The sequence below is a fragment of the Pseudomonas baetica genome (assembly GCF_051216495.1).
Taxonomy (GTDB): Bacteria; Pseudomonadota; Gammaproteobacteria; order Pseudomonadales; family Pseudomonadaceae; genus Aquipseudomonas; species Aquipseudomonas baetica_B.
Window position 1 is genome coordinate 1 of sequence record NZ_JBPKAM010000019.1, and the last position, 56,971, is coordinate 56,971.

A 56,971-nucleotide genomic window follows, 5' to 3' on the forward strand; every position below is an offset into this window, starting at 1 on the left:
CCCCACACAACCCCTGTGGGATCGATCCTCCCCGCGAAAGGGGTAGGTCAGTAACTGAATTGTCGCCTGACACACTGCATTCGCGAGCAGGCTCGCTCCCACAGGTTTTTCACAGTTCCTCTAATCTAAGCCTCCCAACCCGCCCCACTGACCGCCTCTTGCGCCAGTGGATGCAAGTCCGCTCCCTGATGCTCCGTCTGCCAGGCCAGCAACTCCTTGCGCATGCCCGGCGTCCAATACATCTGCAGATGATTGCGCACACCGAGCACCGCCAGTTGCCGGTCCGGCTCGCTGGCGAAGTACTGGGCGATCTGGTTGGCCATCTTGATCAGGTTGGCAGTGCTCATCGGCGCACCTCCGCCTTGGCTGCTTGACGGCGTTCCTTGAGCAAACGGTGCTGTTCTTCAGTGAATTCCTGGAAGCGTTTTTGCCACTCCGAAGGGTGGTAGACGCGGCTGACTTCCACGGCCGTGACCTTGTACTCCGGGCAGTTGGTGGCCCAGTCGGAGTTGTCGGTGGTGATCACGTTGGCCCCCGATTCCGGGAAGTGGAAAGTGGTGTACACCACGCCCGGGGCGACCCGTTCGGTGACCCGCGCCCGCAGCACGGTCTGGCCGGCGCGGCTGCCGATGCCGACCCAGTCGCCTTCGTTGATGCCACGGCTCTCGGCGTCGGTCGGGTGGATTTCCAGGCGGTCTTCATCGTGCCAGGCGACGTTCTCGGTACGCCGGGTCTGGGCGCCGACGTTGTACTGGCTGAGGATACGCCCGGTGGTCAGCAATAGCGGATAACGACTGTTGACCTTCTCCTCGGTGGGCACGTAGCCGGTGAGCATGAAGCGCCCCTTGCCGCGCACGAATTGCTCGATGTGCATGGTCGGCGTGCCGTCCGGTGCGCCAGCGTTGCACGGCCATTGCAGGCTGCCGTGGCGTTCCAGTTCCGCGTAGCTGACGTTGGTGAAGGTCGGTGTCAGGCGGGCGATTTCATCCATGATCTCCGATGGATGCTTGTAGTCCATCCGGTAGCCGAGGGCATTGGCCAGCGCCACCGTGCCTTCCCAGTCGGCCTTGCCGCCCAGGGGATCCATCACCTTGCGTACCCGGGAAATGCGTCGCTCAGCGTTGGTGAAAGTACCGTCTTTTTCCAGGAATGAAGCGCCCGGCAGGAACACGTGGGCGAACTTGGCGGTTTCGTTGAGGAAAATGTCCTGCACCACCACGCACTCCATGGCCGACAGGGCCGCGGTGACGTGCTGGGTATTCGGGTCACTCTGGGCGATGTCCTCGCCCTGGCAGTACAGGCCCTTGAAGCTGCCGGCCAGCGCCGACTCGAACATGTTGGGAATGCGCAAGCCCGGATCGGGTTGCAGGGTGACGTTCCACGCCTGTTCGAATTGCGCCCGCACCGTTTCGTTGGAAATGTGCCGATAGCCGGGCAGTTCGTGGGGGAAGGAGCCCATGTCGCAGGAACCCTGCACGTTGTTCTGCCCCCGCAGCGGGTTCACGCCCACGCCTTCACGGCCGATGTTGCCGGTGGCCATGGCGAGGTTGGCGATGCCCATTACCGAAGTACTGCCCTGGCTGTGTTCGGTGACGCCCAGGCCGTAGTAGATCGCCGCGTTGCCGCCGGTGGCGTACAGCCGGGCAGCGGCGCGAATGTCGGCCGCGGGAACTCCGCAGATTGGGCCAATCACTTCCGGCGAGTTATCCGCACGGCTGACGAACTCGCTCCATCGGGCGAAATCGTTGCCCTCGCAGCGGGCGTCGATAAAGGCCTGGTCTTGCAGGCCTTCGGTGATGATGGTGTGGGCCAGCGCATTGAGCATGGCGACATTGGTGCCGGGGCGCAGGGCCAAGTGATATTCAGCGCGGGCGTGTACCGAATCCACCAGATCGATGCGCCGTGGGTCGATGACGATCAGCCGCGCGCCTTCACGCAGACGACGCTTGAGTTGCGAAGCGAACACCGGATGCGCATCGCTGGGGTTGGCGCCCATCACCAGAATCACGTCGGCTTGCATCACCGAATCGAAACTCTGGGTGCCGGCGGACTCGCCCAACGTTTGCTTCAAGCCGTAACCGGTCGGCGAGTGACAGACCCGCGCACAGGTGTCGACGTTGTTGTTGCCGAACGCGGCGCGCACCAGTTTTTGCACCAGATAGGTTTCTTCGTTGGTGCAACGGCTGGAAGTAATGCCACCGATGGAATCTCGACCATATTTTTGCTGCAGGCGACGGAATTCGCTGGCGGCGTAGGTCACCGCTTCATCCCAACTGACTTCCTGCCATGGATCGTTGATGTGCTTGCGGATCATCGGTTTCGTGATGCGATCCGGGTGGGTGGCGTAACCCCAGGCAAAGCGGCCCTTGACGCAGGAGTGGCCGTGGTTGGCCTGGCCGTTCTTGTCCGGCACCATGCGCACCAATTGGTCGCCTTTCATCTCGGCGCGGAACGAGCAACCCACGCCGCAATAGGCGCAGGTGGTGATCACCGCGTGTTCGGGCTGACCCATCTCGACGACGTTTTTTTCCATCAGGGTCGCGGTGGGGCAGGCCTGCACGCAGGCGCCGCAGGACACGCATTCCGAGTCGAGGAAGTTCTCGCCACCCGCCGCAGCTACTCGGGATTCAAAACCGCGCCCGGTGATGGTCAGGGCAAAGGTGCCTTGGGTTTCTTCGCAGGCGCGCACGCAGCGGTTGCAGACGATGCACTTGCTTGGGTCGTAATCGAAATACGGGTTGGAGGTGTCTTTCACGTCCTCCAGATGGTTCTCGCCTTCATAGCCGTAACGCACTTCCCGCAGACCGACCTGGCCGGCCACGGTTTGCAGTTCGCAGTTGCCGTTGGCCGAGCAGGTCAGGCAATCCAGCGGGTGATCGGAGATGTACAACTCCATCACGTTTCGGCGCAGGGTGGCGAGCTTCGGCGTCTGGGTGTGCACGGTCATGCCTTCAGTGACCGGTGTGGTGCAGGACGCCGGATAGCCGCGCATGCCGTCGATCTCCACCAGGCACATGCGGCAGGAGCCGAAGGCTTCGAGGCTGTCGGTGGCGCAGAGCTTGGGAATGGTGGTGCCCATCAGCGCGGCGGCGCGCATCACCGAGGTGCCTTCGGGCACGGTGATGCTGCGGCCGTCGATGTTCAGGGTGATTTGCACATCGCTTTCGCGGGCCGGCGTGCCCAAATCGATATCGGTTTTCGGGTCGAAGAGCGTGATCATTGTTCGGCCTCCGAGGCTTGCAGACCGAAGTCGGCGGGGAAATGTTTGAGGGCGCTGGCCACCGGGTAGGAGGTCATGCCGCCCAAGGCGCAGAGCGAGCCGTATTGCAGCGTGTCGCACAGGTCCTTGAGGATAATTACTTGCTCATCGCGAGCACTCTGATTCGGCGCGGCCAGCAGGCGGTCGATCACCTCCACGCCACGGGTCGAGCCGATGCGGCACGGGGTGCATTTGCCACAGGATTCTTCTGCGCAGAACTGCATGGCGAAGCGCGCCATGTGCGCCATGTCGAGGCTGTCGTCAGCCACCACCACACCGCCGTGACCGAGCATCGCGCCAATCGAGGCGAAGGCTTCGTAATCCAGCGGTGTGTCGAATTGCGAAGGCGGTACCCAGGCGCCCAACGGACCGCCCACTTGTGCGGCCTTCAGCGGCCGGCCACTGGCGGTCCCGCCGCCGTAGTCTTCCACCAGCTCGCGCAGGGTCAGGCCAAAGGCCCGTTCCACCAGTCCGCCGTGACGAATGTTGCCCGCCAGTTGGAAGGGCATGGTGCCCAGGGAGCGGCCCATGCCGTAATCGCGATAGAACTGCGCGCCCTTGGCCAGAATCAGTGGGACCGAGGCCAGGGTCAGTACGTTGTGTACCAGCGTTGGTTGGCCGAACAGGCCCTGCAACGCGGGGATCGGCGGCTTGGCGCGGACGATCCCGCGTTTGCCTTCCAGCGAATCCAGCAGTGCGGTTTCTTCACCGCAGATGTACGCACCGGCGCCCACTCGCACTTCCATATCGAATGCCTGACCGCTGCCGCCAACATTGGCACCCAGATAACCGGCATCACGGGCAATGGTCAGCGCCTGGCGCAAGGTGGCCACGGCATCCGGATATTCCGAGCGCACATAGATGTAGCCGAAGGTGGCGCCGGTGCAGAGACCGGCAATGGCCATGCCTTCGATCAGCAGGAAGGGGTCGCCTTCCATCAGCATGCGGTCGGCGAAAGTGCCGGAGTCGCCTTCGTCGGCGTTGCACACGATGTACTTTTGCGCAGCCTGAGTACCGCGCACCGTGCGCCATTTGATCCCGGCGGGGAAGGCTGCGCCGCCACGGCCACGCAGGCCGGAATCGAACACGGCGGTCGCGGTTTGTTCGCCGCCAATGGCGATGGCCCGTTTCAGACCTTCGAAACCGCCGTGGGCTTGATAATCGTCCAGCGACAGGGGCCGGGTGATGCCGGCGCGGGCGAACAGCAGGCGTTGTTGGGATTTGAGATAAGGCAGCTCTTCCACAAGGCCCAGGGCCAGTGGATGTGCTGTTGGGTTTTGGAGGGCTTCGAGTACGGACGGCACATCGTCTGCGGTCAACGGACCGAAGCCGATCCGGCCTTGCGGGCTGTCCACTTCCAGCAGCGGCTCCAGCCAATACAGGCCACGGGAACTGGTGCGCTGTAGCTCCAGCGGCAGATTAAGTGCCTTGGCCTGAGTGATCAGCGCCGTGGAAACGTCATCGGCACCCACGGCACGGGCCAGCGAATCACAGGACAGATAAAGCGCCGGCATCATGCGTCCTCCTGGCAAGCATCGAGCAACGCATCCAGCCGCTCGGCACTGAGCCGCGCATGCACCCGACCATCCAGCTCCAGCGCCGGCGAACACGCGCAGGCACCGAGGCAATACACCGGGCGCAAACTGATGCTGCCATCGGCGCTACTGCCGTGATCATCCAGTTGCAGTCGATCGCGCAACTGCGCCGCCAACTGCTCGGCCCCACGGCTCTGGCAAGACTCGGCGCGGCACAAACGCAGAATATGGCGGGCCGGCGGCGAGGTACGGAAGTCATGGTAAAAACTGATCACCCCGCGAACCTCGGCCTGACTCAGGTTCAGCGCATGGGCAATCTCGGGGACAGCAACATCGGGGACATAACCGATGCGCTCCTGAATATCATGAAGAATCGGCAACAGCGCGCCGGGAGTGCCCTTATGGCGCTCCAGCAGCGTGTTGACCACAGGCAGGTGCAACTCAACATCAGGCATTCAGCAATCCTCACGGTCACGGACACACCAGGTGGTTGTCGGTTGTCCGAAAGTGTCGGCTGTGGCACTCACACCACGTCACGGTATCGTGGCATTGGCCGTTGGCCAGGGTGCCCTTGGCGGGCATCTTGTTGTGCCCGATGCGATCTTCGTCGCACCTCTACCGGGCATAAAGGGCAGCTTGCCACGCGGCTATTGATCGAACTGCACCAAAGCGACGTGTTCGGTTCTGCCTACGACTCTCCATTAAGTCTAGTAGAGCGGGGCGCGGGAGCCTCGGTCGGTGGCTTAATGCCTCTATGGGCTTGTCGTGGGGGATGTATAGCAAGCATTACCGGTGAGAAGAAGCATCAGAACCCTGGGTAATTCTACGGAGCAGATGCAGGGGGGCTGACTCTGCAATCTCGATCGAGTATGAAGTCAGACTCAAGCCGTTCATTTGATAAACAGGGAAAGACCGATGATTGATTTCAACAACAAAGGATTCTTCAAGCTCAAGCAAAACGACGAATACGCCGAACGCGTCTCCGCCCTGTTGATCGACGGCGAACACGTCATCGACGCCTACAAATCCATGCGCGACGGCGTGGTCTTTACCAACAAACGCATCATCTCGGTCAACGTCCAGGGCATTACCGGCAGCAAAAAAGACTTCACTTCGTTGCCGTACAAAAACATCGTGGCGTACTCGGTGGAAACTTCAGGCACCTTCGACCTGGATTCCGAGTTGGAGATTTACTTCTCATCACTTGGTAAAGTGAAATTCGAATTCACCGGCAAGACGTCGATGGTGGAAGTTTCAAAGCTGATTTCCCAGCATTTGCTCTGACCCCGTAACTCAAACGCCCCAAAAAAATCGGAGTTAACGCACATCCCTTGTGGGAGCGAGCCTGCTCGCGATTACGCCAGCCCAATCAACATCAATGCTGAATTCCGGTGAAGGATGCCCATCCCCATTCAGTTTTTTATCTAAGAATGTTCACCAAGAACAAGCCTAGCATTCAGCGTATCCAGCAGATCAAAGGCGCTGACATACGGCACATTGAACTGCCGACAGATGTTGGGGATCTTGATTTTCTGACTGACGGGAGGCACCAGAACCTCATGGGTGACCACGGTCTGGCCGGTTGCGCTCGCCTTGGCAATCAACCATGGATCGGCGCCTTCGAGAAATCGTGTTTTTTCGGTATCCCTGGGTAAAGGCAGGCTCATGACAAACCTGGTGATCTGCGCATAGGCATCCTGTGTACTGGAATCTTCGACTGGTAAGAAGTGGTTTGGTCTTTCTTTGGCCCAGTCGGATAGCTCGTCGCCGTAGTCGATCAATTCCCTGTACACGAGAGAAACGCTGGAAATTTTTCCGGCGTCATACGCACTGTCCAGCCAGTCCCAGAAGCCGGGACAGAAGCCCATCCGGTAGTGCGTGTTTTTTGCCTGTATATAGGAGGTTGTATCCAGCAGATAACTCACAATCCAAGTTCCTTCTTAGAGTATTCAGCTAATTTGTGCGGCTTCACGCCAATCAGGCGTGCGGCGTCTCGGTAAAGCATTCTTCCGCTTAATGCTTCAGTGGCCACTGCTGTAGCGAAGGTCTTGCTGACTCGCGCAGTCTGCAACCGGTTATAGGGCGGGGTTCCGTTCTTGCTACGTGCCTTGTGCTCGGCGACTTTTTGGCTGATGTACGCGCCGTATTCGGACACTGTGATGAGGTTGAAGGTCAGGGCGCGCCTGGCGATGACCCAACCGCTCACATGGAACAATGTTGTCAGTGGAAAGACGTTGTCCTCCCACTCAATATTGGCATCCCAAGTGGAAAGGAATTCGCGCTCAGGCGTTAATAGCTCAGCCGCGACCGCATTACAGAGGACTTCTTCCGCCCTGTGATTGGCGGGTTCGCCATCGGACACACCAGAGCGGCCTATCCAAATGTGAGCCAATTCGTGTGCCAAGGTGAACAGCCTTGCCTCGGGGCAATCGGCAGTATTGATGAAGATGACGGGGGCTAATTCGTCGCAGAGGGCAAAGCCTCGAAACTCCTCTATCAGCAACGGCCTGCTTGTATTGTTGTTGACAACACTGCTGCGCATGACCAGTACGCCGACCGTCTCGATTTTACTGATCAGGGTTTTGAAGTAAGCATCAAAATCGCCGCGATCGGGTTTTGGGGGCAGGTTCAAGGTGGATCGAATATCAGCGACGATCAGGTTGGGACTGTCGCTCAGCGAAAACTTTCCCATGACTCCATTTTCAGCAATGCCTTGGCTGATCAGATAGTCGCGATACCATTCCTGCCTTTCCTGAGCCCACCGAATGGTATCTAACAGGGCGAGACTGTACCCGTTGTCGCGCTTGCCATTGACCGTTCTAAGGTCCGGCAGAGGAAGGCTTTCCTCTGGAGGCTGGGAAAGATAAAGGTAACCAAAGGGGATGTAGGTCTGCCGGGCGTAATTCATCGCCTGATTGAAGGAGGGTCTTTTCTTGCCTTGCTCCCATGCCAGCACATTGTCTTCCCGCGTACCCAGGCTTTTCGCCAGAGTGCTGGTGCTGAGGGATGCCCGTTCACGCGCCCACCGCAGGACGTGCGGATTGATCAACGCTTCCATGTGCGATTCCGTTTCGGTGTCATAACCATTTCAGAAAATGCGTCTACGCAGCTGATCCGAACGATAGCGGCATCTGACAGCAAGGGAAGGGCACGGTCGCGTGTAATTCGTCTCTAAATGCTGCGTATTGGAAGCCCCGATTGACTCGGGGCTGGCCTCACAGTCTTGCGGCAACTACTCCTCAGCCCTCGCCGCCGCCCGTTTTGACATCGGCACAACCGTCCGATCCCGCGTCAGCACCTTCACCGCATCATCCACCACCGCCTTACTCATCGCCGTCAAATAATGCGCCGCCCAAGCGTGGTAATCCGTGTCCCGGGCATAGGCCGCATCCTTGGTCAGCGCCTTGGCGAGAAACAGAAAGTCAGAAGCCATGGCCAACGCATCGCCGAGCGGGACATCGCGGGTGACGTGGAATAGAGGTTGATCAGAGCAGTAAATGGCGGGGGTTAAACCGATGGTTTTGAATTCGGGTTGTTCGGTCATTGGCCACCTCCGAGGAGGGAGGGGCAATGGGGGAGGGGGTTACGCGATTGGGAGTTGCGTAGAGGGGAAGGCCAAGTTTTGTACGGATTTCTACTGCGCATGATCTAACTCCTTGATACGAAACTTCAGGAGCTGCCACGTACGTTACCACACGAATGGGTGACAGCTGTGCGCAGGGTGGTAAACCGGGTATCAAGGAAACCGGCACGCCCGAGGGCGTCCCACGCACAGCCGCCATAACTCACGTGTGCGGGCATAAAAAAACGCCTGCATACGTGATGGGGGCGCTGTAGCGCCTTAATACATCGGGTTACCACACCCGGTCGCTGAATTGGCAGCGACGGGTGGGAGGGTATCGTGCGGATTTTCTTCCTGCAACCCTCAAAAGTCCTAGTTGCAGATCACCCTAGACGAAAAGTTTCATGTTCTCGACGTGTTCGTTGCGCGTTCAAGAGCAGCTACGCTCATAGATCGCTTTCGGCTGATTGTGTTGAAAAAGTCGGTCCTTCCAGACTGTCCTCATACTGGCGAACCGCATTTGGCTCAAAGCTAGGCTATTGGATCTTTTTGATACATCCTGACCTAATGGCGAATTGATATAGGGGACATGGAATGCACGAAGCGTTGACAACCATTCAAACCCAGCTAGAAGCTGTGATTGCGCAGATAAAGGCCACAGTGCCTAACGACGAGCCGTTCGGGATCGCTCATGGCAACTGGTCGTTCCCTGGACTTACGAGATCGGAACTCATCGAAGAAGCACAATCAATCATTGAGTTGATTGATGATAACGGTCCTGATGAATTGGGGAGTTCGGAAGACCGGATTAAGGATTATGCTCGGCGCATTACCTATTTGCACGGAGCCACCGTTCCGAATATTTGGGGTAGCGCAGCCACTGCAATTCCTACATATATGTTCACGCTTGGGGGACTGCGCAAAGCCCTTGAGCCGGTCTTGAAGGCCGACGAACGTGCGGAGGCACAAGCAAAAATCCGTAGGCTGACTTTGCAACTACGGGCTATGGAGGCGCGAATTAAGGGGTTAGAACCGCGCACTGCTGACCTAAGTTCAATGGTGGAGAGGATTGAGCAGGCATACAACGCGGCTGATCAGCTTCCTGCCGACTTGGAGCAGTTGTCAGAGGCGAAAAAGACGATAGATGACCTTGCTCAATCGGCAACCAAAGACCAAGCCCGTATCCTGACGCTTCGAGAGCACGCCGACGAAATTGATGCTCTGCTGAAAATAAGTGCGGAGGACGCGGAAGCGGTGCTAAAACGCTGCGAGACAGCCTATTCGGCGGCGACAAGCGTTGGGTTGGCGGCCGCATTCAGCGAGCGCTCTATAGCTCTATCCAAGTCGATGTGGTTCTGGGTTGCTGGACTTGCCGTTGCCCTTGTGGGGGGGAGTTATTTCGGCTCCAATCAGCTTCACACGCTTTCAGAGCTTTTCCGAATTCCAAACATATCGACATCGGTGGTGACTCTGAATTTGCTACTGTCGCTGCTTTCCGTTGGCGCTCCTGTTTGGTTTTCATGGCTGGCTACAAAGCAGATAGGACAAAGATTCAGGCTTGCTGAAGATTATGCCTTCAAGGCATCCATTTCACGCGCGTATGAGGGTTTCCGGCGAGAAGCTGCTGGATTTGACAAAGAAATGGAAGCGAAACTACTTTCATCTGCACTTGCTCGGTTCGATGAGCTTCCTCTCCGACTGGTAGAACCTGATAGCCATGGAAGTCCTTGGCATGAACTTGCTTCGTCGGATGTTGTTAAGCAAGCACTCAAAGCCGTACCAGGTTTTACTGAGCAAATAAAAGATCTCGCGGGCAAAGCTGTTGATACCGTGACGCCTTCAAAAGCGAAACCAGCACCAACACCCACTGCAGCACCTGCATCTTTACCGATTGAGTAGTCACAGTTGCACCTTATGCAATGCTACATACCGCGTAACAAAAAGGGGACAACAAAAAAGGTACAGGTTTATTTTCTTTAAAATAAGTCTGTACCCTTTTTGCCGCTTTTGTCCGAAAATAAATCGTTCCCATCTTTAGTCCATCTTCAGCCAAATTTTTATTAATTATGATTCTGGGTAGTATGGTTGGTGCAGCGGGCGAATGATGAGGTGACATAAGCTATGGAGGACACGAAGAGAAGAGCTCAGTCTGAATCCGCAACGAGCAAGCCCGGAGCGTGCCTTCTCTGAGCCCCCCAGAAAACTGATCATTGGGCGATAGGAGAAATGAAAGGGAGCTTAAAGGCTATGAATCCAATGAAGGGCTAACCCAACTATATGATGCACATAGAGCGCATGAGCATATCAGGGGCTAGCAAAGCAAAATCAGGTTCAATCTAGAAACTTTTGAAGATTATCAGTAAATTTAAGCAGTTATGGCGGTTAGCATATTCGACTTCTTCGCGACCTCCGCTTACTCACAGGACTAACAAAATAATGCGGGCAGCAGCGCTTGTCTTCTTGGTTTTTTCTACCATCATAGTAATTATCACCGGCTTTTGGGGGTGGGTATCAAGCAGCATATTCCCAAGCCAGACTTGGGGTTTATACTCTCGCTCTTTCTTTGAAGACATACTGGCAAACGCTCACGGAACAATAATAGACCTTTTTGTAGTCGGCCTGATCCTCTACTGGTTTGAGCAACGCCGGAACGAAAGAGATGAAGCTGAACGTTCTCGTCGCCTTCGCGAAGATAAAGCGAGAAGGAATCGTGAGGATCTGGCTGACTTACGTTACGATCGCTCAACTGATGCACCATACAAAGTGCTTGGGACAATTCGACGTCTTCTTGATCTTGAAGAGAAAAAGTTAAAACTTTCAGAGGTAAATCTTTCAAGGTTAGAAATAAGAGACCTAAAATTAGAGCATGGTGATCTTCATGCGGCGATATTCAAAGGCAGTCGATTGCTTCGCGTAAGCATTGATAACTGCAGATGTGAAGCTGCGATATTCATTGATGCGCAACTTGAACATACAACATTCTCTAAAACCGATTTGCGTCGCGCAAAATTTCAAAACGCCACGCTAAAAGGAATGGATTTCACCAGTTGTGATGTCGCTCACGCGGACTTCAGTGGGGCGGACTTGAGTAGTGCAAATTTCCGAGGTGTCGATTGCAAAGGGGTTAAGTTCACTAATGCCATTCTTCGATCGACAAATTTCATTGACGCTAAAAATTTAGATCCGTACGTAATCGAGCTTGAAAAGCGTCCTAAGGGACCAAAAGTTACGTCTTACAAGGCCCCATAGTACGTAGAAAATAAAAACTGGGGGGGAATCCAACCACCCTCTCTGGGGGTTTCCCCCTCCTCAGCAGCAGCCAGTTGATCTTCAGATTAACATGAAGACGATGGACACAGTCAAGCCTACCGGCCGCCCATGGCGTCTAGGTTTATAGCTTCGACGACAGGAAAAAAAGAAAAAGTAAGAAAAAATAAGAAAAAAGGGGGCAGATTTATTTTAGTGGAATGTCTAGACAGAAAAAATCTGTCCCCTTTGCCCGGTCCTTCAACGTTCACAATACCTATGAACAGCGAGATTCCCGTTGCTAAAACAAATTCTGACCCAAGCAAAACTACCGAAAGACAAAACCACCATCATGTCTGGGATCAAAGCCGTGCTGGCATTTCTCTCCCTGGGTACGGTCCACTATATTGGATTTCTTATGGAGATACCCTTCGAGATAGTTTCCATAGTATCGCTTAAGTTTCTGACAAATTTTGTCGCCACCTTTACCTTCTACCTCACATTCTGCTATATGGCCACGAAAGTGTTCGCCTTTGTGATATCACAGCTTTACTACTCTGCGCTAGCACCTCTTGCAGCTTTAACCTTTGCTGCTAGTAGAAAATTTCCTGAACGGCTAAGAAAGCCTGCGAGGCGAATGCACAGAGAAACCAATATCGCAGAAAAGCTCATTTATTGGGTGTTTTTCCTAGTTATATTCAGCTTTATGTTCAATTTTTCGTACTTGAAGTTTGACTATTCTACTGTTGGTAGAATGACATGGATGTGGGTGGGTGGCATAAGTTTTGCCGCAATACTGAAATCCGGGATAATGATTCGCCCGACCACGCAGATCAAACGAATCCTTGATAAGAAAAGAATAGCTTTAAGAAGGTCTCTCATACGAGATTATATCTATCTGCTTACAGGTTCAGCCGTAGCGCTTTCATTTTATACAGGCATGCTAAGATTTGAAAAAATAATGACCGAAGATGTAGTTAATTTCAGAAGCGAACAGTACCAAGGGCAAGCCCGTGTTCTTTTGAGTATCGACGATGCTTATTTGTTAGTCGAAAGCAGTTTCAGAAAGCAAACATTTTTTTATCTGGTAGATACGATAATGATACGATTGCCAACCGATCGCAATAAGTAGCTAAATTTTTATTCATGCAGACGCTAGCGCAAAAAAGTGACGGCACAAAAACACAAAAAAGGGGGCAGCAAAAAGGAGCAAAAAGGGAGCAAAAAGGGACAGCAAAAAGGGGACAGATTTATTTGAAATCAAATCTGTCCCCTTTTTGCTGAAGCGTCTGCCCAAGACGTAACCTGCTTGGGATCACTAAGTAAAGTTTACTAAGGATTCAATTTTTTAATGGCTGCCTTGAATAAAGCTTATCTTCATTTATTGCCGCTGATAGCCTGCTTTCGACTGATGTCGTTAAGCTTTGAAATAGAGAAGATGCATTACATTGTAAAGAGAATAAAAAAGGGGAAGGTTTATTTTTTAAATAAACCTTCCCAATTTTTTTTGCTTTTAATTCCTAAAAAAGTAAGATTAGTGTGAGGAGGACTTGTTGTGCAATGTTAAGAATGCAAATAATAGAATTAATATGTGGAACATGCTGTTAATGCTCATAACCATTGAGCTATTGAAGAATAGCTCCGGTCTGGAAGAAAGCATTAATATAGAAATGAAGAAATTCACTGCAAGGCATAATATTGCAAAAAAATACATTCCCATTAAAATTGAAAAATATCCGTGTGCTTTGTAGCGTTCATAAAAGCTACTTTTGCCAATGCTTAGAATTATTACAACTGATCCGGCGAGGAGGGTCATCATCGTAAAACAAAATGTTGCCATGATAACGGCAACATTGCCATTTTGCTTTAAAAGGCTAAGCGATACTCCTAGCTTTGGAACTAACAGCCAGTGATAGATTGCCCAGCAAAATAGTCCAGGCAGGGTCATGATTGTAAGCAGTAATAGCGATATTAGGATCTTTTTCGATTTTGACAGCGCTCTTGAGCTCATTTAAACGCCCCGCAAGATATTTGTTTTGAACAATGAGTTTTTGCATCAGGCTCGGTATTTCGTTTTCCGTCCTGTAGCTGAATTCATCGTAAATTGCGCTATTTTCGCTCAAATAGAAATCTGTCAGGGTGTCTTTAATGAACTCTTTTGCTCTGATTTTTACTGCGACGTCAGAGCTTCCGCTAACCTTTTCAATAAGGGTCGAGACAATTGGCTTAATGTTTCCTCTTTTAGTAGGCTTAAATATTATTTCCACCGAATCCATAGATAGGTCGTTGGAAATATCAAGCCCGAAAACATTCCCAAGTTCTTGGGCGAGAGTATTTTCTCGGGATAGTTCTATGCTTGTTCGACCAACGACATTTAGAGTCATTACATCTTTTGCATTTGCTTCCATCATAACCGGGTTAACTCGAAAATCAAGATGATTGATTCCGAGGCTGGCTAGGATGTCATTTACGAAGACACTAAACGGCGATACGCCAGGAGCCATAAATGTCGAAGAAATTCCAAAGTGATCTTCTCCGAAAACGATGTAAGATGCGTAACCTAGTTCGCTTTCGTTATCAATTTTGTTTCTGAGGTCGTCAAAGGTCATATTGCCTTTGTTTATTTGTTTAAAGAAGTCAGTGTTTCTAGTTTCTAAAAACAAAAATATATTCTCTGTGGATGGCACTGAAAATAAGTACAGGTTCTCTCCGTTGTAAGAGAACGTGCTTTTGTATTCTGGATTTTTAATTAGTGAGAAATTCAGAAGAAAATCTCGCATGTCAAATTCTAGATTTTTGCCAGAATTTCTATCTTTGAAGTAGTAACTAAAATACTTGATCTTCACCTTAAGTCCCTTTTTGGATGTTTGATAGCATTTTGCTATAAATCCATTTGTTGCACAATATCTTGTTTAGTCGCGTTTTGCTGATTGCCGAGACAAGGTCGGGTTGATTTGATGGGAGCGCTTGTTGGGTAGGGGGAAGGCAGGTCGAAGTCAAATTACCAGCGAAGTGTGGAGATGAGCTATGGAATTCATTCGGTCAAGATTTCTCTACCTGCTCTCCTTGCGAACCTAAAGCTTTTCTATTCAGAGGGATCTCCGCTGATGGGGTCCCCTAGCTCTACGTTGTCATCCACATAGACGGAAAGGGGGCGGATTTATTATTGGGTTAGGCGTGGCGAATTACGCCGTTCCATGGGCCCTCCCGCTTCAGGCACCCTTGCTGACATCATTGGATGTCTTTCAGATATTCCTTGAGTGCAATGAGTGGGTCATCAAGCAGCGCCAGCGTCTGAGCACTAGAAAACTCCCCCACCAACCTCCCCAACTCCCGCCCCAACGGCTTATCCACACCCCCAACAGCCTCCAGCGCCAACCCCACACACTCACCCACCTTCACCTGAATCCCCTCGACATCCCCCCGTCGCACCAGCAACTCAAACACATCCCGCTGGTAATCGCCCATCACCAGGTCATCGCGCAGGATCGGGCTTTGGTCTTCGGTTTCGTAGGCGAGTTTGAGGGAGTAGAGGGCGATGGTTTCCAGTTGCGATTCCATGGGGGAGTCCTTGTGAAAGGGTTTAATCCGGTGAAGAGCAAAAGAAGAAGAGCAAGATCAAAAGATCGCAGCCTTCGGCAGCTCCTACAGGTCTGGGCGTTGTCAGGGGGTTGCCGGTGGGGTGTCGGCGGCTTTTCTGTGGGCGAAAAAAAAGGCCTTGCTAAGCAAGACCTTTCTTAATTTTGGTGCCCCGAGGGAGACTCGAACTCCCACTCCTTTCGAAAACGGATTTTGAATCCGCCGCGTCTACCAATTCCGCCATCAGGGCAATGGCCGCGGAGTATAAAGATGAGATAACCGCTGGTCAATCAGGTACATGGAGAATTTTTGATATTTCCGCTAGACTTCCCGGCCCTGCTAGACGAACCCCATCATGCGCGTTGCTGACTTTACTTTCGAGCTCCCTGATTCGCTGATCGCCCGCCACCCCCTGGCTGAGCGTCGCGGTAGTCGCCTGTTGACCCTGGATGGGGTCAGCGGCGCCCTGGCACACCGTCAATTCACTGATTTGCTTGAGCATTTGCGCCCGGGCGATTTGATGGTGTTCAACAATACCCGGGTGATTCCGGCGCGGCTGTTTGGCCAGAAGGCTTCCGGCGGCAAGCTGGAAATCCTGGTGGAGCGGGTGCTGGACAGTCATCGCGTGCTGGCCCATGTGCGCTCCAGCAAGTCGCCCAAGCCGGGGTCGAAGATCCTGATCGACGGCGGTGGCGAGGCCGAGATGCTGGCGCGTCACGATGCGCTGTTCGAGTTGGGGTTTGCCGAAGAAGTCTTGCCGCTGCTCGACCGCGTCGGGCACATGCCGTTGCCTCCTTATATAGACCGTCCGGACGAAGGCGCCGATCGCGAGCGTTATCAGACCGTCTACGCCCAGCGTCTGGGCGCGGTGGCGGCGCCGACGGCGGGGCTGCATTTTGATCAGGTGCTGATGGAGGCGATTGCAGCCAAGGGCGTCGAGACCGCGTTCGTGACCTTGCACGTCGGCGCCGGTACGTTCCAACCGGTGCGCGTGGAGAAGATCGAAGACCACCACATGCACAGCGAATGGCTGGAAGTCGGCCAGGACGTGGTGGATGCCGTTGCCGCCTGTCGCGCACGCGGCGGTCGGGTGGTGGCGGTGGGGACCACCAGTGTGCGCTCCCTGGAAAGCGCCGCCCGCGATGGCGTGCTCAAGCCGTTCAGCGGCGATACCGACATCTTTATCTACCCGGGCCGGCCGTTTCATGTGGTCGATGCCTTGGTCACCAACTTCCATTTGCCCGAATCCACGCTGTTGATGCTGGTTTCGGCGTTCGCCGGTTATCCGGAGACCATGGCCGCCTATAAGGCCGCGGTCGACAACGAATACCGCTTTTTCAGCTACGGTGATGCGATGTTTATCACCCGTAACCCCGCACCACGTGGCCCTGAGGACAAAGAATGAGTCGCCAATGTCGTATGTCTTTTGAGCTTTTGGCCACCGATGGCAAGGCTCGTCGCGGTCGTTTGACCTTCCCCCGTGGCACCGTCGAGACCCCGGCCTTCATGCCGGTCGGTACCTATGGCACGGTCAAGGGCATGCTGCCGCGGGATATCGAGGCGATTGGCGCTGAAATCATTCTGGGCAACACCTTCCACCTGTGGCTGCGCCCGGGCATGGAAGTGATCAAGAAGCACGGCGACCTGCACGATTTCATGCAGTGGAAAGGCCCGATCCTGACCGACTCCGGCGGTTTCCAGGTATTCAGCCTGGGCGCCATGCGCAAGATCAAGGAGGAGGGCGTGACCTTCGCCTCGCCGGTCGACGGCGCCAAGGTGTTCATGGGCCCGGAAGAGTCGATGCAGGTCCAGCGTGACCTGGGCTCGGACATCGTGATGATTTTCGACGAATGCACGCCGTACCCGGCCGACGAAGACGTCGCCCGCGTGTCCATGGAGTTGTCGCTGCGTTGGGCCCAGCGCTCGAAGAACGCCCATGCCGACAACACGGCGGCGCTGTTCGGTATCGTTCAGGGCGGCATGCACCAGGACCTGCGCATGCGCTCCCTGGAAGGCCTGGACAAGATCGGCTTCGATGGCCTGGCCATTGGCGGTCTGTCGGTGGGGGAACCCAAGCATGAGATGATCAAGGTGCTGGATTATCTGCCGGCCCAGATGCCCGCTGACAAACCTCGTTACCTTATGGGCGTTGGCAAACCGGAAGATCTGGTGGAGGGTGTGCGCCGCGGTGTGGACATGTTCGATTGCGTGATGCCAACCCGTAATGCCCGCAATGGGCATCTGTTCATTGACACCGGCGTGATCAAGATCCGTAACGCGTTCCATCGCCATGATGACTCGCCGCTGGATCCGACCTGCGATTGCTATACCTGCCAGAACTTCTCCCGCGCTTATCTGCATCACCTGGACAAGTGCGGCGAAATGCTGGGGAGCATGCTCAATACCATCCATAACTTGCGCCATTATCAAGTGCTTATGGCCGGTTTGCGCGAGGCAATTCAACAGGGTACATTGGCCGCCTTTGTCGATGCCTTCTACGCCAAGCGCGGGCTTCCCGTTCCGCCTTTGGACTGAGTTTTCTGACCCCAAGATTCAACATTTGCAACTGGAGTGCTAAATGAGCTTTTTTATCTCTAATGCCATGGCTGACGCTGCTGCACCGGCAGCTGCAGCCCCAATGGGTGGCGGCTTTGAGTGGATTTTCCTGGTCGGTTTCCTGGTCATCTTCTACCTGATGATCTGGCGTCCACAGGCCAAACGCGCCAAAGAGCAGAAGAATCTGCTGAGCAGCCTGCAAAAAGGCGACGAAGTTGTGACCACCGGCGGCATCGCTGGCAAGATCACCAAGGTTGCTGACGATTTCGTCGTTCTGGAAGTGTCCGACACCGTCGAAATGAAGTTCCAGAAAGGCGCCATCGCCGCCACGCTGCCAAAAGGCACGCTGAAAGCGATCTAAGTTTCAACTTCTACTCAATCGACGGGGCGCGCAAGGCGCCCCGCGTCATAAACGGGCGGCGTGATGCTGAACAAATATCCTCTGTGGAAATACATTCTGATCCTGGCGGTGCTGGCGATCGGTCTGATTTATTCCGCTCCCAATCTGTATCCTGATGACCCGGCGATTCAAATCAGCGGCGCGAGCACTGCTTTGCAGGTCAATCAGGCCGATCTCGATCGCGTGAGCACGGCGCTCAAGGAATCCGGGATCGACGTCAAGGCGGCTTCGCTGGCTGCCGGCGGCAAGGGCGGTCTGATTCGCCTGGTCAAGGCTGAAGATCAGTTGCCTGCCAAGGACGTTGTACGCAAGGCGTTGGGTGATGACTACGTCGTCGCGCTGAACCTGGCACAAACCACCCCGCAATGGCTGCGTAGCCTGGCCGCGCACCCGATGAAGCTGGGTCTGGACTTGTCCGGTGGTGTGCACTTCCTGCTGGAAGTGGACATGGAAAAAGCCCTCGATGCACGCCTGAAAGTCTACGAAGGTGACGTCAAGAGCCTGTTGCGTAAAGAGAAACTGCGCTATCGCAGCCTGCCGCAACTGGGCGGTGCCATTCAGCTGGGCTTCGCCGATGAAGCGGCCCGCGAACAGGCCCGTACCATCATTCGCAAGAACTTCAACGATTTCGACATTGTTCCGGCCGACCTGAACGGTCAACCGGTGCTGCGTCTGGCGATGACCCCGGCCAAGCTGGCGGAAATCCGCGAATACTCCATCAAGCAGAACTTGACCACGGTCCGTAACCGCGTCAACGAGCTGGGTGTTGCCGAACCGATCGTCCAGCGTCAGGGCGCCAACCGCATCGTGGTTGAGCTGCCGGGCGTGCAGGACACCGCAGAAGCCAAGCGTATCCTCGGCAAGACGGCCAACCTGGAGTTCCGTCTGGCGGCCGAGCCGGGTGCTTCGAAAGCCACTTCCGAATCCTTCGAGTTCCGTGAAGGCAAGCGTCCTCCGGCTCTGATCGAGCGCGGCCTGATCATCACCGGTGACCAGGTGACTGATGCCAAGGCTGGCTTCGGCGAACATGGCACCCCGGAAGTGAACATTCGTCTGGACGGCCACGGCGGCGAGCTGATGAGTCGTGCGACCCGTTCGAACGTCGGTCGCAGCATGGCGGTGATCTTCATCGAGCAACGTCCTGTCACCACTTACACCAAGCAAGTGGTCGACGGCGTCGAAAAAGACGTGGCGGTTCAGTCGTTCAAGGAAGAGAAGAAGATCATCAGCCTGGCGACCATTCAGTCGCCGCTGGGTGCTCAGTTCCGTATCACCGGCCTGAACGGCCAGGGCGAGTCGTCCGAACTGGCGTTGCTGCTGCGTGCTGGTGGTCTGGCCGCACCGATGTACTTCGCTGAAGAGCGCACCATCGGCCCGAGCCTGGGTGCGGACAACATCGTCAAGGGTATCGATGCTTCGCTGTGGGGCATGCTGTTCGTCTCGCTGTTCATCATCGCCATCTATCGCTTCTTCGGCATCATCGCCACCGTCGCGCTGGCGGTGAACATGGTGCTGCTGCTGGCCTTGATGTCGCTGTTGGGTGCCACGCTGACCCTGCCGGGTATCGCCGGTATCGTGTTGACCATGGGTATGGCGGTCGACGCCAACGTACTGATCTTCTCGCGGATTCGTGAAGAAATCGCGGCAGGCATGAGCGTACAACGGGCAATCAACGAAGGTTTCGGTCGCGCATTCACGGCGATTCTCGACGCCAACCTGACCACCTTGCTGGTGGGCGGGATCCTGTTTGCCATGGGTACAGGTCCGGTCAAGGGCTTCGCCGTGACCATGTCCCTCGGGGTTCTGACCTCGATGTTCACGGCCATCATGGTCACCCGCGCGATGGTCAACCTGATCTTCGGCGGTCGTGACTTCAAGAAGTTGTGGATTTAAGGGGCTGCCATGTTACGTACAATCAACTTCATGGGCGTTCGCAACTTCGCGTTCGGCGTCACATTGTTCCTTACCGCGCTGGCAATTTTCAGCGTCTTCCATAAGGGCATGAACTGGGGCCTGGACTTCACCGGCGGTACGCTCATCGAGCTGACCTACGAGCGTCCGGCCGATGTCACCAAGGTGCGTGAGCAGCTGGTGACCGCGGGTTATCACGAGGCTATCGTGCAGAACTTCGGTGCAACCACCGACCTGCTGGTGCGTATGCCGGGTGAAGATCCTCAATTGGGTCACCAGGTGGCTGACGCGCTGCAGAAGGTCGGCGGCGAGAACCCGGCGACCGTCAAGCGCGTGGAGTTCGTCGGCCCGCAGGTGGGTGAAGAGCTGCGCGACCAGGGCGGCCTCGGCATGCTGATGGCGCTGGGCGGTATCCTGATCTACCTGGCGTTCCGCTTTCAGTGGAAGTTCGCTGTCGGTGCCATCGTTTCGCTGATCCACGACGTGATCGTGACCATTGGTATCCTGTCGTTCTTCCAGATCACCTTCGACCTGACGGTGCTGGCGGCGGTACTGGCGATCATCGGTTACTCGCTCAACGACACCATCGTGGTATTCGACCGGGTTCGCGAGAACTTCCGCGTACTGCGCAAGGCCAGCCTGATCGAGAACATCAACATCTCGACCACGCAAACCCTGCTGCGGACCATCGCGACCTCGGTGTCCACCTTGCTGGCGATCCTGGCGCTGCTGTTCTTCGGTGGCGACAACCTGCACGGTTTCTCCCTGGCGTTGCTGGTGGGTGTTCTGGCGGGTACTTACTCGTCGATCTACATCGCCAACGTGGTGCTGATCTGGCTGAATCTGAGCTCCGAAGACCTGATTCCTCCGGTCAATACTGAGAAGGAAGTCGACGACCGTCCTTGAAGGAAGTTTCTCTCCGAGGCGTAGTCCAAAAAAGGCGCGAGTTGAACTCGCGCCTTTTTTTATGCTCCAAGGCTGGGAGAAGCGCGGGTTTATCCCGCATGAGATGGTCAGGAGGTTCATGTGAACAAGTCGATGCTGGTTGGTGCTGTGCTGGGTGCTGTCGGTGTGACTGCCGGAGGCGCTTTTGCCACCTACAGCCTGGTTAAAAAAAGCGGTCCAGAGTATGCGCAAGTACTCGCCGTTGAACCGGTCAAGACACAAATCAAGACTCCACGTGAAGTGTGCAAGGATGTCGCGGTCACCCGGCAAGCGCCGGTGAAAGATCAGCACCAGATCGCCGGTACGGTGGTTGGTGCATTGGCTGGTGGTCTGCTGGGTAACCAGATCGGCGGCGGTACCGGCAAGAAAATTGCCACGGTGGCGGGCGCGGTCGGTGGTGGCTATGCCGGCAACAAGGTTCAGGAGGGCATGCAGGAGCGTGACACCTACACCACGACTGAGACCCGTTGCAATACGGTGAATGACATCAGTGACAAGGTCGTGGGTTACGACGTGCGGTATTCGCTGGACGGTAAAGAGGGGAAAGTGCGAATGGATCGCGATCCTGGTAACCAGATTCCGGTGGATAAAGAGGGGCAGCTGATCCTCTCGAATAATGATCAGGCACATTGAGCCGCTGAAACCAGTTCAAAAAGAAGCACCCTGCGGGGTGCTTTTTTGTGCCTGGTGAATTGTAATTCGCCAGCAATCCTTGTGGGAGCGAGCCTGCTCGCGAAGACGTCAGTTCAGTCAGCACAAATCGCCAGGATCACCCTCGCGACTCAACCCCCAACTCATCCCACACCGACTCCGCCAGGTGGAACGTCGCGTTGGCCGCCGGAATCCCGCAGTAGATCGCGCTTTGCATGATCACTTCCTTGATCTCGCCACGGCTCACGCCGTTGTTGGCGGCGGCGCGCAGGTGCAGTTTGAGTTCCCCTTCGCGGTTCATGCCGATCAGCATGGCGATGGTGATCAGGCTGCGGGTGTGGCGCGGCAGGCCCGGGCGGGTCCAGATGTCACCCCAGGCGTGGCGGGTGATCATTTCCTGGAACTCCGAGTTGAACTCGGTCAGGGTGGTCAGGCTGCGGTCGACGTGTGCATCGCCCAGTACAGCGCGACGAACGCTCATGCCCTCGTCGTAACGTTGTTTCTCGTCCACGGGTTGTCCTCAACGAGCCTTCAGGAAGGCCAGCACGCGTTCGCTGAAAGCGTTGCCGGCCTGAACGTTGGACAGGTGCGCGGCATAGAACTCGGCGTACTCGGCGCCCGGCACATGCTCCTGAATGAAGTGCCCGCCGGACGGTGGCGTGACGGCATCCTGAGCGCCAGCGATCACCAGCAGCGGCGCCTTGATCGAGGACAATTGGTCGCGGAAATCGGCGTCGCGCACCGCCGCGCAATTGGCCGCGTAGCCTTCAGGCGAAGTGGCCGCCAGCATGTCGGTGATCTGCTTGGCCGCTGCCGGATTGGCTTCGGAGAAGTCCGGGGTGAACCAGCGCGCAATCGATGCATCGCGCAAGGCAACCATGGCCGCCGGACCATCGCGCAGTACGGTTTCGATGCGTGGGTTCCAGATCGACGGATCGCCAATTTTCGCCGCGGTGTTGCAGACGATCAGTTTGTTCAGGCGTTCACCGGCGTTGATGCCCAGCCATTGGCCGATCAGCCCGCCCATGGACAGACCGCAGAAATGCGCACGATCGATGTGCAGCGCATCCAGCAGCGCCAGCACGTCGCGGCCCAGTTGTTCGATGCTGTAAGGCCCTGGTGTCACCAGCGATTGGCCGTGGCCACGGGTGTCGAAGCGCAGCACGCGGAAATGCTCGCTGAACGCCGGAATTTGCGCATCCCACATGTGCAGGTCGGTGCCCAGGGAGTTGGACAGCACCAGCACCGGCGCATCCACCGGGCCGTCTATTTGGTAATGCAGTTCGCCATCGGCGAGTTGTACGAAAGCCACAGCAGTCTCCTTCAGGCAGTCAATGCAGAATGTTCAGCCACCGCACGCTCGACCCAGGTACGGGCCTGGCCGAGATAATGAGCGGGGTCCAACAGATGATCGAGTTCGTCCGCCGCCAGTTCGGCGGTCACTTGCGGCTCGTCGCCGAGCACCGCGCGCAGATGACGCTGTTCGGCCACGGCGCGTTTGCAGCATTGCTCCAGCAGGTGATGCGCGGTGTCGCGCCCGACCCGTTGAGCCAGCACGATGCTCACCGCTTCGGCGAGTACCAGGCCTTGAGTCAAATCCAGATTGCGGGACATGCGCTCGGCATCCACTTCCAAGCCGCCGGCCACCAGCAGCGCCTGCTTCAGGCTGCCGGACACCAGGCAGCAAATCTCCGGCAGAGTCTCCCACTCGGCATGCCACAACCCAAGGCTGCGCTCGTGCTCTTGAGGCATGGCGCTGAACAGTGTGGAGAGCAGACCGGGAACACGGGTCGCTGCGCCGATCAATACCGCTGCGCCGACCGGATTGCGTTTATGCGGCATGGTCGAGGAACCGCCCTTGCCCGGTGCCGAGGGTTCGAACACTTCACCCGCTTCGGTTTGCATCAACAGGCTGATGTCGCGACCGAGTTTTCCCAAACTGCCGGCGATCAAGCCCAGAACAGAGCCGAACTCCACCAGACGATCACGCTGGGTATGCCAGGGCTGATCGGGCAAGGTCAGTTGCAGTTCTTCGGCCAGTGCTTGGGCAATCGGCATCGCCTTGTCACCGAGGGCCGCGAGGGTGCCGGAAGCGCCGCCGAACTGCAGCACCAGCAGACGCGGCTTGAGTTCGAGCAAACGCTGGCGACTGCGAGTCACCGCCCCCAGCCACCCGGCAATCTTCATGCCGAGGGTGACCGGTGTCGCATGTTGCAGCCAGGTACGTCCGGCCAATGGCGTGGCCACATAACGTTGAGCCTGGGTGGCGAGGGTTTGGCCCAGTTGCGCCAGATCGTTGTCGATCAGCTCCAGCGCCCGGCGCAGTTGCAGCACCAGACCGCTGTCCATCACGTCCTGACTGGTTGCTCCCAGATGCACATAGCGTTCGGCCTCTGCATCCTTGGTCGCGATCTGCTTGCCCAACGCCTTGACCAGCGGAATCGCCGAGTTGCCGGCGGTGGCAATCGCGTCGCCGAGAGCGGCAAAGTCGAAATGTCCGGCCTGGCAGGCCGCTTCAATCGGCGCCACGGCGCTGTGCGGAATCAAACCGACCCGCGCTTCGGCCCGGGCCAGTGCCGCCTCGAAATCGAGCATGGCCTGGACGCGGCCCTGATCGCAGAACACGTCGCGCATATCGCGGGCAGTGAAATAGGCATCGAACAATTGATTGCCCGGTCGCTCGTTCATAAACAGTCCCTGGAGGCGCGGGCCGCTTGGGCCCGCGTGTGTGGATCAAAGGTCGTTTTCTAGATACTTCGCCTGTTTGGGCAGACGCAGGCTGAACAGGAACGCTATTGCCATCATCACCGTCACGTACCAGTAGAAGGAGTTTTCCATACCCACGGCCTTGAGGCTCAACGCTACATATTCTGCCGAACCGCCGAAGATCGCATTCGCCACCGCATACGCCAGGCCGACGCCCAGGGCGCGCACTTCTGGTGGGAACATTTCGGCTTTTACCAGGCCACTGATCGATGTGTAGAAACTGACAATCGCCAGCGCCAGGGTAATCAGCACGAAGGCCAGGAACGGACTGGTGACGCTTTTCAGGCTGAGCAGAATCGGCACGGTGCACAGCGTGCCGAGTGCGCCAAACCACAACATCGAGTTCCGGCGGCCGATCTTGTCCGAGAGCATGCCGAAAATCGGCTGCATGCACATATAAAGGAAGAGCGCGCCGGTCATGATGTAGCTGGCGGTCTTGGCTTGCATGCCGGCGGTGTTCACCAGGTACTTCTGCATATAAGTGGTGAAGGTGTAGAAAATCAGCGAACCACCGGCGGTGTAACCCAGCACGGTAATGAACGCAGCCTTATGATCGCGGAACAGCGCACTGATGCTGCCAGCGTCCTTGCTCTCGCGCATTTCCTTGCTCGTGGTTTCTTTCAGCGAGCGACGCAGGTACAGCGAAATCAACGCCGCACACGCACCGACTACAAATGGAATCCGCCAACCGTAGGCACGCAGGTCATCCTCGGTGAGGAACTGCTGCAAGATCACCACCAGCGACACCGCCAGCAACTGTCCGCCAATCAGCGTCACGTATTGGAACGACGCGAAGAAACCGCGCTGGCCCTTGAGCGCGACTTCGCTCATGTAGGTCGCTGTAGTGCCGTACTCGCCCCCCACCGACAGGCCCTGGAGCAAGCGGGCGAACAACAGCAGGATCGGCGCCCAGACCCCGATGCTGGCGTAGGTCGGCAGGCAGGCAATCAGCAGCGAGCCGAAACACATCATCAGAATCGAGATCAACATCGAATTCTTGCGCCCGTGCTTGTCCGCCAAACGGCCGAAGATCCAGCCGCCAATCGGTCGCATCAGGAACCCGGCGGCAAACACGCCAGCCGTGTTTACCAGCTGTACCGTGGGGTTATCGGACGGGAAAAAGGCCGGCGCGAAATAGATCGCACAGAAGGCATAAACGTAGAAATCGAACCATTCGACGAGGTTGCCGGACGATGCACCGACAATGGCAAAAATCCGTTTGCTGCGCTCTTCGCCGGTATAAAGCGCGGGTGTAGCGGTTGGCGTTGTCATTGTTTTTTCACTCAATGGGGACAGTGAGAGTCTAGACACACTTTGCAACAGTCCCGTTCCACAGATCCATCAGCAACACGATTCCCCTTGTGGGAGCGAGCCTGCTCGCGAATGCGGTATGTCAGTCGACATATTTGTTGTCTGACACTACGTCATCGCGAGCAGGCTCGCTCCTACAGGGTTTTGCGATGTTCTCAGTAATCGAAGAACACCGTCTCCGCATCGGTGCCCTGCAGAATCACATTCCACTGGTAAACACCGCTCGCATCTTTTTTCGCCAGCAAGGTGCCACGACGCTCGGCCGGTACGCATTCGAGCAACGGATCGTTGACGTTGGCCGGCTCGCCCTCGAAGTAAATCCGCGTCATCAGGTGTTTCACCAGGCCACGGGCGAACACCAGCACCACCAGATGCGGGGCCTGGGTCGTGCCTTTGAGGCCCTCGACCGTGCCCGGCTTGATCGTGGTGAAACGGAAACGCCCTTCGGCATCCACTGGCACCCGACCAAAGCCTTCGAAGTTCGGATCAAGGGGCTTGTCCTGATCGTCTTCCGGGTGGTCGTATTTGCCGGCGGCGTTGGCCTGCCAGACTTCCAGCATCGCGTCGTTGACGATATCGCCGTTGCCATCGACCACTTGCCCGGTGATCGCCACGCGTTCGCCCAGGGTTTGCTCGACGGTCAGGTTTTCGCGGTTCAGCCAGGTCAGCCCGATGTGGTAGTAGGGTCCGACGGTGTGGGACGTGGTCGCTGTCAGCGTCATCTTATTTCTCCATCGGCGTGGCATCGCGGCCGCGCAATACGATGTCCCAGCGATAACCGAGGGCATAGGAAGGGATGGTTTTTTCCAGGTCGAAGCTGGCGATCAAGCGCTCTTTGGCGCTGGTATCAGGTACGCAGTTGTAGATCGGGTCGTACGCCAACAGCGGATCGCCCGGGAAATACATCTGGGTGACCAGGCGCGTCAGGATGCTCGGCCCGAACAGCGAGAAATGGATATGCGCCGGACGCCAGGCGTTGTGGTGGTTACCCCACGGATAAGCGCCGGGCTTGATGGTCTGGAACTGATACCAGCCATCAGCGTCGGTCACGGTACGGCCGGTGCCGGTGAAGTTCGGGTCCAGCGGCGCGTCGTGCAGGTCGCGGGCATGGGCGTAGCGACCGGCAGCGTTTGCCTGCCAGATCTCCACCAGAATGCCTGGCACCGGCAAACCGTTTTCATCCAGCACGCGGCCATGGATGATGATGCGCTCGCCCTGAGGCTGCCCTTCGTGCTGGGCAGTCAGGTCGTTGTCCTTCTCATTGACGCGCTCGGCGCCAATGGTCGGACCGGTGATTTCCGACAACGAATGCGGCAGGAACACCAACGGCTTGGACGGCGAGCGCAGGTTGGTGGATTGGTAAGCCGGGTGCAGATACTCGGGCTGGGTGCCTTCCTGCGGGCGACGGTAACCAGGCTTGTCAGTCATGAACACTTTCCTCAGTTCTTATCAGTCTTTTCGAGCGCGTCAGACGCGCTCGATCGCCAAGGCCAGACCCTGACCGACACCGACGCACATGGTCGCCAGACCTTTCTTGCCACCGGTTTTTTCCAGTTGGTGCAGTGCCGTCAGCACCAGACGCGCACCGCTCATGCCCAGCGGGTGACCCAAGGCAATGGCGCCACCGTTCGGGTTGACCTGAGGCGCGTCGTCGGCAATACCCAGTTCACGCAGCACCGCCAGGCCCTGGCTGGCGAAGGCTTCGTTGAGTTCGATTACATCGAAATCACTGACCGCCACACCCAGGCGTTCGGTCAACTTGCGCACCGCCGGGACCGGGCCGATGCCCATCACCCGTGGTGCCACACCGGCGCTGGCCATGCCCAGCACTTTGGCGCGCGGGGTCAGGCCGTGTTTTTTCACCGCTTCGGCCGAGGCCAGGATCAGCGCGGCCGCGCCGTCGTTCACGCCCGACGCGTTGCCAGCGGTGACGGTTTTGTCCGGGCCGTTGACCGGCTTGAGTTTAGTCAGGGCTTCCAGGGTGGTGTCAGCGCGCGGATGTTCGTCCTGGCTGACCACGGTTTCACCCTTTTTGTGGGCAATGCGCACTTCGACGATTTCTTCGGCGAAGAAGCCAGCGGCCTGGGCGACGGCGGTGCGTTGCTGGCTGCGCAGGGCGAAGGCGTCCTGGTCGGCGCGAGAGACTTTGTAATCATCGGCGACGTTGTCAGCGGTCTGCGGCATCGCATCCACGCCGTACTGGGCTTTCATCAACGGGTTGATAAAGCGCCAGCCGATGGTGGTGTCTTCCAGTTTCATGTTGCGTGAGAACGCAGCGTCTGCCTTGCCCATCACGAACGGTGCGCGGGACATCGACTCGACGCCGCCGGCTATCGCCAGCTCCATTTCGCCGCTGGCGATGGCGCGAAACGCCGTGCCGATGGCGTCCATGCCCGAAGCGCAGAGGCGATTGAGGGTGACGCCAGGAATGGTGTCCGGCAGCCCGGCCAGCAGCAGCGCCATGCGCGCCACGTTGCGGTTGTCTTCACCGGCCTGGTTGGCGCAGCCGAGGAACACCTCGTCCACCGCCGTCCAGTCCACCGACGGGTTGCGCTCTATCAACGCCTTGATCGGCACGGCGGCCAGGTCATCGGCACGAACCGTCGACAGGCCACCGCCGAAGCGGCCGATGGGGGTGCGAATCGCGTCGCAGATATAAACGTCACGCATCACGCTTCTCCGGGGGCTTGGCCATGGGCTGCGGCGGTACGGGCTTCCAGATCACGCAGCGCGGTCAGTTCGACTTCAGTCGGCTCGGCGGTGACGTCGACGCTGTCGGCAAAGCGGATCGGCCAACCGGTGGCGGCGACCACCTGCTCGCGGGTCACGCCCGGGTGCAGTGCGGTGACCACGAATTCGTTGGTGCCGGCTTCCGGCTCCATGATGCACAGGTCGGTAATGATGCCGACCGGACCCGCACCTGGCAGACCGAGACGCTTGCGCGAATCGCCGCCCTCGCCGTGGCCGACCGAGGTAATGAAGTCGAGCTTGTCGACAAACGAACGCGCCGATTGCTTGAGGATGATCAGCACGCTCTTGGCGGAACCGGCGATCTCCGGTGCACCGCCGGCGCCCGGCAGACGGACTTTCGGCGCGTGATAATCGCCGACCACGGTGGTGTTGATGTTGCCGAAACGGTCGACCTGGGCCGCGCCGAGGAAACCGACGTCAATACGACCGCCCTGCAGCCAGTAACGGAAAATCTCGCCGGTCGGGACCACGGTGTCGGCGGTTTCCGCCAGCTCGCCGTCACCGATCGACAGTGGCAGTACGCTCGGCTTGGCGCCGATCGGGCCCGATTCGTAGATCAGGACCACGTCTGGCGAGGAGGTCAGGCGCGCCAGGTTGGCCGCTTTCGATGGCAGGCCAATGCCCACGAAGCACACCGAGCCGTTCTTCAGGCGACGGGCAGCGGCAACGGTCATCATTTCATTGGTGGTGTAAGTCATTACTTCGCCTCCGAAGCGGCGGCCAGTTTGGCCTGGAACTCGCTGAAGTCAGCGCTGCCATGGATGTACTCGTTGATCCACGCGGTGAAGGTTTCACGGTCGCGGGCAATCGGGTCCCAGGCCTGGTAGAAGCGGTTGTCACGTTCGGTGTAACCGTGGGCGTAGGACGGATGCGCACCGCCAGGAACATGGCAGACCGCGCTCAAGGCCCAGGTTGGCAGCACGCAGGCGTTCATCGGCGCCTTGAGGTCGTCGACGATTTCCTCGACGGTGACGATGCAACGCTTGGCAGCCAATGCAGCTTCTTTCTGCACGCCAAGGATGCCCCACAGCAGCACGTTGCCCTTGCGGTCGGCTTTCTGCGCGTGAATCACGGTGACGTCCGGACGCACCGAAGGCACCGCGGCCAATACTTCACCGGTGAACGGGCAGGTGACGGACTTGATCAGCGGGTTGACCTTCGGCAGGTCGGAGCCGGCATAGGCGCGCAGCACCGCGAACGGCAGGCCGGAAGCGCCCGCGACGTAGGCGTTGGCCAGGTCAGCGTGGCTGTGTTCTTCGATTTCCATGGCATGGGGCCACTGCTTCTCGACCGCATCGCGCAGACGGTGCAGCGAACCCACACCCGGGTTACCGCCCCAGGAGAAAATCAGCTTGCGGGCACAACCGGCACCGATCAACTGGTCGTAGATCAGGTCAGGCGTCATCCGTACCAGGGTCAGGTCTTTCTTGCCCTGACGAATGATTTCGTGACCCGCCGCCGTCGGGATCAGGTGGGTGAAGCCTTCGAGCGCGACAGTATCGCCGTCGTTCACGAATTGCTTCACCGCGTCGTGCAGCGAAAGAATCTCAGCCATTTGGGGCAGGCTCCCATTTGTTATTAACCAACAGTGGAAAAAGGCGCCGATGCGCAGCGCCGCAGTCACTGAAGATTAAGCCTGTGAAAAACGCCAAACAATCCGATAATCGACTGAGTGTTCGTTTATCGAACACATTGTTGCCTGGCTACCGACCTCAAAAGCTTCGCGAGCAGGCTCGCTCCCACAAGGATTACGTGTATCCCTGTGGGAGCGAGCCTGCTCGCGAAGAGACCATCAAAATCACCTGGGATTCTGAATCAGCCCCTCAGGTCGCATCCGCATGACTGACCATACCCTTGATCACTACCGCCGTGGTCGCCAGCGCTGCCGGAATCACCAGCGCCGTCAGCACCTGCTCGAAGTTCCAGCCCAAACCGAGCAACGTCGCCCCCATCCAGGCGCCAAGAATCGCGCCGAAGCGGCCAATCCCGAGCATCCACGACACACCAGTGGCACGCCCCTGGGTCGGATAAAAACGCGCGGCCAGCGAGGGCATTGCCGATTGCGCGCCGTTGACACACATCCCGGCCACCAGCACCAGGGTCGCCAGCAACGTGATGCTGCCCAGGCTCTGGCCCACCGAGTAGGCAAACACCCCGGCCAACAGGTAGAAAGTGCCGATGACCTTGTGCGGATTGAACCGGTCCATCGCCCAACCGACACCCACCGCGCTCAGCACACCACCGAACTGGAACAGCGCACCGATAAACGCGGCCTGCTCCATACTCGCGCCACTGTCACGCATCAGGGTCGGCAGCCAACTGGTCAGCAGATAAACGATCACCAACCCCATGAAATAAGTCAGCCACAGCAGCAAGGTGCCGACGCTGTAGGTGCCAGAGAAGATCACCGCAAACACATTGCGCGCCTTCACGGTTTTCTGTTCCGGCACACTGAAGCTGGCGGCCTGGGCGACTACGCTCGGGTCGATCGGTGCCAGCGTCTTGCGCACTTTGTCGGTGCCACGATTACGCACGACCAGGTAGCGCGCCGATTCCGGCAGCCAGAACAGCAAAACGATGGCCAGGATCAACGGCAAAATCCCGCCGATCAGCAACAGGCTGTGCCAACCGAACGCAGGAATCAGCTTGGCCGAAATAAATCCGCCGCCGGCCATGCCCAGGTTGAATCCACAGAACATGCTGGTCACCAGCAGGGACTTCTTGCGTTCCGGGGTGTATTCCGACAACAGTGTGGTGGCATTCGGCATCCCGGCCCCCAGCCCCAGGCCCGTAAGGAAGCGCAGCACCAGCAATTGATCGACATTGGTGCTGTAAGCCGAGGCGAGGCTGAACGCACCGAACAACAGCACGGCCCCCACCAGAACGACTTTTCGCCCGAAGCGGTCAGCCAAAGGGCCGGAACCCAGTGCGCCGAACACCATGCCGATCAGCGCTGCACTCATCACCGGACCCAGGCTGGCACGGTCGATGCCCCAATCCTGTGACAACGCCGGGGCGATAAAGCCCATGGCTGCGGTGTCGAGGCCATCGAGGAAGACAATCAGAAAACACAGAATCACCACGCGCCACTGATAGCGCGAAATGGGTTGAGCATTGATAAAGGACTGCACGTCGAGGCAGTTCCCTACAGCGGACTGGGGCTGGTTCATTATTTTTATTCCATGGATCACAGTCGAACGGGGCCGGCCAATGCCGGCGCAGCCGCGACAGTAATGATCCAAAGGAAACAGCGTCAATTCGCCAGAAACGACTCTGTGCGATTATCGAACAGCTTAGGCGAACAGCTGAGCACTGAGGTCGCGACTGGCACTTAACAGGCCAGGCAGAAAGCGCTGCTCCAGTTCGTTGCGACTGACCCGACCCGCATGGGTGCTGACGTTGAGGGCCGCGACCACCTGACCGGAAGCGTCGTACACCGGGACGGCAATGGAACGCAGGCCCTGCTCCAGTTCCTGATCGACGATGCACCACCCTTGTTGTCGCACTTCCTGCAGGCATTCGAGCAAGGCCTCGGGAGTGTGAATGGTACGACTGGTCTTGGCCTGCAGGTCGGCATGATCCAGGTATTCACGCAGCGACGTGTCATCCAGGGCGGCCAGCAGAATCCTGCCCATTGACGTGCAATAGGCCGGCAGGCGCCCGCCCACTGAAAGGTCCACCGAGATCAGGCGCTGGGTAGTCGCCGAGCGGGCGATGTACAGGATGTCATCCCCTTCCAGCGTGGCCATGTTGCAGGCCTCGTGCAGTTGCTCGCTCATGCGGTCCAGGTAAGGCTGGGCAGAAACCGCCAGCGGAGTCGAGGAGACATAGGCATGGCCAAGGGTCAGCACCTTGGGCAGCAAGGAATAAGTGCGACCGTCCGTAGTGGCGTAGCCAAGCTTGATCAGGGTATGCAGGCAACGTCTGACCGCAGCGCGGGGAATTTCCGTGCGATGGCTGATCTGGGCGATCGTCAAGTGCCGCTTGCGCTCCTGGAACGCTTGCACGACAGCCAGCCCGCGGGCCAGCGAGGTCATGAAATCGGGGTCACCGGTCAAGGCCTGAATCCGCTTGGCGGGCGACGCGACGATCGGCGGAGCCACGGAGGCGAAGGAATTGCGCAGTTGATCGTTCATATAAGGTCTTTTTCCCACACGGATCAGCGATCTATTACAAGCGGCATCGGCCCGGCAAACAAGCCCGGCCGAGCAGGATCGGGCGATTATCGAACCATCGACCGATAATCGCAATCCTGCTTTCGACCTCGCGCCTGCCGACAGACCGGGCTACGTATCCTTCCTTATATGTATTCGTACCGGCCCGAGTACGGAATTAAAGGTGGATGTAGTTGCCCTAAGTTGTTCGACTTAATGGCGCCAGAAAGGCATCACTGCAAAGTGACATCAAGCAACGCATTAGTTGGCAGTAAAAGTTGCAGGTCACAAAACAATCACACACCGATATCTACTTTTAGCACTTTGACGATAGTGTTCTCTGAATCGCTCGCTATAATAGAAATCAGTAGCCAGGCGGTTTCTTATTCGCCGATCCCGCTACCCGGTGGCGCGATACTTCATCGCCGTCACCCTCGGCAAGCGTGCGACGCTGACTGCAATTGCATCGCCGACGCGCTGGCTGAAACAGGAATCTGATGCTACGTCAGCTATTGACCTCTGGTGCCGTGGCCGCCTGCAACATGGACGTACTGATCGCCCTGCCGTAAACGATGCCTTCTTGGGCCTTGTCCTCTCGACGGGCGTGATCAATATATTGAACGCAGCGTGTTTCACCAGAATTTATCTCAACTCAATCAGGTATCACTGTGACGAAAGACGAACTGCGCGCGGAACTTGAGCGCCAGGAACAACGTTACAAGGAAGTTTACGGCGGGGAAGTCACCACCTACGCCGCCCAACCCGAACCGGAACGCAAACCCTGGCGTAAACGCGCCACCGTTCAGGATCAGGTTTTCAAGCAAGAACTGGAAAAAATGGAAAAGGAACTCAAAGCCGAAGAGCCTTGACCGCCCAGGCTTGCCTCCTTTAAAGGGTCTGCGTTTACACCCGTTAAAAGCGGGATGTATTGATGTTGCCTTTTGCGCCCGCTATCAGCGGGCAGCGGCCACCCTGCCCATTTGACAGGGTAAAAGGCTCATATCTGACTCCCCTTTCAGAAATTTCATACAAGCATTCAGAGCACGCCCTCAGGCGAGCGGAACCCTTGTGGCAGAAGGGTTTTCAAAGAAATTCAATGACTTGCAAACACCGAAAAAACATCTGCTTTGACGGTGCGATCGCAAAAAAATTCATTGAAGAATGTTACCGATGAGCAGCTAGTGCATCGATTGACAGTCTTTTCTGGCATAATCGCGCCCCCTTATGACCGGGTCAGAAAACCTTCATGATCGATTTATTCAGCGGACTGGATGCTTGGGTGCTTGTGAGCCTCTTGCTCGCCCTGGCTTTTGTCCTCGCCTTCGAGTTCATCAATGGATTTCATGACACCGCTAACGCGGTAGCCACTGTTATCTACACCAAAGCGATGCCACCTCATCTGGCGGTCTTCTTTTCCGGTGTGTTCAATTTCCTCGGCGTCTTGCTGGGTGGCGTTGGCGTGGCGTATGCCATTGTCCACCTGCTGCCGGTAGAACTGCTGATCAACGTGAATACCGGCCATGGCCTGGCAATGGTGTTCTCGTTGCTCGCCGCAGCCATCACCTGGAACCTGGGCACCTGGTACTTTGGTATCCCCGCTTCCAGCTCCCACACGCTGATCGGCTCGATCCTTGGCGTGGGCCTGGCCAATGCCCTGATCAACGATATTCCATTGGGAGACGGGGTGAACTGGCAGAAGGCGATCGATATCGCCATGTCGCTGGTGTTCTCGCCAATGGCGGGTTTCCTGATCGCCGCGCTGGTGCTGATAGGCCTTAAATGGTGGCGCCCGCTGTCGAAGATGCACAAGACGCCGGAACAACGTCGCAAGATCGACGACAAGAAACACCCGCCGTTCTGGAACCGCCTGGTGCTGGTGATCTCGGCCATGGCCGTAAGCTTCGTGCACGGTTCCAACGATGGCCAGAAAGGTATCGGCCTGATCATGCTGGTGCTGATCGGTATCGTGCCGGCGCAATTCGTGCTCGACCTGAACAGCACCACCTACCAGATCGAGCGTACCCGCGACGCCACTTTGCACTTGAGCCAGTTCTACAAGCGCAATGCCGACTCCCTGGGTGAGTTCCTGGCCCTGGGTAAAAGCGTGGAAGGCGATCTGCCGGAGAAGTTTCGTTGCAACCCGCAACAGACCGAACCGACTATCAATGCCCTGCTTGGCACCCTGAAAGGCGTTGCGGATTACCACTCGCTGTCGTCGGAAAGCCGCATCGAAGTGCGTCGCTACCTGCTGTGCCTGGACGACACCGCGAAGAAAGTCGCCAAGTTGCCTGGCCTCGCCGCACGTGAAAAAGCTGACCTGGACAAACTGCGCAAGGACCTGACCACCACCACCGAGTACGCCCCGTTCTGGGTGATTCTGGCGGTCGCCCTGGCCCTCGGCCTGGGTACCATGGTGGGCTGGAAACGCGTGGTACTGACCATCGGCGAGAAAATCGGCAAGCAAGGCATGACTTACGCCCAAGGCATGTCGGCCCAAATCACTGCCGCGTGCATGATCGGCATGGCCAACATCTTCAGCCTGCCGGTGTCCACCACCCACGTCCTGTCCTCGGGTGTGGCGGGGACCATGGTCGCGAACAAAAGCGGCCTGCAAGGCGGCACCGTCAAGACAATCCTTCTGGCCTGGGTCCTGACCCTGCCGGCCACCGTGGCCCTGTCGGCCGGCCTGTTCTGGATGGCGTCGAAGGCGCTGGGTAGCTGATACACAGTCGAATGAAAAAGGCGCGCTCCGCAAGGACCGCGCCTTTTTTATTACTGCCAATCACCACAAATCAACTGTGGGAGCGAGCCTGCTCGCGAAAGCGGCAAACCTATCGCCATTTTCATCGCGACGACCACCGTCTTCGCGAGCAGGCTCGCTCCCACATTGGGTTTGCTGCGCCAGAATAGAAATCGCAGGCAAAAAAAAGGGCAACCGAAGTTGCCCAAAATGCCTTGCGTGCTCATTACATCCCGAAGGAACTACGGTTTTTCCCGCTTGTGCGAGTCCTTCCAGATAAAAACTCCCAATCCTGCAAAAAACATCAGCATGAGGCTGACGGTCAGCACTCCGGCGATCACCACGTTGTCGAAAAACATGACGCGTCTCCTGCGGTTGCCTTGTTGCGATGGAGCTAAGTTAACCAATCAGGCAGGAGCGAATATTGACCGGGATCAATGTTGCCCGGGGCCGGGCATAGAAGGAGGGAAAAACTGACCTGCATCAATCGATGCAGGTGGGTTCAGCGCTTTTTCGGCTTGTTCTTCGATTTGGCTTTCGGAGCTTTCTTCGTTTTGCCCAGAGGCATGGCCTGCTCGAACGCCTGGCGCACTTCGTTAAGGCGCTTTTCGTTAAGGTCATGGACACGCTTGGCGCGTTCGGCGTTGAGGTCGATCAGCTTGTCGTCTTGGCTCATGGCATTCGGTGCATCGCTTGAAATGAAATTCAGCTGCCGCATCAATGGGCAGGATTGCACCCATAATGCGGTCTGGCGACGACGCTGACCAGTCGCGACCTCAAATCTCGATATCGACCCACAAGCCCTGGCGCGGCTGGTCATCCATCAACGGCGCCACCGGCACGGTGTTGTCGGCATTGAGTTCAGTGCCGGGAATCGCCAGGTGAGCCTCGGGATCCTCATCGGCTTCACGACGGCGTCGCTCGCGCTCCTGCTTTCGGCGCTGTTCCTCACGCAACAGCAGAACAGCTTCTTCGGGGTCGCGATTTTTCAGGTCAATGGTGCTGTCGGTGGAGCTCTCCTGCATCGGCACCACCGGCGCAATGTCCGGACGCGGACGGACCGGGTCATGCTGGGAAGTGATGGGCACGGCACTCAAGGGGAGCATCGGTGGCAGCATAGTTATTGGTCTCCTGTCAGCAGGCTGTCGGCTGCGGGGATGGCGACTTGAGCCATCGGTCGCAAACTGTGACCCATTTAGCACTCGTTGGTGCCGTAACCCACGCACCGGGCATAAGTGGGCTAACGTAAAGCCGAGAGTTTTTCTGAGAGTCTTTTGGCCCTGAAGCCCTCATTCCGTTAAGATAGCCCGCTTTTTCAAGGTGGGAGTCAGGCAGCATGGCGCAGCAGTATCAACCGGGGCAACGCTGGATTAGTGACAGCGAAGCCGAGCTGGGATTGGGCACCGTTCTGGCACAGGACGGCCGCTTGCTGACCGTGCTCTATCCGGCCACTGGCGACACCCGCCAGTACGCGCTACGGAATGCGCCCCTCACTCGCGTGCGGTTTTCGCCGGGTGACACCATCACTCACTTTGAAGGCTGGAAGCTGACCGTTCGCGAAGTCGACGACATGGATGGCCTGCTGGTTTACCACGGCCTCAATGCACAGAACGAAGTGGTCACCCTGCCGGAAACCCAACTGTCCAACTTTATCCAGTTCCGCTTGGCCAGCGACCGTCTGTTCGCCGGCCAGATCGACCCGCTGGCCTGGTTCTCCCTGCGCTACCACACCCTGGAACACACCAGTCGCCAGTTGCAATCTTCGCTGTGGGGCCTGGGTGGCGTTCGTGCGCAACCGATCGCTCACCAGCTGCACATCGCCCGCGAAGTTGCCGACCGTATCGCGCCACGGGTACTGCTGGCGGACGAAGTTGGCCTGGGCAAAACCATCGAAGCCGGCCTGGTCATCCATCGCCAATTGCTCTCGGGGCGCGCCAATCGCGTGCTGATCCTGGTACCGGAAAACCTCCAGCACCAGTGGCTGGTGGAAATGCGTCGTCGCTTCAACCTGCAAGTCGCACTCTTCGACGAAGAACGTTTCATCGAAAGTGATGCCTCCAACCCGTTCGAAGATACCCAGCTTGCGCTGGTTGCACTGGAATGGCTGGTAGACGATGAAAAAGCCCAGGACGCGCTGTTCGCGGCCGGTTGGGACTTGCTGGTGGTCGACGAAGCGCACCACCTGGTATGGCACGAAGATCAAGTCAGCCCTGAGTATTCGCTGGTCGAGCAACTCGCCGAAACCATTCCCGGCGTGCTGCTGTTGACCGCGACCCCGGAACAACTGGGCCAGGACAGCCACTTCGCCCGTCTGCGCCTGCTCGACCCGAACCGCTTTCATGACCTGCAGGCCTTCCGCGCCGAGAGCGAAAACTATCGCCCGGTGGCCGAGGCCGTTCAGGAGCTGCTGGACCAGGGACGCCTGTCGCCACAAGCGCACAAAACCATCCATGGCTTCCTCGGCGACGAAGGCGAAGCCCTGCTGACCGCGGTCAACGATGGCGACACCGAAGCCAGCGCTCGCCTGGTGCGCGAGCTGCTGGACCGCCACGGTACCGGCCGCGTGCTGTTCCGAAATACCCGTGCCGCCGTGCAAGGTTTCCCGGAGCGCAAACTGCATCCGTACCCGCTGCCGTGCCCGGACGAATACCTCGAACTGCCGTTGGGCGATCACGCCGAGCTGTATCCGGAAGTCAGCTTCCAGGCCCAGCCGGAGGCCAACGAAGACGAGCGCTGGTGGAAATTCGACCCCCGCGTCGAGTGGCTGATCGATCAGCTGAAAATGCTCAAGCGCACCAAAGTGCTGGTGATCTGCGCCCACGCCGAAACCGCCATGGACCTGGAAGACGCCCTGCGCGTGCGTTCCGGCATTCCGGCCACGGTGTTCCACGAGGGCATGAATATCCTTGAGCGTGACCGCGCCGCCGCTTACTTCGCCGACGAAGAATTCGGTGCACAAGTGCTGATCTGTTCGGAAATCGGCAGTGAAGGCCGCAACTTCCAGTTTGCTCATCACCTGGTGCTGTTCGACCTGCCGTCCCACCCGGACTTGCTCGAACAACGTATCGGTCGCCTGGACCGGATCGGCCAGAAGCACACCATCGAACTGCATGTGCCGTACCTGGAAACCAGCCCGCAAGAGCGCCTGTTCCAGTGGTATCACGAAGCGTTGAATGCATTCCTCAACACCTGCCCGACCGGCAACGCCTTGCAGCATCAGTTCGGCCCACGCCTGCTGCCGCTGCTGGAAGAGGCTGACGAGGGCGAATGGCAGACGCTGATCGACGAAGCACGCACCGAGCGCGAGCGCCTGGAAGCCGAACTGCACACCGGCCGCGACCGCTTGCTGGAACTCAACTCCGGCGGTGCCGGCGAAGGCGAGGCACTGGTCGAAGCAATTCTGGAGCAAGATGACCAGTTCACCCTGCCGATTTACATGGAAACCCTGTTCGACGCCTTCGGCATCGACAGCGAGGACCATTCGGAAAACGCCCTCATCCTTAAACCGAGCGAAAAAATGCTCGATGCCAGCTTCCCGCTGGGTGACGACGAAGGCGTGACCATCACCTACGACCGCAACCAGGCGCTGTCCCGTGAGGACATGCAGTTCATCACCTGGGAACACCCGATGGTGCAAGGCGGCATGGACCTGGTGCTGTCCGGCTCGATGGGCAACACCGCGGTGGCATTGATCAAGAACAAGGCGCTGAAACCCGGCACCGTGTTGCTGGAGCTGCTTTACGTCAGCGAAGTGGTTGCCCCGCGCTCGCTGCAACTGGGCCGCTACCTGCCGCCGGCCGCCCTGCGCTGCCTGCTCGACGCCAATGGCAATGATCTGTCCGCCCGCGTTGCGTTCGAGACCTTGAACGATCAACTCGAAAGCGTACCGCGCGCCAGCGCCAACAAGTTCATCCAGGCCCAGCGTGATCAGCTGACACCACGGATCAACGCCGGCGAAGACAAAATCTACCCGCGTCATGCCGAGCGTGTCGCAGAGGCGCAACGTCGTCTGGCGGCCGATACCGATGAAGAACTGGCACGCCTGACCGCGCTGCAAGCGGTCAACCCGACCGTACGCGACAGCGAACTGGTCGCCCTGCGCAAACAACGCGAACAAGGCCTGGCCATGCTCGACAAGGCTGCGCTGCGACTGGAAGCGATCCGGGTGCTGGTGGCGGGTTAATCCCCCTGCTCCACCGCTATATAAAAAGAAGGCCCGCAGCGATGCGGGCCTTTCTTTTTGTCCGTTCCAATTGTGGTGATCTTTATGGCCTCATCGCGGGCAAGCCCGCTCCCACAGAGCCCGTGTCGAACACATAATCCATGAACACCACAAAACCTGTGGGAGCGAGCCTGCTCGCGAAAGCGATTATGCAGTCGCCGCAGAACCGGCAGGCTCAACCACCACCCCCAACCCCTCCTTCATCCGCTTGGCATCGCGCACAAAACACCGTGACGCCAACACCAGAAACACCATGGTGAAAAACAGCGCCACCGGGATCAGGTACATCGCGTCATGCAGGCCGACGGCCTTGAACGCTTCGGTCATCTGCTCGGCACCCGCCGCCAGCATTGCCATATGTGCAAAGTGATCCGACAAGGCACCGACCACCACGGGCCCCAGACCACCACCCAGCAGATACAACCCGGCAAAGAACAGCGCCATGGCCGTCGCCCGCAAGCGCGGTTCGACCACGTCCTGGATCGCCGTGTAAACGCAGGTGTAGAAGTTGTAGGCAAAAAGCCAGCCCAGACTGAACACAGCCACGAACACCCCGATCTCGATCCGCCCGGAATGTAGCGCCCACGCCGTGCACAAGGTGGAAATGATCAGGCTGAACGCGGCAAACAGCAGGCGACCATTGGCAATGCGCTGGTGAATCTTGTCCGCGACCCAGCCACCCAAGGTCAATCCGACCAATCCGGTCACGCCTACAATGATCCCGGTCGCCACCGCTGCTTCCTGCAATGGCATCTGGAAATACCGCTGCAACATCGGCACCAGGAATGAGTTGCAGGCATAGGTGGCGAAGTTGAAGCACAACCCGGCCAGCACCAGCCACAGGAACGTCGGCACCGCCAGGACCCGGCGGATCGGCCGGTCGATTTTCTCCTGCGAAACCTGCACGCTTTCAGCGGCACCGCGTTTGGGTTCCTTGATGTAGAACATGAAGACCGCCAGGATCAGCCCCGGCACCGCGGCAATGAAGAACGGCGCACGCCAGCTGTCAAACGCCTTGACCATTGCGCCGATGGTGAAGAACGCCAGCAACAGCCCCAGTGGCAGCCCGAGCATGAAGATCCCCATGGCCCGCGCCCGGCGGTGAGCCGGGAACAAGTCGCCGATCAGCGAGTTGGCGGCCGGTGCGTAACTGGCTTCACCGATGCCGATGCCCATGCGCACGATCAGGAAGCTCCAGAAACTGCCCACCATGCCGTTGACTGCGGTCAGGCCGCTCCAGGCCGCCAGGCCCCAGCCCATCAATTTGCTACGAGAACCGGTATCGGCCATCCGCCCCAGAGGCAGGCCGGCGATCGCGTAGACAATGGTGAATGCCGTGCCGATGATCCCCAGCTGGAAATCGCTCAGATGCCACTCCATGCGGATCGGCTCGATGATGATGGCGGGGATGGTGCGGTCGAAGAAGTTGAACAGGTTCGCCAGGAACAACAGGAACAGAATGCGCCAGGCATTCGCCGCTTGGGTCGAGTTCTGCATGGGTCCGTCTCTTTTATTGTTATTGGGGCGTCACTGTCCCCGGAAACGCCAATCTAGACAGGCCTGGCACAGCTGTCTGTAATTATTCGTAAGGCTGATATCAGGCCATGGCGATGTTCCGCCCAGAAAGATGACGAGACCCAATATTCACGGGCTCGAGGTGATTGTTTACACCGTACGTCAATGCGCTGAAAAATACCTATCGCCCCCCCTTCCCAAGCCGCTGGCGAAGCCTAGAATAGCGACCCTGTCCTCCCCCCTGTGACTCCACCTTTCCTTAGATAATCGCCCATGTCCGAAGTCAGTCCGTGTCTGAATTGCGGTGCCTGCTGTTCCTATTTCCGCGTGTCGTTCTTTTGGGGTGAATGTGCCTCCTCTGGCGGGACCGTGCCCGATGAACTGGTCGAGCAAATCACCCCCAGCCGCGTGGCAATGCTTGGAACCGATTGCAAAAAACCGCGCTGCATCAGCCTGGAGGGAGAAGTAGGCAGCACGGTGAAATGCACGATCTACGAACAACGCTCAAGCCCCTGCCGGGAATTCGAAGCGTCATGGGTCGATGGCCAGGCCAACCCCGATTGCGATGCAGCCCGGGCTGCATTCGGTCTGGCGCCCCTGGAGCCCGCCTCCACGATGCCTGAATTACATAGCGCCTGACAGTTAGCACCAATCGCTATTAGCCTAATGTCAAAATCATTGGGGCTAATGTGCCACTACTCCTTGCGCTACATGCATGCCCTCTATACTTCAAGACATTCAACGGCGCGCCTTGCACCGGTCAGGAATACAACATGGGGCATGCTATGGAGTGGCTTGGTTTGCATTTCATTACCGAGCTTCCAGAGAGCGGGCAGGTCATACTCAACTGCATACATGACCCTTTTCTGGTGCTACTCGCTTACCTGGTCGCTTGTGCCGGCTGCTTCGCCACACTGGACATGGCCGAGCGGGTAGCACATGCGGAAAAACCGGCCTCGCGCCGGCTCTGGCGTTGGGTCGGTGCCGGGTGCCTGGCCGGGGGCATCTGGGCCATGCACTTCATCGGCATGCTGGCGTTCCAGGCGCCAATCAACGTGCATTACCAACTGCCGGTTACCCTCGCCTCGCTGCTGATCGCCCTGTTCGCGTCCTGGCTGGCGATGCAGACGCTCAGTCGCCCTGCCTTTGACTTTTGGCATTGCTTGAAGGCTTCTATCCTGATCGGCCTGGGCATAGCCACCATGCATTACGTAGGCATGTCCGCCCTGCGTTCGCAGGCCGTGGCCCATTACCAGCCAACACTGTTTGCCCTTTCCATCCTGGTTGCGGTTGGTGCCAGCCTGGCGGTATTGCTGTTGGCCAGCTACCTGCGCAACGGCGCCGGCATGTTCCATCAACTGCTTAAATACAGCGCCAGCCTGGTCCTTGGAACAGGCATCATCAGCATGCACTTCACCGGCATGGCCGCGTTCAATCTGGTGCTTCCCAACGGCAGCCTCCTGACCCAGCCCGGGGAAAACAATCACCTGCAACTGGGCCTGACGGTGGCGATCATGACGCTGCTGATCATAGGCAGCAGCATCAGCGCTGCGCTGGCGGACAAGAAGCTGCAACATAAGGAGCATGACCTGCAGCGGGTCAACTCTCTGCTCAGCCAACTGGATCAGGCACGCATGTCCCTGCAGCAGGTGGCGCACTACGATCCCTTGACCAACCTGACCAACCGCCGCGGTTTCAACCAGCTCTTCGCCGAGAAACTCATCGAAAAAAACCACTCAGGCGGCATGCTGGCCGTGCTGTTCCTCGACATCGACCACTTCAAGCGCATCAACGACAGTCTCGGTCATGACGCCGGCGACGAATTGCTCAAAGTGCTCGCCGGCCATATCAAAGGCTCGGCGCGCAGTCACGAAGATGTGGTGGCGCGCTTCGGTGGCGACGAATTCTGCATGCTCATCAACCTCAACGATCGCGAAGAAGCGCGGCAAATGGCGCAGCGCATCATGTTGAAAATGAAGGAGCCCATTGAGTTGGCCGGACGGCGGATGGTCATGACCACCAGCATCGGCATCAGCCTGTTCCCCGAAGATGGCAAAACCTGTGACGAGCTGCTGAAAAATGCCGACCTGGCGCTGTATCAGTCCAAAGGCAGCGGCCGAAACGGCTTGAATTTCTTCAGTGCCAACCTCAAGACCCGTGCCACGCTCGAACTGCAACTGGAAGAAGAACTGCGTTACGCCCTGCGCGAAGACACCGGTCTGACGCTCCATTACCAGCCGATCTACGACCTGAAAACCGGTCAGGTCAGCAAGCTTGAAGCGTTGATTCGCTGGCAACACCCGGTACACGGACTCCTCGCACCGGACCGTTTCATCCCCCTCGCCGAGGCCAACGGCCTGATCATCGAGCTGGATAACTGGGTACTGCGCAAAGCCTGTGAGGACCTCGGTGAGTTGTCGCGCCAGAGCTGCGAAACGCTGAAAATCGCCGTGAATTGCTCGCCCCTGAGCCTGGCCCGCGAAGAGCTGGCCGGTCAAATAGAACATGCGTTGCGCAGCGCCGGAGTCGCGCCACAAAGACTGGAGCTGGAGGTGACCGAGAATGCACTGATGGGCAACATCGCTGACACGTTAGAGTTTCTGCGACAGATTCGGGCCCTGGGCGTGTCGCTGTCGATCGATGATTTCGGCACCGGTTACTCGTCCCTGGCCTACCTCAAGCGCCTGCCGCTAAACACGCTGAAAATAGATCGTTCGTTCATCCAGGACATCCCCAACTCCACCCAGGACCTGGAAATCGTCCAGGCAATTATCGCAATGGCCCATACCCTGCACCTGGAGGTGGTCACCGAAGGCGTCGAAACCTTCGAGCAATATCAATTTCTCGAATGCTACGGCTGCGACTTCGTTCAGGGGTACCTGCTCAGCTGCCCGGTGCCGCTGGAGGAGCTACGCCCGGTGCTGAACGAAATCAATCAGCGCAAACATTCCTACCCCCTTACATCGTTGAGTCTGGTTCACGGTACATCTGCACTAATGTAGACGGGTCTTTTTCCAGAAACCCTTGGGCTCCGTGCAATCGCATCAATTGGGCCGCCAGCCCGCTAATGGGCGTTGCCGAACCCTGTTCGCGGGAAAACTTCACCGCCGTATCCAGATCCTTGAGCAAAGTCCGTACATGCCACTTCACCGGTTCGAAGCGACTATCGGCCATTTGCGGGGCAAGGATCTGCAAAGGTTTTGAATCGGCAAAGCCGCCGGCCAGTGCCTCGGCGATGAGGCTCGCGTCGACTCCGGAGCGCTCCGCCAGCGCAACGACTTCGGCAATCACCAAAGCATTACAGGCCACAATCATCTGATTGCAGGCCTTGGTCACCTGCCCCGCACCGACTGCCCCCATGTGCGTCACCCGCTGACCAAGGCTCAACAACATCGGTTTTACGCGCTCAAGATGTGTCGCATCGCCACCGACCATGATTGCCAGACTGCCGGCCTCCGCCCCCACCACACCACCGGAAACCGGCGCATCGAGCCAGCTCATGCCCGTTTTACCTTCAAGCTCTGCCGACATTTCCCGCGTCGCGGTGGGTTCAAGGCTGGAAAAGTCCACCAGCAGCTGGCCACTTTTCGCCCCTTCGACAATCCCGGCCGAGCCAAAGACCACTTCGCGCACCACCGTGGTGTCCGCCAGGCACAACATCACCACGTCAGCTTGCCCGCATAACTCAGCCGGGGTGGCGACCTGACGGGCACCAGCCTCGACCAGCGGCGCACATTTGGCCGGATTACGGTTCCACACCGTCAGCGGATAACCCGCCGCCAGCAATCGCCGACACATCGGCAACCCCATTAAACCAATACCGGCAAACCCCAACGAAGGTAGCGTTGACATCATTTCGCCTCTTTTTGATTAAAGATCGTCAAATATTGGCCGATTCATCATGACTTAGGAAAGGATTCCCCCGAGTTCGTTCAGGCCATGGCCCTGACGCTCGGGACTAATACGCGCTGATAAAAGACGCGAGTTTTCTTCCGTGACGGTTCGACGACAGCGTGTCGTCCGACCAAAACAGCCCAGGTAGATGGCAAACAATGACTTCTAAAAACAATCCGGCCCCTGCGGTAACCGACCTGACCCTGAGCCCTGCGGCGAACAGCCCGGTCTCCTCGAAGCCATTGCTTGCACCACGCCCGCTGGCCACCCAGCAATACCTGTACTTCACGGAAACCAACACCGACCGCATCCTCGATAACCTCGACGGCCTGCGCGACATGGTGTTTCCGCGTCCGCCGCACCTGGAAGGTGACAACGAACAGCACAACGACCAGCAGTTCCCCTCGGTATGCCTGATCGGCCTGGGTCGCTGCGGCTCGAACATCGCGCTGGACGTGGCGGAGCTGGTGTACAACGCACGCACGTTCTACCTCAACGAGTTCAACAACGAACCCCGCCTGTCTCCGGACAAACGCTTCACCGAAAAGGGCCCTGCCCAGTGGATTCGCAACAACCTTCGCCTGATCCCGAACAAGGCTACCAAACCGGTATTCCTGGTCGAACCGCTGGTCATGCTCGGCGACCTGGACAAAGACATCGCCGGGCGTATCCGTTTCTCGCGCAAAGGTGAAAAAAGCGGATTCCTGCGCGACTACAGCAAAATGAAGATCATGGACTTGTCGGAAGTCCACGCCGGTGGCGCCGGTAACGCGCCGATTCTCGGCCAGTATCTGGCCAAGATCATCCTGAACAAGGACACCCAGCGTTTCTCCAGCCCTGACTGGAAGATGATTCACTCGTACCTGATCGACAGCTGCGGCATCAAGGCCAACCAGTCGCGCCTGTACTTCTCGATCTTCAGTGCCGGCGGCGGTACCGGTTCGGGCATGGCGTCGGAGTTCGGCCTGGCGCAACAGCACTCATACATGAACAAGACGTTCGACACCAAGCCGGTGGACGAACACGACAGCAAGAGCGGCCATTCTTTCGTCTTCGAGCCGATCTTCACCAGCGGGATCTGCGTGCTGCCGAACATTTCCGATCACCGCAGTGAAATGTCCGAAGCCCTGCACATCAACGCTGGGCGCCTACTGTGCAAATACCTTTCGGAAGAGTGGGACTTCTCCTACAACTTCGCCAACGAAGACAGCAGCGAAGCCAGCGTCATGGGTCGAATCCGCCCATGGAACGCAATGATGCTGATTTCCAACGACATCATGCGTTATGCCGAAGCAAGCGATGACGGCAACATCCAGAACATTGATGTCAATGCCATGGAAAAGCATGCCAACCAGTACATTTCGCAGCAGATCTTCAACATTCTGACGGCACAGGCGGTCACCACCGACTACGACCAGAACTATTTCCATCGTGCCGGCATCGACATCGGCGAAACCATTCGCCTGGATGCCAACGACCTGTTCATGAGCCTGGCCGGGCCGGTGGCGATCGCCTATGCCGAGTCCGTGGTGCCGGAAACCCCGCAACCTAGCAACGACAAGTTCAAGGTGTTCGAAAAAGAGCCGCAGCGCCTGAACATCGACGACCTGTTCTTCCGCTCCATCGACCTGCCGCACTTCAACAAGGAAACCCAGGCCATCGAGGGCATCAGCCTGTTGCCGATCGAGTCCAAACGCTATCGTGCGTCACTGGAGCAATACAAGAATTCCGGGTATGACGCCGCAGCCCTGCACGACCTGCACTTCTTCAAGAACTGCTCGTCAGTGGTGTCGATCGTTTCCCTGCCGAAGGACTACAAGCTGTCCTACATGGACCTGAACCGGTTGAAGACACACCTCAACAACCTGTTCCCCAACACCACGCTCAAGCGTTATGCACTGGTGATCGGTGCCTCGGCCAACCTGTCGCTGACCACCCTGATCGCCAAGAGCCCGTGCCTGTCGGACGACTTCCTGACGCTGATCGTGGCCTTCATCAAGCGTTGCTTCGCACGTAGCCCGTACCGCTTCGACGAAACCCTGGACAACTCGATGCTGGACTTCATCATCAACGAAGAGTTTGACGAAGACCGGATCGACGATCTGCTGAACGAATTCGAGAATCCGGCGAAGATCCTCGATACCAACTGGTATGCGATCAAACCGATGTACGAGAAGAAGTACCGCGAGCTGATCAACGACAAGGACAAATTCGTCTCGATCAACGACATCCGCCTGTCCCGCGATTGCGTGAAAAAAGCAATCAAGTACCTGCGCGAGATCTACCGTCACCGCATTGGCAAGACCAAGGTTATTTCGTTGAATAACCACACCGGTAAAACCTTCTAAACCGCGTCGCTCCATTCGCGAGCAGGCTCGCTCCCACAAGGTCATCACTGAACCTTGTGGGAGCGAGCCTGCTCGCGAAGGCGATTTCAGATTCAACACGACTCCAACATCCAGAAACAATTAAGCAGCCCTCAGGCTGCTCGCTCAACTGTTCCCGTTACGTTTACGTCACCGTGAGGCTGTGGTCTTTCTCTACGGCAACCTGCCATCACGCTACTCGGCTACACACTTTGACCGGACAGCAGCTCGCACTAAATCGGTGCGCACATTCAGACCGTTGCTCTTTCCTGGATCAGGATCCACGGCGAAACAACCACCGCCCACAATTGCGGATCCCGTTCAAACAGATCCAGCGCCCGCGTTTCAGACAGCTTGGCGACCTTGTCTGCGTCCAGCCAGGCAGCCACTTTCTCACCTTCGTCGGTGGCCACGGCCTCGGCGACAGCGATCAAATCCAGTCCGGGTTCGACCCACAATAGGGCACCCTTGGCGAAGAACGGCTCCAGTTCCTTCCAGGTAATAGATGCAGTTTCTCCAAGCAGCTTGGCATAGAGGGTGCTAGGTTCTTCAGTCATGGGTCCGGTCCGGAAAAGAAATTGACGCAATGATAACGTCGGTGGTCTGGCAGAAAAACCCAGAAGCAATTTGCATCACTGAACGAAAAGCGCAGGAAAGCCAAGGAATGCACGGAATCTGGCTATAAGCCCGTCAAAGCCCCGCCGCAATTCTGTCTTTTTCTTTCAAAAAAGCGACACCCCCAAGTTTTGCCCCCCGGCGCCAGCTTCACAGGCTGACAATCGGCGCTCTACACTGTACCGGTACAGTTGCCGAGGGGCTTTTCCGGGGAATGTCGTAGATACCGACCCGGTTCTGCTGCCTACGGCGCCAGGACTATAAAAACTACAACAGTAAGAGTGGAGCACTATGACTAAGGCTACTAAGCAGATTTCCAAACTGTTTGCCGCTATGGTTCTGGCCGGGGTTGCCAGCCATTCGTTCGCAGCTGACACCATCAAGATCGGCATCGCCGGCCCTAAGACCGGCCCTGTAGCCCAATACGGCGACATGCAGTTCAGTGGCGCCAAAATGGCCATCGAACAGATCAACGCCAAAGGCGGTGTAGACGGCAAGAAACTCGAAGCCGTCGAATACGATGACGCCTGTGATCCAAAACAAGCGGTAGCGGTCGCGAACAAGGTCGTCAACGACGGCGTCAAATTCGTGGTCGGCCACCTGTGCTCCAGCTCCACTCAACCGGCTTCGGACATCTACGAAGACGAAGGCGTGATCATGATCACCCCGGCTGCCACCAGCCCGGACATCACCAATCGTGGTTACAAAATGGTGTTCCGCACCATCGGCCTCGACAGCGCCCAGGGCCCTGCCGCCGGTAACTACATTGCCGATTTCGTAAAACCGAAAATCGTTGCTGTTCTGCACGACAAACAGCAATACGGTGAAGGCATCGCCACCGCCGTAAAATCCACCCTCGAGAAGAAAGGCACCAAGGTTGCCGTGTTCGAAGGCATCAACGCCGGCGACAAGGACTTCTCCTCGATCATCGCCAAGCTCAAGCAAGCCAACGTCGACTTCGTCTACTACGGCGGCTACCACCCGGAGCTGGGTCTGATCCTGCGTCAAGCCCAGGAAAAAGGCCTGAAAGCCAAGTTCATGGGCCCGGAAGGCGTGGGTAACGACTCGATCTCGCAGATCGCCCAGAACGCCTCTGAAGGCCTGCTGGTGACCCTGCCGAAATCCTTCGACCAGGATCCGGCCAACGTTGCCCTGGTTGATGCATTCAAAGCCAAGAAAGAAGACCCAAGCGGTCCGTTCGTGTTCCCGGCTTACGCGGCCGTGGAAGTGATCTCCGAAGGTATCAAGGCTGCCAAGTCCGAAGACACCGCCAAAGTGGCTGAAGCCATCCACAAAGGCACCTTCAAGACCCCAACCGGCGACCTGAGCTTTGACGACAAGGGCGACCTCAAAGACTTCAAATTCGTGGTCTACGAGTGGCACTTCGGCAAACCAAAAACCGAAGCCAAGCCTCAGTAAGGCCCTGCCTGACTGACTGCCAATAAAGCCCACGGCGTGCCGTGGGCTTTGTTTTACGAACGTATTTGGGCCGCGCTGGCGTGATCCGCTAGTCTTCCCACCTGAAAATCTCAAAACCGTCATCAGCGGTTCGCTGGCAAACCCCGAATTCGAAGTGGATGCAGATCCACGGGGCTCGGGCGGGAAAATGACTCCACCAGTGAAATGCGTATCAGGTTTTTAGGAGCGCTGTAATGCCTGACATCTATCACTTCTTCCAACAGCTGGTTAATGGCATGACCATTGGCAGCACGTATGCCCTGATCGCCATCGGCTATACGATGGTTTACGGCATCATTGGAATGATCAACTTCGCCCACGGCGAGGTGTACATGATCGGCTCCTACGTGGCGTTCATCGCCATCGCCGGGCTGGCCATGCTGGGACTCGACAGTGTTCCACTGTTGATGACCGCCGCTTTCCTGGCGACCATCGTCGTCACCAGTGCCTACGGCTACAGCATCGAACGGATCGCCTACCGCCCCTTGCGCGGCAGCAACCGTCTGATCCCGCTGATCTCCGCCATCGGTATGTCGATCTTCCTGCAGAACACGGTTCTGCTGGCGCAAGACTCCAAGGACAAATCCATCCCCAACCTGATTCCGGGCAACTTTGCCTTCGGGCCAGGTGGCGCACATGAAGTGCTGATTTCCTACATGCAAATCGTGGTGTTCGTGGTGACACTGATCGCCATGCTCGGCCTGACGCTGTTCATCTCCCGCTCTCGCCTGGGTCGCGCCTGCCGTGCCTGTGCCGAAGACATCAAGATGGCCAACCTGCTGGGTATCAACACCAACAACATCATCGCCCTCACCTTCGTCATCGGTGCCGCGCTGGCGGCCATCGCTGCCGTGCTGCTGAGCATGCAATACGGCGTGATCAACCCCAACGCCGGTTTCCTGGTCGGCCTCAAGGCCTTCACCGCCGCCGTTCTGGGCGGTATCGGCAGTATTCCGGGCGCCATGCTCGGCGGGCTGGTACTGGGTGTGGCAGAAGCTTTCGGTGCCGATATCTTCGGTGACCAGTACAAGGACGTTGTGGCCTTCGGTCTCTTGGTTTTGGTGTTGTTGTTCCGGCCAACCGGCCTGCTGGGCCGCCCGGAGGTTGAGAAAGTATGACTAGGAATCTTAAACAGGCGTTCTTCAGCGCCTTGCTGGTCTGGGCCGTGGCCTACCCGGTGCTGGGCCTGAAACTGACGATCGTCGGTATCCACCTCGAAGTCCACGGTACCAGCACCGCCACGTTGATCACCATCGCCGTGTGCTCGGTACTGATGTTCCTGCGCGTGTTGTTCGACCAGCAGATCAGCTCCGCCTGGCGTTCCTCGCCGAGCATGCCGCTGATTCCGGCCAAGGCCAGTAACTTCCTGACCCTGCCGAGCACCCAGCGCTGGTTCATCATCGCCCTGATCGCCGGTGCACTGGTCTGGCCGTTCTTCGGCTCCCGCGGTGCGGTGGATATCGCAACGCTGGTGTTGATCTACGTGATGCTCGGCCTCGGCCTGAACATCGTGGTCGGCCTGGCCGGCCTGCTCGACCTTGGTTACGTCGGCTTCTACGCCGTCGGTGCCTACAGTTATGCGCTGCTGTCGCACTACTACGGCCTGAGCTTCTGGATCTGCCTGCCTATCGCCGGCCTGATGTCGGCCACCTTCGGCTTCCTGCTCGGTTTCCCGGTACTGCGCCTGCGTGGTGACTACCTGGCGATCGTGACCCTGGGCTTCGGTGAAATCATCCGTCTGTTCTTGCGTAACCTGACCGGCCTTACCGGTGGTCCGAACGGCATCAGCAACATCGAGAAACCGACGTTCTTCGGCCTGACCTTCGAACGTAAAGCCGCCGAAGGCATGCAGACGTTCCACGAGTTCTTCGGCCTGGAATACAACTCGATCAACAAGGTGATCTTCCTTTACCTGGTGGCGTTGCTCCTGGCTCTGGCGGCATTGTTCGTCATCAACCGCTTGCTGCGCATGCCGCTGGGCCGGGCCTGGGAAGCACTGCGTGAAGACGAGATCGCCTGCCGCGCGCTGGGTCTCAACCCGACCGTGATCAAGTTGTCAGCCTTTACCCTGGGTGCCAGCTTCGCCGGTTTCGCCGGTAGCTTCTTCGCCGCTCGCCAGGGTCTGATCACACCGGAATCCTTCACCTTCATCGAGTCGGCGATCATCCTCGCCATCGTTGTACTGGGTGGCATGGGTTCGCAGCTGGGCGTGATCCTGGCAGCCGTGGTAATGATCCTGTTGCCTGAAATGATGCGTGAGTTCAGTGAGTACCGCATGTTGATGTTCGGTGCCTTGATGGTACTGATGATGATCTGGCGACCTCAGGGTCTGCTGCCCATGCAACGTCCTCACATGGAGCTGCGCAAATGAGCCGCGAGATCCTTAAAGTAGAAAACCTGAGCATGCGCTTCGGCGGCTTGCTGGCGGTCAACGGCGTTGCCTTGAGCGTGAAAGAGAAACAAGTGGTTGCGCTGATCGGCCCTAACGGCGCCGGCAAGACCACCGTGTTCAACTGCCTGACCGGCTTTTATAAGCCGAGCGGCGGCAGCATCCTGCTGGACGGTGAGCCAATCGAAGGCCTGCCAGGCCACAAGATCGCGCTCAAAGGTGTAGTGCGTACCTTCCAGAACGTGCGGCTGTTCAAGGATATGACTGCGGTCGAGAACCTCTTGATCGCCCAGCATCGTCACCTGAACACCAACTTCCTGTCCGGCCTGTTCAAGACCCCGTCGTTCCGCAGAAGCGAACGCGAGGCGATGGATTACGCCGAGTACTGGCTGGAAAAGGTTCACCTCAAGGAGTTCGCCAACCGACCGGCCGGTACGTTGGCTTACGGTCAGCAGCGTCGCCTGGAAATCGCCCGCTGCATGATGACCCGCCCGCGGATCCTCATGCTCGACGAACCGGCCGCCGGCCTGAACCCGAAGGAAACCGAAGATCTGAAGGCGCTGATCAGCGTGTTGCGTGAAGAGCACAACGTCACCGTGCTGCTGATCGAACACGATATGAAACTGGTCATGAGCATTTCCGACCACATCGTCGTGATCAACCAGGGCACACCTCTGGCCAACGGCACGCCGGAACAGATCCGCGACAATCCTGAAGTGATCAAAGCCTACCTGGGGGAAGCGTAAATGCTGCAGTTTGAAAACGTTTCCACCTTCTATGGCAAGATCCAGGCCCTGCACAGCGTCAACGTCGAAGTCCGCCAGGGCGAGATCGTGACCCTGATCGGCGCCAACGGTGCCGGCAAGTCCACACTGCTGATGACCCTGTGCGGCTCGCCTCGCGCTCACAGCGGCAGCATCCGCTACATGGGTGAGGAGCTGGTCGGCCAGGACTCCTCGCAGATCATGCGCAAGAGCATCGCAGTGGTTCCGGAAGGTCGTCGGGTGTTTTCCCGTCTGACCGTGGAAGAAAACCTCTCCATGGGTGGTTTCTTCACCGCGAAGGGTGACTATCAGGAACAGATGGACAAGGTCCTCGGACTTTTCCCACGCCTGAAAGAGCGCTTCAACCAGCGCGGCGGCACCATGTCCGGCGGCGAACAACAAATGCTCGCCATCGGCCGCGCGCTGATGAGCAAGCCCAAGCTGTTGCTGCTCGACGAACCGTCGCTGGGCCTGGCACCGATCATCATCCAGCAGATCTTCGACATCATCGAACAGCTGCGCAAGGACGGTGTGACCGTGTTCCTGGTCGAGCAGAACGCCAACCAGGCGCTGAAAATCGCTGATCGCGCCTACGTACTGGAAAACGGCAGAGTCGTGATGCAAGGCACCGGTGAAGCCCTGCTGACCGACCCGAAAGTGCGCGAAGCGTACCTCGGCGGCTAAGCCTTTGCGGTAAACAAAAAACGGCCTTCGCGGGCCGTTTTTTTATGCCTGTCACAACCTGATTGATGTAGGAGAACACTGTGGGAGCGAGCCTGCTCGCGAAAGCGGTGTGTCAGTCAACACAGATGCTGAGTCTGAAGGCCCCTTCGCGAGCAGGCTCGCTCCCACAGGGTCGGCGTGATGATTCAAAGCCGATCCAGTGCCTCCCCACTGCGCTTGAACCACCCCATCAGATAATCCGCCAGCACCTGTGTGCGTTTCGGCAAACCGCCCTGATAGGGATGCACCAGGTACATCGGCATGCTACGCGTTTGATAATCACGCAGGAGCCAACGCAAACGCCCGTCCGCCAACTCAGACGGCAACAAGTAGGACGGTAACCGGGCAATACCGGCGCCAGCCAGTGCGGCTTTCTTCAAAAGGTTGTAATGATTGCTGGCGAACGGCCCGGAAACTCGTACGCGCAACAGTTCATGCTGCTGGTGATACAGCCATTCCTCGCGACCACTGTAATGGCTGTTGAGCAGGCATCGGTGCTCGGCCAACGCCTGTGGTGTCTGCGGCTCACCGTATTGCTCCAGATAGGCCGGGCTGGCACAGGTCATTTCATGCCAGGCCAATAGCGGACGCGCCACCAGTCGCTGGTCAGTGGCTACGTCGGAACGGATCGCCAGATCGAATCCATCGCGGGACAGTTCGCGGTAACTGTTGTTGAGCTCCAGCTCGATTTGCACTTCGGGGTACTGGGCGGAAAACTCCAGCAACAAGCCATCGAAGAAGGTTTCCCCCAACGACACCGGAACCGTCATGCGCACGGGACCGGCCATGTCGTCCTTCAACCGCGCCAACGCCTGACGCGCCCGCTCGACTTGCACGACGAGCGCTTGGGCTTGCGGCAACAATGCTGCGCCGGCCGCTGTCAGGCTCAAGCGTCGTGTGGTGCGCTGCAGCAGTACCACGGAAAATTGCGCTTCCAATTGGCTGATGCGCTTGGACAGCTGGCCCTTGCTGCAACCGAGCTGCTGCGCCGCCAGGGTAAAACTGCCCGCCTCGACCAACACCGCAAACGCCGCCAGATCATCCATCTCGCTCATGGATTGTTTCCAATAGAAAACCAAAGGTTGCCTATTAGTGCGCTTATCACAGAAAAAAACCACTCTAAACTGAAGCCACATTCAACCCACTGGAGGCACGGCAACATGAAGATTCTTTTGATCGGCGCGAGCGGCACCATTGGCAAAGCCATCGACCAGGAACTGTCCCAACGCCACGAAATCGTCCGCATCGGCCGCAACAGCGGTGATTATCAGGTGGATATCAGTGATAGCGCCTCGATTCGCAAACTATTCGAGCAAACCGGCAAGTTCGATGCGCTGATCAGCGCCGCTGGCAACGTGACCTTCGCCCCATTGGCTGAAATGACCGAAGAGAGTTTCGCCCTGGGCCTGAAAGACAAGCTGATGGGCCAGGTCAACCTGGTGTTGATCGGCCGCGAGTTCGCTAACGACGGTGCATCATTCACCCTCACCACCGGCGTGCTCAGCCACGACCCGATCCGCAGCGGCGCCTCGGCAGCACTGGTCAACGGTGCGCTGGACAGCTTCGTCCGCACCGCAGCCATCGAACTGCCTCGCGGTCTGCGGGTGAACTCGATCAGCCCCAACGTGTTGGTCGAAGCCATGGGCAAATACGCGCCGTACTTCCGTGGCTTCAAGCCGGTTCCGGCAGCCGACGTGGCATTGGCCTATGCCAAAAGTGTCGAAGGCTTGCAGACCGGCCAGACCTTTCACGTGGGCTAAAGCCTTGTGATGAACGGTCATGCTGAGTAACGTGGCGGCACTTGTCAGGAGACCCCAAGATGCGTGTTGCCCGTTCCTTAGTCCTTGTTGCCTTGCTCCCCCTGTTCGCAGGCTGCCAACTGCTCGACAGTCCGCGCGAAAGTGCCTCCCACGCGGGTCAAACCCGCATGCAAGGTCATCTGAGCGCCGCCGACGGCAAGCTGTTGTTCCAGCCTTGCGGCGAGCAGCGCCGTTTAGTGGTCAATGACACGGGTGGCACCAGCGTCCTGCAGCAGGCCGCGAGCCTGGCCGATGCGCAGGGCAAACTGTTCGCCGACGTGCGCGGTCGGATTGTTTCCGGCTCCGGCGATGGGCAACTCGACCTCCAACAGCTGTACCGCGTCGAGCGTGAGGGCCACACCTGTGACGATCCCGATTTCAAAAAGCTGATCCTGCGCGCGACTGGCCATGAGCCCGAGTGGAGCGTGAGAGTCAGCGGTAAAGGCATGATCATCGACCGCGTCGCCCAGCCACCCTTGGCCCTACCCTACGTCGAAGAGCAACTGGGTGATGGCCGCTTCAACCTCAGCACCGAAGCCAATAATCAACACATCGAACTGTGGGTCGCGCCGCAGCGCTGCGTCGACATCAGTAGCGGCAGCGTCCAGCACATGAGTGCCGAGTTGCGTATCGACGGCCAGGTGCAACGCGGTTGCGGGTATTTCGGCGGATCGCGCGACGACTGATCGTTTAAGCCTCACGGGACCGGGCCTTTGCGGCTTATAATCGCCGCCTTCAAACGCCCTGGCGCAGTTGTGCGCCCCGCGAACCGGATCCCGTCATGTTACGAATCACCGAACTCAAGCTGCCGATCGACCATCCCGATGAAGACCTGCGCCCTGCCATCGTGCAGCGCCTGGGCATTGCCAGTGATGATCTGCTCGACTTCACCCTGTTCAAGCGCAGCTACGATGCGCGCAAAAAGTCTTCCGAACTGTGCTTCATCTACACCATCGATCTCAGCGTTCGCGACGAGGCCTCGGTGCTGCACCGGTTCGCCGATGACCGTAACATCAACGTGGCACCGGATGTCGGCTACAAAATGGTTGGCCAGGCGCCAGACGACCTGAGCGCACGCCCGATCGTCGTCGGTTTCGGCCCGTGCGGCATTTTCGCCGGACTGCTGCTGGCGCAGATGGGCTTCAAGCCGATCATCCTCGAACGCGGCCCCGATGTGCGCCAACGCACCAAGGACACCTGGGGCCTGTGGCGTAAAAGCGTGCTCAACCCCGAATCCAACGTGCAGTTCGGCGAGGGCGGTGCGGGAACCTTCTCCGACGGCAAGCTCTACAGCCAGATCAAGGACCCGAAATTCCTTGGCCGCAAGGTCCTGCACGAGTTCGTCAAGGCCGGTGCGCCGGAAGAAATCCTCTATGTCAGCAAGCCGCACATCGGTACGTTCCGCCTGACCGGCGTCGTGGAAAACATGCGTGAGCAGATCCGCGCCCTTGGCGGTGAAGTGCGTTTCCAGCAGCGGGTCACCGACGTCTTGATCGACGACGGGCAACTGGTCGGCGTCGAACTCGATAGTGGCGAGCAGATTCATTCGAAACACGTGATTCTGGCCCTCGGCCACAGCGCCCGTGACACGTTCCGCATGCTCCACGGCCGTGGTGTGTACATGGAAGCCAAGCCGTTCTCGGTGGGCTTCCGCATCGAGCACCCGCAGTCGCTGATCGACCGCGCACGCCTGGGCAAGTACGCCGGCCACCCGAAACTGGGCGCTGCCGACTACAAACTGGTGCACCACGCCAAGAACGGACGCTCGGTCTACAGCTTCTGCATGTGCCCGGGTGGCACCGTGGTGGCGGCGACGTCCGAGCCTAACCGCGTGGTCACCAACGGCATGAGCCAGTACTC

Annotated in this window: 52 protein-coding genes and 1 tRNA gene (1 of these 53 cut by a window edge); 25 read left to right on the forward strand and 28 right to left on the reverse strand. The window is 57.8% G+C overall.

The features are described 5' to 3' along the window. Positions 1–125: 125 nt before the first annotated feature. Genes ACSFE6_RS09590 through ACSFE6_RS09605 form a run of 4 tightly spaced genes read right to left on the reverse strand, consistent with a single transcriptional unit; the run spans position 126 to position 5,249 of the window. Positions 126–347 (reverse strand): formate dehydrogenase subunit delta, encoded by a 222-nt coding sequence (locus ACSFE6_RS09590; protein ID WP_435427372.1) that lies wholly within the window; start codon positions 345–347, stop codon positions 126–128. Further along, the gene (gene fdhF / locus ACSFE6_RS09595; protein WP_435427373.1) at positions 344–3,220 is read right to left on the reverse strand and encodes a formate dehydrogenase subunit alpha; all 2,877 of its coding nucleotides are present in this window, start codon (positions 3,218–3,220) and stop codon (positions 344–346) included. Before fdhF ends, ACSFE6_RS09590 begins: the two co-directional genes overlap by 4 nt. Continuing rightward, positions 3,217–4,776 (reverse strand): formate dehydrogenase beta subunit, encoded by a 1,560-nt coding sequence (locus ACSFE6_RS09600; protein ID WP_435427374.1) that lies wholly within the window; start codon positions 4,774–4,776, stop codon positions 3,217–3,219. Before ACSFE6_RS09600 ends, fdhF begins: the two co-directional genes overlap by 4 nt. Continuing rightward, on the reverse strand, positions 4,773–5,249 hold the full coding sequence (locus ACSFE6_RS09605; protein WP_435427375.1) for a formate dehydrogenase subunit gamma: 477 nt from the start codon (positions 5,247–5,249) through the stop codon (positions 4,773–4,775). Before ACSFE6_RS09605 ends, ACSFE6_RS09600 begins: the two co-directional genes overlap by 4 nt. A gap of 61 nt (positions 5,250–5,310) precedes the next feature. Between ACSFE6_RS09605 and ACSFE6_RS09610 the strand changes: the two genes are divergently transcribed. Together ACSFE6_RS09610 and ACSFE6_RS09615 are read left to right on the forward strand one after the other, a co-directional pair. Then, positions 5,311–5,448, forward strand: a complete 138-nt coding sequence (locus tag ACSFE6_RS09610) for a hypothetical protein (RefSeq protein WP_435427376.1) — start codon at positions 5,311–5,313, stop codon at positions 5,446–5,448. Positions 5,449–5,709: 261 nt separating this feature from the next. After that, the gene (locus tag ACSFE6_RS09615; RefSeq protein ID WP_095193791.1) at positions 5,710–6,078 is read left to right on the forward strand and encodes a PH domain-containing protein; all 369 of its coding nucleotides are present in this window, start codon (positions 5,710–5,712) and stop codon (positions 6,076–6,078) included. Positions 6,079–6,218: 140 nt separating this feature from the next. On the opposite strand, the gene ACSFE6_RS09620 is transcribed toward ACSFE6_RS09615, so the two are convergent. From ACSFE6_RS09620 to ACSFE6_RS09630, 3 genes are all read right to left on the reverse strand, one after another. Continuing rightward, on the reverse strand, positions 6,219–6,719 hold the full coding sequence (locus tag ACSFE6_RS09620) for a DUF4411 family protein (protein WP_435427377.1): 501 nt from the start codon (positions 6,717–6,719) through the stop codon (positions 6,219–6,221). Further along, a complete protein-coding gene (locus ACSFE6_RS09625) occupies positions 6,716–7,852 on the reverse strand; it encodes an ImmA/IrrE family metallo-endopeptidase (protein WP_435427378.1) in 1,137 nt (378 codons plus the stop codon). The genes ACSFE6_RS09620 and ACSFE6_RS09625 overlap by 4 nt, the downstream gene beginning before the upstream one ends. A gap of 174 nt (positions 7,853–8,026) precedes the next feature. Next, complete coding sequence (locus ACSFE6_RS09630; RefSeq protein WP_435427379.1) at positions 8,027–8,338, reverse strand: DUF3077 domain-containing protein; 312 nt, start codon at positions 8,336–8,338, stop codon at positions 8,027–8,029. Positions 8,339–8,950: 612 nt separating this feature from the next. On the opposite strand from ACSFE6_RS09630, the gene ACSFE6_RS09635 reads away from it, so the two are divergent. The 3 genes from ACSFE6_RS09635 to ACSFE6_RS09645 all read left to right on the forward strand — a co-directional run bounded on the left by ACSFE6_RS09635 (position 8,951) and on the right by ACSFE6_RS09645 (position 12,734). After that, the gene (locus ACSFE6_RS09635) at positions 8,951–10,255 is read left to right on the forward strand and encodes a hypothetical protein (protein ID WP_435427380.1); all 1,305 of its coding nucleotides are present in this window, start codon (positions 8,951–8,953) and stop codon (positions 10,253–10,255) included. Positions 10,256–10,792: 537 nt separating this feature from the next. Then, on the forward strand, positions 10,793–11,605 hold the full coding sequence (locus ACSFE6_RS09640; protein WP_435427381.1) for a pentapeptide repeat-containing protein: 813 nt from the start codon (positions 10,793–10,795) through the stop codon (positions 11,603–11,605). A gap of 295 nt (positions 11,606–11,900) precedes the next feature. Next, entirely contained in the window at positions 11,901–12,734 is an 834-nt protein-coding gene (locus ACSFE6_RS09645; RefSeq protein WP_435427382.1) for a hypothetical protein, read from the forward strand. A gap of 742 nt (positions 12,735–13,476) precedes the next feature. On the opposite strand, the gene ACSFE6_RS09650 is transcribed toward ACSFE6_RS09645, so the two are convergent. From ACSFE6_RS09650 to ACSFE6_RS09660, 3 genes are all read right to left on the reverse strand, one after another. Next, complete coding sequence (locus tag ACSFE6_RS09650) at positions 13,477–14,448, reverse strand: hypothetical protein (RefSeq protein ID WP_435427383.1); 972 nt, start codon at positions 14,446–14,448, stop codon at positions 13,477–13,479. Between the two features lie 385 nt (positions 14,449–14,833). Further along, a complete protein-coding gene (locus ACSFE6_RS09655; protein ID WP_435427384.1) occupies positions 14,834–15,163 on the reverse strand; it encodes a hypothetical protein in 330 nt (109 codons plus the stop codon). A 183-nt stretch (positions 15,164–15,346) separates the two neighbouring features. Then, positions 15,347–15,431, reverse strand: a tRNA-Leu gene (locus tag ACSFE6_RS09660). Between the two features lie 105 nt (positions 15,432–15,536). Between ACSFE6_RS09660 and queA the strand changes: the two genes are divergently transcribed. The 6 genes from queA (at position 15,537) to ACSFE6_RS09690 (ending at position 21,626) form a co-directional block, all read left to right on the forward strand. Beyond that, positions 15,537–16,586 carry a tRNA preQ1(34) S-adenosylmethionine ribosyltransferase-isomerase QueA gene (gene queA, locus ACSFE6_RS09665; protein ID WP_435427385.1) on the forward strand — a complete coding sequence of 350 codons (1,050 nt, stop codon included), beginning with the start codon at positions 15,537–15,539 and terminating at the stop codon, positions 16,584–16,586. A 14-nt stretch (positions 16,587–16,600) separates the two neighbouring features. Beyond that, complete coding sequence (gene tgt, locus ACSFE6_RS09670; RefSeq protein ID WP_162634923.1) at positions 16,601–17,716, forward strand: tRNA guanosine(34) transglycosylase Tgt; 1,116 nt, start codon at positions 16,601–16,603, stop codon at positions 17,714–17,716. 43 nt (positions 17,717–17,759) lie between these two features. Beyond that, positions 17,760–18,098, forward strand: a complete 339-nt coding sequence (gene yajC / locus ACSFE6_RS09675) for a preprotein translocase subunit YajC (RefSeq protein ID WP_222834343.1) — start codon at positions 17,760–17,762, stop codon at positions 18,096–18,098. Between the two features lie 63 nt (positions 18,099–18,161). Further along, entirely contained in the window at positions 18,162–20,030 is a 1,869-nt protein-coding gene (secD, locus tag ACSFE6_RS09680) for a protein translocase subunit SecD (protein ID WP_435427386.1), read from the forward strand. Positions 20,031–20,039: 9 nt separating this feature from the next. Continuing rightward, positions 20,040–20,954, forward strand: coding sequence for a protein translocase subunit SecF (secF, locus tag ACSFE6_RS09685; protein WP_435427387.1), 915 nt, complete (start codon positions 20,040–20,042; stop codon positions 20,952–20,954). A 120-nt stretch (positions 20,955–21,074) separates the two neighbouring features. Beyond that, positions 21,075–21,626: a glycine zipper 2TM domain-containing protein gene (locus ACSFE6_RS09690; RefSeq protein ID WP_435427388.1), complete on the forward strand. Its 552-nt coding sequence runs from the start codon at positions 21,075–21,077 to the stop codon at positions 21,624–21,626. Positions 21,627–21,762: 136 nt separating this feature from the next. Here the strand turns inward: ACSFE6_RS09690 and pcaC are convergent, their stop codons facing one another. From pcaC to pcaR, 11 genes are all read right to left on the reverse strand, one after another. Next, the gene (gene pcaC, locus ACSFE6_RS09695) at positions 21,763–22,155 is read right to left on the reverse strand and encodes a 4-carboxymuconolactone decarboxylase (protein ID WP_435427389.1); all 393 of its coding nucleotides are present in this window, start codon (positions 22,153–22,155) and stop codon (positions 21,763–21,765) included. Between the two features lie 9 nt (positions 22,156–22,164). After that, the gene (pcaD, locus tag ACSFE6_RS09700; RefSeq protein ID WP_435427390.1) at positions 22,165–22,956 is read right to left on the reverse strand and encodes a 3-oxoadipate enol-lactonase; all 792 of its coding nucleotides are present in this window, start codon (positions 22,954–22,956) and stop codon (positions 22,165–22,167) included. A gap of 11 nt (positions 22,957–22,967) precedes the next feature. Then, on the reverse strand, positions 22,968–24,332 hold the full coding sequence (locus ACSFE6_RS09705) for a 3-carboxy-cis,cis-muconate cycloisomerase (protein ID WP_435427391.1): 1,365 nt from the start codon (positions 24,330–24,332) through the stop codon (positions 22,968–22,970). A gap of 45 nt (positions 24,333–24,377) precedes the next feature. Then, complete coding sequence (locus tag ACSFE6_RS09710; protein WP_435427392.1) at positions 24,378–25,682, reverse strand: MFS family transporter; 1,305 nt, start codon at positions 25,680–25,682, stop codon at positions 24,378–24,380. 194 nt (positions 25,683–25,876) lie between these two features. Further along, complete coding sequence (gene pcaG / locus ACSFE6_RS09715; protein WP_435427393.1) at positions 25,877–26,443, reverse strand: protocatechuate 3,4-dioxygenase subunit alpha; 567 nt, start codon at positions 26,441–26,443, stop codon at positions 25,877–25,879. Position 26,444: 1 nt separating this feature from the next. Further along, positions 26,445–27,149 carry a protocatechuate 3,4-dioxygenase subunit beta gene (gene pcaH, locus ACSFE6_RS09720; RefSeq protein WP_435427394.1) on the reverse strand — a complete coding sequence of 235 codons (705 nt, stop codon included), beginning with the start codon at positions 27,147–27,149 and terminating at the stop codon, positions 26,445–26,447. 39 nt (positions 27,150–27,188) lie between these two features. Continuing rightward, positions 27,189–28,394 (reverse strand): 3-oxoadipyl-CoA thiolase, encoded by a 1,206-nt coding sequence (gene pcaF, locus ACSFE6_RS09725; protein WP_435427395.1) that lies wholly within the window; start codon positions 28,392–28,394, stop codon positions 27,189–27,191. Further along, entirely contained in the window at positions 28,391–29,170 is a 780-nt protein-coding gene (locus ACSFE6_RS09730; protein WP_435427396.1) for a CoA-transferase subunit beta, read from the reverse strand. The genes pcaF and ACSFE6_RS09730 overlap by 4 nt, the downstream gene beginning before the upstream one ends. Continuing rightward, entirely contained in the window at positions 29,170–30,027 is an 858-nt protein-coding gene (locus ACSFE6_RS09735) for a CoA transferase subunit A (RefSeq protein ID WP_435427397.1), read from the reverse strand. Before ACSFE6_RS09735 ends, ACSFE6_RS09730 begins: the two co-directional genes overlap by 1 nt. A gap of 268 nt (positions 30,028–30,295) precedes the next feature. Beyond that, complete coding sequence (locus ACSFE6_RS09740) at positions 30,296–31,642, reverse strand: MFS transporter (RefSeq protein WP_435427398.1); 1,347 nt, start codon at positions 31,640–31,642, stop codon at positions 30,296–30,298. Positions 31,643–31,765: 123 nt separating this feature from the next. Continuing rightward, positions 31,766–32,608: a pca regulon transcriptional regulator PcaR gene (gene pcaR / locus ACSFE6_RS09745; protein WP_150769781.1), complete on the reverse strand. Its 843-nt coding sequence runs from the start codon at positions 32,606–32,608 to the stop codon at positions 31,766–31,768. A 686-nt stretch (positions 32,609–33,294) separates the two neighbouring features. Here pcaR and ACSFE6_RS09750 point away from each other — a divergent pair. Both ACSFE6_RS09750 and ACSFE6_RS09755 read left to right on the forward strand, forming a co-directional pair. Further along, on the forward strand, positions 33,295–33,495 hold the full coding sequence (locus ACSFE6_RS09750) for a hypothetical protein (protein ID WP_008056863.1): 201 nt from the start codon (positions 33,295–33,297) through the stop codon (positions 33,493–33,495). Between the two features lie 377 nt (positions 33,496–33,872). After that, positions 33,873–35,348, forward strand: a complete 1,476-nt coding sequence (locus ACSFE6_RS09755; protein ID WP_435427399.1) for an inorganic phosphate transporter — start codon at positions 33,873–33,875, stop codon at positions 35,346–35,348. A 260-nt stretch (positions 35,349–35,608) separates the two neighbouring features. On the opposite strand, the gene ccoM is transcribed toward ACSFE6_RS09755, so the two are convergent. From ccoM to ACSFE6_RS09770, 3 genes are all read right to left on the reverse strand, one after another. Then, positions 35,609–35,725: a cytochrome c oxidase subunit CcoM gene (ccoM, locus tag ACSFE6_RS09760; RefSeq protein WP_433767215.1), complete on the reverse strand. Its 117-nt coding sequence runs from the start codon at positions 35,723–35,725 to the stop codon at positions 35,609–35,611. Positions 35,726–35,868: 143 nt separating this feature from the next. After that, positions 35,869–36,042: a hypothetical protein gene (locus ACSFE6_RS09765; protein WP_435427400.1), complete on the reverse strand. Its 174-nt coding sequence runs from the start codon at positions 36,040–36,042 to the stop codon at positions 35,869–35,871. A gap of 100 nt (positions 36,043–36,142) precedes the next feature. Further along, positions 36,143–36,484 carry an aspartate-semialdehyde dehydrogenase gene (locus ACSFE6_RS09770; protein WP_435427401.1) on the reverse strand — a complete coding sequence of 114 codons (342 nt, stop codon included), beginning with the start codon at positions 36,482–36,484 and terminating at the stop codon, positions 36,143–36,145. A 218-nt stretch (positions 36,485–36,702) separates the two neighbouring features. Between ACSFE6_RS09770 and rapA the strand changes: the two genes are divergently transcribed. Then, positions 36,703–39,549: an RNA polymerase-associated protein RapA gene (gene rapA / locus ACSFE6_RS09775; RefSeq protein ID WP_435427402.1), complete on the forward strand. Its 2,847-nt coding sequence runs from the start codon at positions 36,703–36,705 to the stop codon at positions 39,547–39,549. A 186-nt stretch (positions 39,550–39,735) separates the two neighbouring features. Here rapA and ACSFE6_RS09780 read toward each other — a convergent pair whose 3' ends face one another. Continuing rightward, positions 39,736–41,085 (reverse strand): spinster family MFS transporter, encoded by a 1,350-nt coding sequence (locus ACSFE6_RS09780; protein WP_435427403.1) that lies wholly within the window; start codon positions 41,083–41,085, stop codon positions 39,736–39,738. Between the two features lie 291 nt (positions 41,086–41,376). Between ACSFE6_RS09780 and ACSFE6_RS09785 the strand changes: the two genes are divergently transcribed. Together ACSFE6_RS09785 and ACSFE6_RS09790 are read left to right on the forward strand one after the other, a co-directional pair. Continuing rightward, a complete protein-coding gene (locus ACSFE6_RS09785; RefSeq protein WP_435427404.1) occupies positions 41,377–41,742 on the forward strand; it encodes a YkgJ family cysteine cluster protein in 366 nt (121 codons plus the stop codon). Positions 41,743–41,888: 146 nt separating this feature from the next. Beyond that, positions 41,889–44,105 carry a putative bifunctional diguanylate cyclase/phosphodiesterase gene (locus ACSFE6_RS09790; RefSeq protein ID WP_435427432.1) on the forward strand — a complete coding sequence of 739 codons (2,217 nt, stop codon included), beginning with the start codon at positions 41,889–41,891 and terminating at the stop codon, positions 44,103–44,105. On the opposite strand, the gene ACSFE6_RS09795 is transcribed toward ACSFE6_RS09790, so the two are convergent. Further along, complete coding sequence (locus ACSFE6_RS09795; RefSeq protein ID WP_435427405.1) at positions 44,062–44,958, reverse strand: NAD(P)-dependent oxidoreductase; 897 nt, start codon at positions 44,956–44,958, stop codon at positions 44,062–44,064. The genes ACSFE6_RS09790 and ACSFE6_RS09795 overlap by 44 nt on opposite strands. 197 nt (positions 44,959–45,155) lie before the next feature. Between ACSFE6_RS09795 and ACSFE6_RS09800 the strand changes: the two genes are divergently transcribed. Beyond that, positions 45,156–47,345: a hypothetical protein gene (locus ACSFE6_RS09800; RefSeq protein WP_435427406.1), complete on the forward strand. Its 2,190-nt coding sequence runs from the start codon at positions 45,156–45,158 to the stop codon at positions 47,343–47,345. Between the two features lie 269 nt (positions 47,346–47,614). On the opposite strand, the gene ACSFE6_RS09805 is transcribed toward ACSFE6_RS09800, so the two are convergent. Further along, the gene (locus ACSFE6_RS09805; RefSeq protein WP_435427407.1) at positions 47,615–47,920 is read right to left on the reverse strand and encodes a DUF2288 domain-containing protein; all 306 of its coding nucleotides are present in this window, start codon (positions 47,918–47,920) and stop codon (positions 47,615–47,617) included. A gap of 349 nt (positions 47,921–48,269) precedes the next feature. Between ACSFE6_RS09805 and ACSFE6_RS09810 the strand changes: the two genes are divergently transcribed. The 5 genes from ACSFE6_RS09810 (at position 48,270) to ACSFE6_RS09830 (ending at position 53,273) form a co-directional block, all read left to right on the forward strand. Further along, positions 48,270–49,397, forward strand: coding sequence for a branched-chain amino acid ABC transporter substrate-binding protein (locus ACSFE6_RS09810; protein ID WP_435427408.1), 1,128 nt, complete (start codon positions 48,270–48,272; stop codon positions 49,395–49,397). Between the two features lie 233 nt (positions 49,398–49,630). After that, a complete protein-coding gene (gene livH / locus ACSFE6_RS09815) occupies positions 49,631–50,554 on the forward strand; it encodes a high-affinity branched-chain amino acid ABC transporter permease LivH (RefSeq protein ID WP_435427409.1) in 924 nt (307 codons plus the stop codon). Then, a complete protein-coding gene (locus ACSFE6_RS09820; RefSeq protein ID WP_435427410.1) occupies positions 50,551–51,807 on the forward strand; it encodes a high-affinity branched-chain amino acid ABC transporter permease LivM in 1,257 nt (418 codons plus the stop codon). Before livH ends, ACSFE6_RS09820 begins: the two co-directional genes overlap by 4 nt. Further along, the gene (gene livG / locus ACSFE6_RS09825) at positions 51,804–52,571 is read left to right on the forward strand and encodes a high-affinity branched-chain amino acid ABC transporter ATP-binding protein LivG (RefSeq protein ID WP_435427411.1); all 768 of its coding nucleotides are present in this window, start codon (positions 51,804–51,806) and stop codon (positions 52,569–52,571) included. The genes ACSFE6_RS09820 and livG overlap by 4 nt, the downstream gene beginning before the upstream one ends. Next, the gene (locus ACSFE6_RS09830; protein ID WP_015093834.1) at positions 52,572–53,273 is read left to right on the forward strand and encodes an ABC transporter ATP-binding protein; all 702 of its coding nucleotides are present in this window, start codon (positions 52,572–52,574) and stop codon (positions 53,271–53,273) included. A gap of 185 nt (positions 53,274–53,458) precedes the next feature. On the opposite strand, the gene ACSFE6_RS09835 is transcribed toward ACSFE6_RS09830, so the two are convergent. After that, positions 53,459–54,367: a LysR family transcriptional regulator gene (locus ACSFE6_RS09835; protein ID WP_435427412.1), complete on the reverse strand. Its 909-nt coding sequence runs from the start codon at positions 54,365–54,367 to the stop codon at positions 53,459–53,461. Between the two features lie 105 nt (positions 54,368–54,472). On the opposite strand from ACSFE6_RS09835, the gene ACSFE6_RS09840 reads away from it, so the two are divergent. The 3 genes from ACSFE6_RS09840 to ACSFE6_RS09850 all read left to right on the forward strand — a co-directional run. After that, complete coding sequence (locus ACSFE6_RS09840; RefSeq protein WP_435427413.1) at positions 54,473–55,072, forward strand: short chain dehydrogenase; 600 nt, start codon at positions 54,473–54,475, stop codon at positions 55,070–55,072. Between the two features lie 59 nt (positions 55,073–55,131). Beyond that, positions 55,132–55,797 (forward strand): COG3650 family protein, encoded by a 666-nt coding sequence (locus ACSFE6_RS09845; RefSeq protein WP_435427414.1) that lies wholly within the window; start codon positions 55,132–55,134, stop codon positions 55,795–55,797. Positions 55,798–55,892: 95 nt separating this feature from the next. Further along, positions 55,893–56,971, forward strand: the 5' portion of a protein-coding gene (locus ACSFE6_RS09850; RefSeq protein ID WP_435427415.1) for an NAD(P)/FAD-dependent oxidoreductase. It continues 535 nt past the right edge of the window; only the first 1,079 of its 1,614 coding nucleotides appear in the window; it begins with the start codon at positions 55,893–55,895; the stop codon falls past the right edge of the window.

What these genes read in the sequence shown, in the direction of transcription:
- ACSFE6_RS09590 (WP_435427372.1), bottom strand. Translation starts at nt 347, where the DNA reads ATGAGCACTGCCAACCTGATCAAGATGGCCAACCAGATCGCCCAGTAC.
- fdhF (WP_435427373.1), bottom strand. Translation starts at nt 3,220, where the DNA reads ATGATCACGCTCTTCGACCCGAAAACCGATATCGATTTGGGCACGCCG.
- ACSFE6_RS09600 (WP_435427374.1), bottom strand. Translation starts at nt 4,776, where the DNA reads ATGATGCCGGCGCTTTATCTGTCCTGTGATTCGCTGGCCCGTGCCGTG.
- ACSFE6_RS09605 (WP_435427375.1), bottom strand. Translation starts at nt 5,249, where the DNA reads ATGCCTGATGTTGAGTTGCACCTGCCTGTGGTCAACACGCTGCTGGAG.
- ACSFE6_RS09615 (WP_095193791.1), top strand. Translation starts at nt 5,710, where the DNA reads ATGATTGATTTCAACAACAAAGGATTCTTCAAGCTCAAGCAAAACGAC.
- ACSFE6_RS09625 (WP_435427378.1), bottom strand. Translation starts at nt 7,852, where the DNA reads ATGGAAGCGTTGATCAATCCGCACGTCCTGCGGTGGGCGCGTGAACGG.
- ACSFE6_RS09630 (WP_435427379.1), bottom strand. Translation starts at nt 8,338, where the DNA reads ATGACCGAACAACCCGAATTCAAAACCATCGGTTTAACCCCCGCCATT.
- ACSFE6_RS09635 (WP_435427380.1), top strand. Translation starts at nt 8,951, where the DNA reads ATGCACGAAGCGTTGACAACCATTCAAACCCAGCTAGAAGCTGTGATT.
- ACSFE6_RS09640 (WP_435427381.1), top strand. Translation starts at nt 10,793, where the DNA reads ATGCGGGCAGCAGCGCTTGTCTTCTTGGTTTTTTCTACCATCATAGTA.
- ACSFE6_RS09655 (WP_435427384.1), bottom strand. Translation starts at nt 15,163, where the DNA reads ATGGAATCGCAACTGGAAACCATCGCCCTCTACTCCCTCAAACTCGCC.
- queA (WP_435427385.1), top strand. Translation starts at nt 15,537, where the DNA reads ATGCGCGTTGCTGACTTTACTTTCGAGCTCCCTGATTCGCTGATCGCC.
- tgt (WP_162634923.1), top strand. Translation starts at nt 16,601, where the DNA reads ATGTCTTTTGAGCTTTTGGCCACCGATGGCAAGGCTCGTCGCGGTCGT.
- yajC (WP_222834343.1), top strand. Translation starts at nt 17,760, where the DNA reads ATGAGCTTTTTTATCTCTAATGCCATGGCTGACGCTGCTGCACCGGCA.
- secD (WP_435427386.1), top strand. Translation starts at nt 18,162, where the DNA reads ATGCTGAACAAATATCCTCTGTGGAAATACATTCTGATCCTGGCGGTG.
- secF (WP_435427387.1), top strand. Translation starts at nt 20,040, where the DNA reads ATGTTACGTACAATCAACTTCATGGGCGTTCGCAACTTCGCGTTCGGC.
- ACSFE6_RS09705 (WP_435427391.1), bottom strand. Translation starts at nt 24,332, where the DNA reads ATGAACGAGCGACCGGGCAATCAATTGTTCGATGCCTATTTCACTGCC.
- ACSFE6_RS09710 (WP_435427392.1), bottom strand. Translation starts at nt 25,682, where the DNA reads ATGACAACGCCAACCGCTACACCCGCGCTTTATACCGGCGAAGAGCGC.
- pcaG (WP_435427393.1), bottom strand. Translation starts at nt 26,443, where the DNA reads ATGACGCTGACAGCGACCACGTCCCACACCGTCGGACCCTACTACCAC.
- pcaH (WP_435427394.1), bottom strand. Translation starts at nt 27,149, where the DNA reads ATGACTGACAAGCCTGGTTACCGTCGCCCGCAGGAAGGCACCCAGCCC.
- ACSFE6_RS09730 (WP_435427396.1), bottom strand. Translation starts at nt 29,170, where the DNA reads ATGACTTACACCACCAATGAAATGATGACCGTTGCCGCTGCCCGTCGC.
- ACSFE6_RS09735 (WP_435427397.1), bottom strand. Translation starts at nt 30,027, where the DNA reads ATGGCTGAGATTCTTTCGCTGCACGACGCGGTGAAGCAATTCGTGAAC.
- ACSFE6_RS09740 (WP_435427398.1), bottom strand. Translation starts at nt 31,642, where the DNA reads ATGAACCAGCCCCAGTCCGCTGTAGGGAACTGCCTCGACGTGCAGTCC.
- pcaR (WP_150769781.1), bottom strand. Translation starts at nt 32,608, where the DNA reads ATGAACGATCAACTGCGCAATTCCTTCGCCTCCGTGGCTCCGCCGATC.
- ACSFE6_RS09755 (WP_435427399.1), top strand. Translation starts at nt 33,873, where the DNA reads ATGATCGATTTATTCAGCGGACTGGATGCTTGGGTGCTTGTGAGCCTC.
- ccoM (WP_433767215.1), bottom strand. Translation starts at nt 35,725, where the DNA reads ATGTTTTTCGACAACGTGGTGATCGCCGGAGTGCTGACCGTCAGCCTC.
- ACSFE6_RS09765 (WP_435427400.1), bottom strand. Translation starts at nt 36,042, where the DNA reads ATGAGCCAAGACGACAAGCTGATCGACCTCAACGCCGAACGCGCCAAG.
- ACSFE6_RS09770 (WP_435427401.1), bottom strand. Translation starts at nt 36,484, where the DNA reads ATGCTGCCACCGATGCTCCCCTTGAGTGCCGTGCCCATCACTTCCCAG.
- rapA (WP_435427402.1), top strand. Translation starts at nt 36,703, where the DNA reads ATGGCGCAGCAGTATCAACCGGGGCAACGCTGGATTAGTGACAGCGAA.
- ACSFE6_RS09780 (WP_435427403.1), bottom strand. Translation starts at nt 41,085, where the DNA reads ATGCAGAACTCGACCCAAGCGGCGAATGCCTGGCGCATTCTGTTCCTG.
- ACSFE6_RS09785 (WP_435427404.1), top strand. Translation starts at nt 41,377, where the DNA reads ATGTCCGAAGTCAGTCCGTGTCTGAATTGCGGTGCCTGCTGTTCCTAT.
- ACSFE6_RS09790 (WP_435427432.1), top strand. Translation starts at nt 41,889, where the DNA reads ATGGAGTGGCTTGGTTTGCATTTCATTACCGAGCTTCCAGAGAGCGGG.
- ACSFE6_RS09795 (WP_435427405.1), bottom strand. Translation starts at nt 44,958, where the DNA reads ATGATGTCAACGCTACCTTCGTTGGGGTTTGCCGGTATTGGTTTAATG.
- ACSFE6_RS09800 (WP_435427406.1), top strand. Translation starts at nt 45,156, where the DNA reads ATGACTTCTAAAAACAATCCGGCCCCTGCGGTAACCGACCTGACCCTG.
- ACSFE6_RS09805 (WP_435427407.1), bottom strand. Translation starts at nt 47,920, where the DNA reads ATGACTGAAGAACCTAGCACCCTCTATGCCAAGCTGCTTGGAGAAACT.
- ACSFE6_RS09810 (WP_435427408.1), top strand. Translation starts at nt 48,270, where the DNA reads ATGACTAAGGCTACTAAGCAGATTTCCAAACTGTTTGCCGCTATGGTT.
- livH (WP_435427409.1), top strand. Translation starts at nt 49,631, where the DNA reads ATGCCTGACATCTATCACTTCTTCCAACAGCTGGTTAATGGCATGACC.
- ACSFE6_RS09820 (WP_435427410.1), top strand. Translation starts at nt 50,551, where the DNA reads ATGACTAGGAATCTTAAACAGGCGTTCTTCAGCGCCTTGCTGGTCTGG.
- livG (WP_435427411.1), top strand. Translation starts at nt 51,804, where the DNA reads ATGAGCCGCGAGATCCTTAAAGTAGAAAACCTGAGCATGCGCTTCGGC.
- ACSFE6_RS09830 (WP_015093834.1), top strand. Translation starts at nt 52,572, where the DNA reads ATGCTGCAGTTTGAAAACGTTTCCACCTTCTATGGCAAGATCCAGGCC.
- ACSFE6_RS09835 (WP_435427412.1), bottom strand. Translation starts at nt 54,367, where the DNA reads ATGAGCGAGATGGATGATCTGGCGGCGTTTGCGGTGTTGGTCGAGGCG.
- ACSFE6_RS09840 (WP_435427413.1), top strand. Translation starts at nt 54,473, where the DNA reads ATGAAGATTCTTTTGATCGGCGCGAGCGGCACCATTGGCAAAGCCATC.
- ACSFE6_RS09845 (WP_435427414.1), top strand. Translation starts at nt 55,132, where the DNA reads ATGCGTGTTGCCCGTTCCTTAGTCCTTGTTGCCTTGCTCCCCCTGTTC.